The following is a 56,761-nucleotide window of genomic DNA, read 5'->3' on the forward strand; positions in this document are numbered from 1 at the left end:
GATCCACTCCAGATAGCCCCAGTCGGCGCGCTGCTCGAACGACAGCGACCCGAGCACGAACCCGGCGACCCGGTCGCCGTCCAGCGTCACCAGGCAGGCGGAGTTCGGGGCGTCCAGATGCCCGGCCACAGCCGTCAGCGACCAGCCGGTGTAGGGCATGGCGTCGGTGTCGTAGACCCGGTGGCCGAGATCGAGGACGGCGGCGAGATGCTCGAAACCGAGCGGCCGCAGGGCCAGTTCGGAGGTCGGCGGATCAGCGGCCACGGGCACTCCCTTCGGTACGGCTTTTCGCAGCATATGTCCGAAGGGTGTGTCCGGCGCGCCCTGCGGTCAGGACTTGCGCGCCACTCCCGCGAACACCGGCTGCTGCTCGCGCACCCGCAGCCCGGCTCGGGATGCCAGTGCGTGGCCGGCACGACACCCGGTGCGCACAGCTCCAGACCGTCGAAGAACCGCACCACCTCGGCGTGCGAGCGCGCCCGGACCGAGGTGCCGCCGGAGCGGTGGACGGCCTCGATCCGCACCCAGACCTCCGGGTCGAAGCCGGTGCCGACCTGGGACAGCACCAGATGGCTGCCGGACGCCAGCGGCTCCAGCAGGGTCCGGACGATGCCGTACGGGTCCTGCTCGTCGGGCCCGATTCGGCTCGGTGGGCATCCCCGTGCCCACGTCCAGGAACAGGCCGACGCCGTGGCCGGCGACGAAACGGGCGGCCCGGTGCATGAACTCGCGGTTGGCCCAGGCCGTGTCCTTGACGCCGGGGAAGAGGGCCGGGACCTCGCCCGCGGCCTCGGCGTCGACGGGACAGTGGTCCTTGCCGTCGAGGAACCAGTCGTACATCCGCGCGGAGTGCGGCTTGCCGGTGTCGATCCGCTCCGGGCCGAATCCGATGTCTGTCACGTCGGCTCTCCGTGCTGAGTGGGGGGCCTCGCGGTGCCGGTGAATCTACCCGGATCCGTGAACTTCCGTTCCGGTGGCGGATGTTCGGCGATGGCATGACTCGCGTGCGGCCCGCGCTCCGAGTGACCGGCCGGGGCCGGACCGGTAGCGTGGGCGCGTGTACGCCACCCGAGTCTCCCGGCGCGTGCAGGCGCCCCCGCACGTCGTCTACCGGGCCCTGACCGATCCGGCCGCGATCGCGGCCTGGCGGGTCCCGGCCGGCATGACCGCCCGTGTCCACGGCTTCGACGCCCGCGAGGGCGGCACCTTCCGGGTCTCCCTCACCTATGAGGACGCGTCCGCCCGCGGCAAGTCGGGCGGGCACACCGACACCTACCGCGGTCACTTCGCCCGGCTCGTGCCCGACGCCCTGGTCGTCGAGGTGTTCGCGTTCGAGACCGACGACGACGCCGTGCGCGGCACCATGACCATGACGACGACGCTCGTCCCGGCCGGCGGCGGCACGGACGTGGAGATCCTGCACGAGGGCGTCCCCGACGACATCCCCCGCGAGGACAACGAACTGGGCACCCGGATGGCCCTCGACCAGCTCGCCCGGCTCGTCGAAGGACCGGACGCGGGGCGCTCGGCGGGGGCGGAATGACCGAAAGGGCGCGGAAGACGGTCCGGAATTCCGCACAACCTTCCGGCTGCCTCGGGTTCCTGCAATCGCGGGGAAAAAGGCCGCGGGAAACGGAACCGACGTGAGGGGAATGCGGTCTTAAGCTCCGCAGACGGCCGGGATCAGGCTGGTCGTACTTTAACCGGGGGAATGAGACGTATGTCCGTTCACAATCGTAAGGTCCTGCTCACCGCCGTGGCCCTGACCGGCGGACTCACCCTGGCCGCCGTGACGCCCGCACTCGCCGGAACCGGCACGGCCCACACCCCTCGCGCCGCCGCCGTGTCCTCCGCCCAGGGCGACCCGCGCAACGCCGCCCAGCACGTGGCCGACTTCTACGGTGCCTACATCGACGCGGTCTGGGCCACCGACGACAAGTCGGCCGGCCCCGCCGCCAAGGCCCTGCGCGGCTTCTACCTCACCGCCGCCGCCCAGAAGAAGGTCGCCGCCTTCGAGAAGAAGGAGCACGCCGACGGCATCCTCTTCGCGCAGAGCGTGCCGGTGAAGTGGCAGGTGGCCTACACCGGTTCCGGCGCGGGGCACGCCACCAGCCGCGTCACGCTCACCTGGAGCGACGGCAAGCACCCGGAGATCAGCCGGATCGACGTCCAGTCCGACCTGAAGACCCTGAAGATCACCGACCTCAAGCCGGCCCGCTGAGCCGGGGCCTGACGCTGGTCCGAGCCCGGCTGTGACGCCGGTCCGAGCCCGGCTGTGACGCCGGTCGCCGGTCCGCCGAGGCCGGGGCGTGCGACCCCGCCCCGCCCCACTCGGGGCGGGGCGCACGCCCCACACGGCCCTCGGCCGTGATCCGCCGCACCTGGTCGGGGTGGTCCGTGATGCCGCCGTCGCCCCCCGGCCGGTCAGCGCCTCCACGGTCGTCGGCCTTGCCGGTCTGCCGTACGGGCCGCCGTCACCGCTGCCGGAAGGCGTCGCTGCCGACGGTCCGGACGTGGTGCCGGCGCCGGTCGACCACCGTGCGGTGCAGTGCGATGAGTGCGGCGTCGTCGTTCAGCCGGCCGCCCGCATGGGTGAGCAGATCGCGCCGCAGATGGTGCATCAGCGCCTCGGGGCTGTCCTCGGTCCAGCGCACGACCCGCTCGCCGAGCGGGTAGAACCGGCCGCGGGCGTCCCTGGCCTCCATCACGCCGTCGGTGTACAGCAGCAGGGTGTCGCCGGGCTCGAAGGAGAACACGTCCAGCGTGTGCTCGACGCCGCTGTGCACCCCGAGCGGTGGTGACGGGTGCAGGCTCGGGACCGTGACCGCGTGTCCGGGACTCAGCAGCAGCGGCGGCGGATGACCGCAGCTGGTCATCCGGGTCACCGGATCCCGGTCCGGTATCTCCACCAGCAGCGCGGTGGCGAACCGCTCGGCCGCCTCCTCCGTCGGTTCCAGCTCCGCCGCGTAGCGGACGATGCTCTGCTCCAGCACGACGGCCAGCTCGTCGAGCGGGATGTGCCGGTGCGCGCTCTCCCGGAACGCGCCGAGCAGCAGCGCGGCCTCGCCGATGGCGGACAGGCCCTTGCCGCGCACGTCGCCGATCATGACGCGCACCCCGCCGTCGTACTGGGTCACCGCGTACAGGTCGCCGCCGATCTGCGCCTCGTCCTCGGCGGCCAGGTACAGCGAGGCGATCCGCAGGGGGCCGACCTGCTCGGGCAGCGGCCACATCAGCACATGCTGCGCGGCCTCGGCGATCGTGCGGACCTGGGCCAGCTGGGCCTGCCGGCGCTCGCGCAGGACGCTGTAGGTCACCACCAGCACGGTGAGCACCGCCAGGGTGATGATCTGCACGACGTGGTTCGAGGTGCTGATCCCGCCGTGGATGATGCCGATGACGACCTGCGCCGCCACAGCCAGCGCCCCGACGGCCGCCGTGGTCCGGGGCCCGGCGAAGGACGGCGTGAGCGCGGGCGCGATCACCAACGCCGGGCCGAGGTGCACGTTGGTGGGTGTCTTGATGTCCACCACCGTGATCACCACGATGAGCAGGACCGGGAGCAGCAGCAAGGCGTGTGAGGACAGCCACGGGTGCCGTGACCCCCCTGTCCTGAGCCGGGGTCCCATTCCTACAGCGTGCTCTCGTGCCGGACGCGACGCACGTCACACGGGAAGAACGGGAATCGGGCATTCCGGACCCGGCTTCGATTCCCGGACATCGACCGCCGATCGCTTTGCCTTCAATCATCTGATTGACTGGCGTTGCGCGCCGTTCAATCGGTGGTGAAATTGCTGGCCTCGCCTGCGAAATAAAGGCGGTCGATAGATGGCCTATGCACCGTTCAACCGATATCACAGCATTTAGCGTCCTGTGTCATGACAGAGACGGCAGTGCGGCCGCCGGCCGACGACACGGCATCCGGTGACGGAGTACGCGGCAAGGGCCTCGGCGGCAATTCCATCGGCCTGCTGGGCAGCGCGGTCATCGGCGTCTCCACCGTGGCCCCGGTCTACTGCCTCACGTCCACGCTCGGCTCCACCGCGGGCGAGGTCGGGCTGTACATGCCGGCGGTGTTCCTGGCCGGGTTCCTGCCGATGCTGCTGGTCGCCTTCGCCTACCGGGAGCTGAACAAGGCCGTCCCCGACTGCGGCACCTCCTTCACCTGGACCGTCAAGGCGTTCGGTCCGCACGTCGGCTGGATGTGCGGCTGGGGCCTGGTCATCGCGACCGTCATCGTGCTGTCCAACCTCGCCGGCGTCGCCACGTCCTTCTTCTGGCTGCTGGCCGGCGAACTCACCGGCAGCGGCGCGGTCGCGGACCTGGACGGCGACAGGGCCGTCCACATCGTCACCTGTCTGGCGCTGATCGCGGCCGCCACCGCGATCAGCTACCGCGGCATGACGACGACGAAGGGCGTGCAGTACGCGCTGGTGGGACTCCAGCTCGTGGTGCTCGCCCTCTTCGTCGTCCTTGCCCTGCACAAGGCGCACACCGGCGCCTTCGCGGGGCACGCCGACTTCTCCTGGTCCTGGCTGAACCCCTTCGTGGTGAAGTCCTTCGCCTCCTTCAGCGCCGGACTCTCCCTGTCGATCTTCATGTACTGGGGCTGGGACACCTGCCTGACCGCCAACGAGGAGACCATCGGCAGCGAGAAGACGCCCGGCCGGGCCGCGCTGATCGCCATGGTCGTCCTGGTCGGCTCCTACCTCACCACCGCGGTCGCCGCCCAGATGGCCGTCGGCTCCGGCACCCAGGGCCTGGGCCTGGCCGACCCCGCCACCTCCGACAACGTCTTCGCCGCCCTGGCCGGCCCGGTGATGGGACACGCCCTCGGCATCCTGCTCTTCGTCGCCGTCCTCGCCTCGGCCGCCGCCAGCCTCCAGACCACGTTCATCCCGGTCGCCCGCACGGTCCTCGCCATGTCGACCTACCAGGCCCTGCCCGCCTCCTACGCCCGTGTCCACGAGCGCTTCCGCACCCCCGGCCGGGCCACCGTCACCGCGGGCGTCGCCACCGGCGTCTTCTACACGGTCATGTCGCTGCTGAGCGAGCACGTCCTCGTCGACACCATCTACGCCCTCGGCCTGATGATCTGCTTCTACTACGCGCTGACCGCGTTCTCCTGCGCCTGGTACTTCCGCCGCGACCTCACCCGCTCCGCCCGCGACGCCGTCTTCAAGGGCCTCTTCCCCGTCCTCGGCGGCCTCCTGCTGACCGCCGTCTTCGGCAAGACGCTGTACGACATGTGGAACCCGGCCTACGGCAGCGGTTCCGCCGTCCTCGGCGTCGGCTCCGTCTTCGTCATCGGCGTCGGACTGCTCCTCCTCGGCGTCCTGTTCATGCTGGTGATGCGTCGCCGCAGCCCCGCCTTCTTCCGCGGGGAGATCCTCACCGCCGGCACTCCGGCGCTGATCGTGGAGGACTGACCGGCCGACGACGACGGCGACGGCGCTGTCGCGGGCGCGGACACCGCCGTCGGCACACCGGGGATCAGTACACCTCCAGTACCGAGGTTCAGTACACCCGGGTGAGGATCTCCAGCACCTCCCGCTCCGCGGGCACCCGGGGCGCGTTCTTCGTCACCGCGTCCGCGACCGCGCCCGCCGCGATGGCCGGCAGCAGGTCGCGACCGGCACCGAGGGCGCGCAGCGGGCGCTTGACGTCCAGCGATCCGGACAGCTCCCGTACCGCCGTCACGGCGGCCTTCGCCCAGTCGCCGTCGGCCGGCGGGGCCACCCGCAGCGCCCGGGCCGTCTGCTCGTACGCCTGCCGCGCCCGCGGTGCGCTGAACTCCATGACCTCCTCCAGGACGGCGGCGAGCGCGACCCCGTGCGGGGTGCCGGTGTGCGCGGTCAGCGCGTGGCCGATGCCGTGCACGAGGCCGAGCCCGGACAGGGTCAGGGCCTGGCCCGCGAGATGCGCGCCCAGCATCAGCTCGGCGCGCGCGTCGAGGTCCGACCCGTCGCGGTGGGCCGCCGGCAGGGCATGGCCGATCAGGGTCACGGCCTGGGTGGCGTACGCCGTGGAGAAGGCGTTCGCGCCGCGCGAGGCCAGCGACTCGATGCCGTGCACGAGCGCGTCGATGCCGGTCGCCGCCGTCGCCGCCGGGGGCAGACCGAGCGTCAGCTCGGGGTCGAGCAGGGCGACGCGGGGTTTGACGGAGGGGTGGCCGATGTACACCTTGCGGCAGGCCGTGGTGTCCTCGATGACACCGAAGCCGTTGGTCTCCGCGCCGGTCCCGGAGGTCGTCGGTACGGCGACGACCGGCAGCCCGTCGGCGGCCTCCCACAGCCGGTCGGCGTCGGCGGCGGCCGCGTCGGGGTTGCCCACCAGCAGGGAGATGCCCTTCGCGGCGTCCAGTACCGAGCCGCCGCCGAGCGCGACGACCGCGGCGGGGCCGAAGGCGCGGGCCCGGGCGGCGCCCGCGTCGACGTTCCCGGTGGACGGGTTGGGCGCCACCTCGTCGTACACGGTGTGTTCCACGCCTGCCGAAGCCAGGATCTTCAGGACGCGCTCGGCGACACCGGCCGCGCGCAGCCCCCGGTCGGTGACGACGAACGCGCGGTGGTGACCGGTGTCCGCGATCAGTTCGGGCAGCAGCTCGATCCGGCCGGGGCCGAACTCGACCCGGCAGACGCTGTCGAGGCTGAAGGGGGTGAAGCTGTCGGTCATGGGTGCGGCTCCTGGGAGGACTCGGTGGCGTCAGACCGTGAGGGCGGTGGCGTCGAGCGCGGCGGTCGGGGACGGCAGTCTGAACTCCCGTCCGGCCAGCGCCTCGTAGAGACGCACCGGGCTCATCTCGCCCGCCAGCTCGCCGTGCTGGGCCTTGGCGCGGCGGTAGATCTGCTCGACCAGCGCCGACAGCTCCGTGGAGACCCCCAGATCGCGGCCGAGGTCGACGGCGATCCCGAGGTCCTTGCAGGCCAGCGCCATCGCGAAGGAGTCGTCGTAGTCACCGTCGGCGAGCACGCACATGATGTCGTGCTCCAGGAAGTGGGACGCGGCGGGCGAGGCGAGCAGGGAATTGCGCAGCACGCCCAGGTCCACGCCCGCCTTGACGCCCATCGCCAGCACCTCGCTGGTGGCGACCAGGTGGCTGAACCACAGCAGGTTGATCATGAGCTTGACGGTATATCCGGCGCCCAGCGGGCCGACGTGCAGGACGCGGTCGGGGTCGCCCAGCGTCTCGAAGACCGGCAGCGCGATACGGAAGTCGTCGTCGGCGCCGCCCGCGAAGATCTGCAGCGCACCCGCCTCGGCGCCCCGTGCCATGCCGCTGACCGGCGCGTCCAGCCGGCGTATGCGGCGCGCGTCCAGGACCTCGGCCGCGACCCGTTCGGCGGCCGCCGGCGTCGACGTCGACATGTCGATCCACAGCGCGCCCTCGGGCAGCGCCTCGGCGGCCCCGCCGCGCAGCAGCACGTCCTCCACGACGCGCGGATTGGGCAGCATCGTGATCAGGAACTCGGCGTCCCGGGCGCAGTCGGCGGGGGAGTCCGCCCAGCGCGCGCCGAGCGCCAGATGCTCGACGGCGGCCTCGGGCCGGCTGTCGTGCACGGTGACCAGATGGCCCGCGTGGATCAGGTGGCGGGCCATGTGCCGTCCCATGTTGCCCAGGCCGATGAAACCGATCCTCATCAGTTGTCCTCGCTGATGTTGAGAAGGGGAGTGAAGGGCTCGCTGTTCAGGCGAGGTTGATCCACGTCGTCTTGAGGGCCGTGTACGCGTCGAGGGCGTGCAGGGACTTGTCGCGGCCCGCGCCGGTCGCCTTGAAACCGCCGAAGGGGGTGATGACGTCGCTGGCGTCGAAGGTGTTGATCCACACCGTGCCGGCCCGCAGCCGCCGCGCCGTGCGGTGGGCCACGGTCACGTCCCGGGTCCACACCGAGGCGACGAGCCCGAAGTCGCTCTGGTTCGCGAGCCGCACACCCTCGTGCACGTCACCCTCGTACGACACCACGGCGAGCACCGGCCCGAAGATCTCCTCCTGCCCGACCACGGAGGTGTTCACGACGCCGTCGAGCACGGTCGGCTCCACGTAGCTGCCGCCGCTCTCGGCGAGCACCCGGTCGCCGCCGAGGAGAACGGTCGCGCCGTCCCGCCGGCCGCGCTCGACGTAGCCAAGGACCTTGGCGAGCTGGGCCTCGTCCACGATCGGGCCCATCACCGTGGCCGGGTCGAGCGGGTCGCCGACGCGGAAGGTCTGCGCGGTGATCCGGCCTACGGCGGCCAGGAGTTCGTCCTTGACGCAGGCGTGCACGACGACCCGGGATCCCGCGTTGCACGTCTGGCCAGCGTTGTAGAAGATCCCCCAGGCCACGGCCGAGGCGGCGGCCTCGATGTCGGCGTCCGGCAGGACGAGCTGGGGCGACTTGCCGCCCGCCTCGACGGCGACCTGCTTGCCGTTGGACTCGCCCGCGTACACCTGGAAGAGCCGGGCCACCTCCGCCGAACCGGTGAAGGCGATCTTGTCGACGCCCCCGTGCCGGCCCAGCGCCTGCCCGGCGACCTCGCCCCGGCCCGGGACCACGTTGAACACCCCGTCGGGCAGGCCCGCCTCGGTGGCGAGCGCGGCCAGCCGCAGCGCGCCGAGCGAGGTCTGCTCGGCGGGCTTGAGCACCACGCTGTTGCCGGTGGCGAGCGCCGGGCCCAGCTTCCAACTGGCGATCAGCAGTGCGTAGTTCCAGGGCACCACCGCGCCGATGACGCCCAGCGGCTCACGGGTGATCAGCGCGAGCGCGTCACCGGGCGTGGGGGCGACCTCGTCGTAGGTCTTGTCGATCGTCTCCGCGTACCAGCGGATGGTCACGGCCGTCTTGGCCACGTCCACACGCAGCGACTCGGTGATCGGCTTGCCCATCTCCAGCGTGTCGAGCAGCGCCAGCTCCCCGGCGTTCGCCTCGATCAGCTCGGCCCAGCGCAGCAGGATCCGCTTGCGCTCCCTGGGCGCGAGGTCGCGCCAGCGGCCGTCCTCGAAGGCGGCCCGCGCCGAGCGCACGGCCCGGTCCACGTCCTCGGCGGACGCGCCCTGCACCCGGGCCAGCACCGTGCCGTCGCGCGGCGAGACGGTCGGGAACGAGTCGCCGGACGTCGCCTCGGTGAACGCGCCGTCGATGAACAGGCGGGTCTCGAAGGCGAGCTTGCCGGCCGCCGTCTGCCACTCGTCGTGCGAGCGCGTCAGCAACTCCTCGATGGTGTACGTCACTTCACCCTCCAGCGGTCGATCGCGTCCTCGTCCAGCCGCACGCCCAGGCCCGGCTCGTCCGGCACCTCGAGACAGCCGTCGGCGTCCACGTGCACCGGCTCGGCGAGCATGAAGTCGCGGCGTTCGGGGGTCCAGCCGGGCGGGTCGTAGGGGAACTCGAAGTAGGGGCCGCCGCCGACGCCCGCCGCCACGTGCAGGTTGGCGAGCACCCCGATGCCGTTCGTCCAGCTGTGCGGGGTGAACTGACGGTGCTTCAGCTGCGCCAGTTCGGCGAGTGTGCGGGCGCGGTGCATGCCGATCGCGAGGACGACGTCCATCTGGTAGACGTCGAGGGCGTCCTCCTCCAGATAGCGCAGCAGCTCGGGGACCGAGTGGTGCATCTCGCCGGCCGCGATGCGCACCCCGGGGTTCTCGGCGCGCAGCCGCTTGAACCCGTCCAGGTCGGCGTACGGCAGCGGCTCCTCGACCCAGAACACGTCCAGTTCGGCGAGCCGGGCGATGATCCTGCGGGTCTTGGCGAGGTCGGAGGCGTGCGCGGTGTCGCCCGCCATCCGCCAGGACTGGTTGAGGTCGACCATGATCTCGAAGTCGTCGCCGAGTTCCTCGCGCACGGCCCGCACCGCCGCGACACCCTCGTCGACCCGGCCCCGGTCGATGCGGATCTTCATCGCCCGGAACCCGGCCTCGCGCACCTTCAGCGCCGTCGCGACGCGCTCCTTCGGGGACTTGAGCTCACCGGAGGAGGCGTACGCGGGCAGCTTCTTCGCCGCGTTGCCGAACAGCTCGGACACCGGGCGGCCGTGCACCTTGCCGATGATGTCCCACAGCGCGGCCTCCAGCGGCCAGTAGGGGGCGCCGTGGAAGCTGGCCGTCTCGATGGCCTTCACATGCCGGGTGATGTCGAGCGGGTCCTCGCCGACGAACAGGTGCTTGTAGGTGTCGAAGCCGTCCATGAGATCGCCGGAACCGATGCCGGTGATCCCCTCGTCGGTGTGCACCCGCACGATCGTGGCGTCGAAGTGGCGGCGCGGTACCGGGTCCCAGGCCGCGTGGAACGGCGGGTCGAGTTCCAGACGCAGCCGGTCGAGCGAGATGTCGGTGATCTTCACCGGGCGAGCACCTCCGCGGACGGCGTGTAGAACGGGTTCGCCGGCCCCTTCTCGGCCGCGTCCAGCACGTCGGCCACCGAGGGTGCGCCCGTCACCGCGGCCCGGACGGCGCCGTACGCCGCCGCACGCTGGTTGCGGAAGGAGACGTCGAGGTCGTCGACGCCGGGGTTGACCCAGACAGCCGCGATGATCAGCAGGTCCTCGGCGGACTCGGCCGGGATCAGGCCCTCGGCGACCGCGTCCAGGACGCCCTGCGCCAGACCGGCCTGGGCGCTGCCCCAGGTGGCCCGCTCGTGCAGCTCGCCCGCGGCTGCCGCCTTGGTGACGAACAGGGTCGACGGCTTGACCGGCACCGACGGCCGCACGACCGTCATGAACGGCACGTGTCCCGCGCTCGGCGTGGCCAGCGCGGTCGCCCATGCGGTCTCGACCGGGCCGTTCTTGCGGCCGATCACGACGTTGGTGTGGGCGGCGTTCACGCCGTCGCCGACGAAGGACTCGCCGATCAGCGCCGTGGCGGCGAAGCCGGGCGGTCGGGCGGGAGAAACCGGGGCGGTCATCACGACTCCTGGACCTCGGGAAGGGGGTACGGCAGCGGAGCGGGACGAACCTCGCATTCGGTGTGGTTCCTCCGGCTCGATGCGGCGAATCTAGGTCCGCCACCAGTGGCCCGCAAGGCGGCCCCGGGAATCGAAATCGTGGTTGCTCTCCTGACAACCCGGGCCATGACCTGGGCGTTCCTCAGCACTCGGGCGTGCCTAGGATGGCGCCGTGACGGACACCCCCTCCTTGTCGCGCGGGCACGGCCTGCGCCGTGACATCGATCTGCTCGAGGCCCTCGCCTCCGACGAGGCCCAGCGGGCCGGAGGCCTCGGCGTGGTCCGCCTGGCGCAGCTCGTCGGCCGCGAGAAGACCCAGATCTCCCGCGCCCTGAAGGCGCTGGCCGCCGAGGGGATGGTGGAACGCGACCCGGACACCCTGGAGTACCGACTGGGCTGGCGGTTGTTCTCGCTGGTCGCCCGCACGTCCCAGAGCCGCCTGGTGCGCGTCGCGGAGCCGGTCATGCACGCCCTGTCGGCGGACCTGGAGGAGACCAGCCACCTGTGCGTCCTCAGCGAGCGCGAGGTCCTCACCCTGCTCTCGGTCTCCGGGCACTCCTTCCGGGTGCACGGCTGGGAGGGGCGCGGGGTGCCCGCCTGGCGGCTGTCCGCCGGCCGGGTGCTGCTGTCCGACGCCACACCGGACGAGCTGTACGTCCGCTTCGGCACGGGCGGCGAGATGCCGGTGCCCGAGCTGTGGTCGCTGATCCAGGAGGGCCGGCGGCGCGGGTTCGCGCGCGTCAGCGAGGAGTTCGAGGCGGGTCTGGTCGGTGTGTCCGCGCCGGTGCGGGACTTTCGCGGCCGGGTCGTGGCCGCGCTCAACATCTCCGCGCCCAAGTCCCGCCTCGGCGACCGGCTCGACGTGGCGGGGCGGACCACGGCGCGGGCGGCGGCCCGGGTGTCCGCCCTGCTCGGCTGGGAACCGCGCCCGGCGTTCCCGGCCCGGAACATGCTGGTGTGATCGGCGAGTTGCCCTCACAGCAACCCCGGTTGCGATCCGGCTGAGTGGCCTTGTCCGCCGTATGACGCGCTCGTAAATTCACCGCGCATCGGACGGAACCCCGTCCAGGACGGAGGAAAAGAGCAGCTCATGAACCTCGCCGGTATCGACACCCTCGCCAAGGCCCCGCTCGCCGACGGTGATGTGTTCCTCGGCGGCCGCTGGCTCCCGGCGGCCGACGGTCGGACGTACCCGGTCTACGACCCGGCCACCGGCGAACCGGTGCGCTGGGTGTCCGACGCCGGCGCCGAGGACGCCCGCGCCGCGCTCGCCGCAGCCGAGGAGGCCGCGGCCGGCTGGCGGGCCACCCCGCCCAGGCGCCGTTCGGAGATTCTGCACGACGCCTTCCGGCTGATGACCGAGCACCGCGACACGCTCGCCGACCTGATCGTCCGGGAGAACGGAAAGGTCCGCCGGGACGCGCTGGCCGAGGTCGGCTACGCGGCCGAGTTCTTCCGCTGGTTCGCCGAGGAGGCCGTGCGCATCGACTCCTCGTTCGCCGACGCGCCCGGCGGCGGCTTCCGGCACATCGTGCGCCGGCACCCGGTCGGCGTCAGCGCGTTCGTCACCCCGTGGAACTTCCCGGCCGCCATGGCCACCCGCAAGATCGCCCCGGCGCTCGCGGCCGGCTGCCCCGTCCTGCTGAAGCCGGCCCCCGAGACCCCGCTCACCGCACTCGCGGTCGCCGCCCTGCTGGCCGAGGCCGGCCTGCCCGACGGCCTGCTGAACGTGCTGCCGACCGACCGCGCCCCCGAGGTCGTCGCGGCCTGGCTCGGCGACGAACGGGTCCGCAAGTTCTCCTTCACCGGCTCCACCGCCACCGGCAGGATCCTGCTGGCGCAGGCCGCCGCCCACGTCGTCAACGTGACCATGGAACTCGGCGGCAACGCGCCGTTCGTCGTGTGCGCGGACGCCGATGTCGACGCGGCCGTCAGCGGGGCGATGGACGCCAAGATGCGCGGTGGCGGCGAGGTCTGCATCGCCGCCAACCGGTTCTACGTCCACGCATCCGTCGCGGCCGAGTTCACCGCGAAGCTCGGCGCCGCCATGGCCGCCGTACGCAGCGGACCGGGAGCGGGGGAGGGTGTCGGCCTCGGGCCGATGATCAACCGAGCCGCCGTCGACAAGATCCGCTCCCTCGTCGACGACGCGCTCGACCGCGGCGCACGGATCGCCGCCCAGGGCACCGCCCCGCGCGGCCCCGGCTTCCACTACCCGGCGACCGTCCTCACCGACGTCCCCGACGAGGCCCGCATCCTGCACGAGGAGGTCTTCGGGCCGGTCGCCCCGCTCACCACCTTCACCGACGAGGACGAGGTCGTGGCCCGGGCCAACGCCACCGTCCACGGCCTCGCCGCGTACGTCTACTCGCGCGACGTCGCCCGCGCCCTGCGCCTGGCCGAGCGCCTGGAGGCGGGCATGGTCGGCCTCAACCGGGGCCTGCTGTCCGACCCGGCCGCCCCCTTCGGCGGCGTCAAGCAGTCCGGCCTCGGCCGGGAGGGCGGCCGCGAGGGCATCGAGGCCTTCCTGGAGACGCAGTACATCGCGCTGGACTGGCCCACCCTCTGATCCCGCACGCCGTCCCCTCCCCAGAACTAGGACCGCTCATGGCAACGACGCCTGTGACTGAACATCAGTTCGACAAGCCGGAGGTTCCGGTGCCGCCGGACCTGCTGCGCGCACGCCGCCGCCTGCACACCAAGCTGAAGCTCGCCACCCAGATCGGCGAGGGCATCGACGGCTACATCATCGGCGGCATCGGCATGGCGATGGGCGCCCTCACCACCGATCTGCACCTGTCCACGGTGATGGAGGGCCTGGTCGGCGCCTCCCCGCTGATCGGCATCTTCGTCGGCGGACCCGTCTTCGGGCGGCTCGCCGACCGCTACGGCCGGCGCCCGGTGTTCCTCGTGGACATGCTGATCTTCCTGGTCGGCTCGGTGCTCCAGTTCTTCGTCACCGACGGCCTCCAGCTCTTCCTCATCCGGCTGGTGATGGGCATCGCCATCGGCGGCGAGTACGCCATCGGTGCCCCGCTGCTGTCCGAGTACGCCCCCCGCAAGGGCCGCGGCCGGCTGCTGGCCAGCCTGGAGATCAGCTGGTACGTCGGCTACGCGCTCGCCACCGTCGTCGGCGCGCTCTTCGAAGGCGTGCACGGCGGCTGGCGCTACACCCTGGCCAGCAGCGCGGTCATCGCCCTGGTCTGCGTGGCGCTGCGCGGCGGCGTCCCGGAGTCGGCGCGCTGGCTCCTGAGCAGGGGCCGCCGAGAGGAGGCCGAGCAGCTCATCGCGCGCTACGGCATCGAGATCGACGTCACCGCCGAACTCCAGGAGACGGCAGAACCCGGGCGGCAGGGCCTGCGCGCCCTGTTCAGCCGCCGCCACCTGCGCAGCACGGTCTTCGCGAGCGTGTTCTGGGCCGCGCTGGTGCTGCCGTACTTCGCGATCAGCACGTTCTGGACCCAGGTCTTCGACGCCCTGAACATGGGCGACAACGCGGTCGCCGCGCTGCTCGTCTACTCCTTCACCGCCGTCGCCGGCGTCACCGCGGGCTGCCTCGTCGTGGACCGCATCGGCCGGCGCAGGCTGCTGATCCCGCCGTTCTGGATCACGGCCGGCGCGCTGGCGGTGGTCGCGGCGTGGCCGAAGTCCACGCCGGTCATCGTCGGCGGCTTCCTGTTCTTCATCTTCCTCAACGCCGCCTCCAGCGCGCTCACCGCCGTCTACCCGCTGGAGGTGTTCCCGACCTCCCTGCGCGCCACCGGCGTCGGCTTCGCCACCGCGATGAGCCGGGTCGGGGCGGCCATCGGCACCTTCCTGCTGCCGATGGGCCTGGACCGCTACGGTGCCCGCTTCGTACTGCTGGTGGGCGCCGGGGTGCTGGCCGTCGGCGGCCTGGTCTCCCAGTTCCTGGCGCCGGAGACGACGGACCTGGACCTGGCGGCGGCGGCACGTGTCCCGAAGGGGCGCGGGGAACTGCGTGACCAGCCACGATGAACCCGCGGCCGGACGACGGCAGTTCCCTCCACGGCGCTCAGCGGTTGACGGCCCGCATCCCGGCCTCGTCGTACCGATCGCCCGCCACCGCCGGCAACTCCGCGTCGATACGGGCCAGGTCCTCCTTGCTCAGCGTGACATCGACGGCCCCGGCGTTCTGCTCCAGGTAGGTGCGCCGCTTGGTGCCCGGGATCGGCACCAGGTGCTCGCCCTGGGCCAGCACCCAGGCGATGGCCAGCTGGGCCGGGGTCACGTCCTTCTCGGCCGCGATCTCCTTGACCTTCGCCGCGAGGCGCTGGTTCGCGTCCAGGTTGGTGTCCTTGAAGCGCGGGTTGTTCCGCCGGAAGTCGTTCTCGTCCAGCTCGTCCGGCGAGGTGAAGCGGCCCGCGAGGAAGCCGCGGCCGAGCGGGGAGTACGGCACGAAGCCGATGCCCAGCTCCCGGCAGACGGGCAGCACCTCGGCCTCCACGTCCCGCGTCCACAGCGAGTACTCGCTCTGCACCGCGGCGATCGGGTGCACCTCGTTCGCACGCCGGATCGTGTCCGCGCTCGCCTCGCTCAGCCCGATGTGCCGCACCTTGCCCTGCGCGACCAGTTCGGCCAGCGCACCGACCGTCTCCTCGATCGGCACGTTCGGGTCGACCCGGTGCTGGTAGTACAGGTCGATGTGGTCGGTGCCCAGCCGCTGCAGCGAGCCGTGGACCGAGTCGCGGACATGGCCGGCGGAGCCGTCCTGCCGGCCGATCGTGTTCATGTCGCCGGGGACGGCGTCGTCCATCCGGTAGTTGAACTTCGTCGCGATCACGTACTCGTCGCGGTGCCCACGGATCGCCTCGCCGACCAGCGACTCATTGGTGAGCGGGCCGTAGACCTGCGCCGTGTCGAGGAAGTTGATCCCCAGCTCCAGGGCGCGCCGGATGGTGGCGACACCCTCGTCCTGGTCGGCGGAGCCGTAGAAGGCGGACATCCCCATGCATCCGAGGCCGATGGCCGACACCTGGAGGTCCCGCAGACTGCGCTTGTGCATGTGATGTTCCAGCCTTTCCCGCGCACCCGATCGTTGCCGTACGTCCGCGACGCTACGAGTTGGAGCGCTCTCGAAGTCAAGCAACGCTCCGCGCCGGATCAGGAATCCAGTCGTACCGGCAGTTCGAACAGGTCGTTCTGGGTGACCACCGGCTTGTTGCGCAGTTCGGCCGCCGGTACGGCCAGGTCCAGGCCCGGGAAGCGCGCGTACAGCGCCGGCAGCGCCACACCCGCCTCCAGCCGGGACAGGGCGGCACCCGGGCACACGTGCGGGCCGTACCCGAAGGAGATGTGCCGGTTCCGCGACGCGCGGGTGATGTCGAACTCCCCGGCGCTCGGGCCGTGCGCCCGCTCGTCCCGGCCGATCGCGCCGTACGACACGATCAGCGCGTCCCCGGCCGGGATCACCTTGTCCCCGACCGGCACGTCCTCGGTCGCGAAGCGGATCAGCACGTGCGAGGTCGGCGTGGACCAGCGCAGGGTCTCCTCGATCACCGCCGGCCAGTCGGCCGCGCCGGACAGCACCAGGGCGCGCTGCTCCGGATGGGTGGAGAGATTGACCACGGCGTTGACGATCAGGGAGATCGTCGTCTCATGGCCCGCCGCGACCATCAGCTGCAAGGTGGAGACGATCTCCTCGTCGGTGAGGTGCTCGCCGTCCTCGGAGGCGAGGATCAGCGCGCTGGTCAGATCGTCGCCGGGCTCGGCGCGCTTGGCCGCCACCGTCTCGGTCATGATCTGAGCCAGCTCGGTCAGCGTGGCGATGACCTCCTGGGGCGGGGTCTGCGTCGAGAAGAACTTCTCGAACAGCACCTTCAGCCGGGGCAGCCGCGCCGTCTCGATGCCCATGAGGTCGGCGACGACGTACATGGGCAGCGGGTAGGCGAAGGCCGCCTTGAGGTCGACGGTCTCCTCGCCCTCGGGCAGCGCGTCCAGCAGGTCCTGGGTGAGCTTCTCGATGCGCTCGCGCATCAGCTCCACCCGGCGCGGGGTGAGCGCCTGCGCCACCAGCGTGCGCATCCTGCGGTGGTCGGCGCCGTCCACGGTGAGCATGGAGCGGCCCGGGTTGGCGAGCCCGATCAGCGGCCAGTCGGCCGGTATCTCGCCGCGCTGCCAGGCGCCCCACGCGTTGATGTCCTTCACCAGACGCGGGTCGCCGAGCAGCGCCTTGGCCTCGGCGTGCCGGGTGACGGCCCACACCGGGACACCGCCCGGCAGTTCGACGGCGGCGAGCGGGCCGGCCGCACGCAACGCCGCGCTCTCTGCGTCCAGGTCGGTGACGAGGGGGTCCAGGGCGATCCGCGGTGCTTCGGTACCGGTCGTCATCGTGACGTGCCTCCCAGGGCAGGGGGTAGGGGTGCGGCTACGGGCGGGACACAGGGCGTTGCGGGTGCGGTCAGAGCGCCGGTACGGGGGTGAACCGGACCGGCAGCTCGGTCAGTCCGCGCAGCCAGGGCGAGGGCCGGCGGCGGAGCGAGCCGGCGGAAACCGCCAGGTCGATGTCCGGCAGCCGGTCCAGTACGACCTCGATACCGGTCCGCGCGATCACCTCGGCGATCTCCTGCGCGGGGAACGGGCAGCGGTGTTCACCGTGGCCGAAGGAGAAGTGCGCGTGGTTGCCACCGGTCAGCGCGGAGGCGTCGGTACGCACCTGAGGGTCGGAGTTGGCGCCCTGGAGCCCGAGCAGCAGCAGGTCGCCGGCCCGGATGCGGCGGCCGCCGAGGTGGGTGTCCCGGGCGGCCCAGCGGCCGGCCACGTTCTGCGTGGGCGTGTCCTCCCACAGCACCTCGTTCATCGCCTCGGCGACGCTGTGCCGCCCGCCGAACAGCGAGGCCGCGAACCGGTCGTCGGTGAGCATCAGCCGCACCGAGTTGCCGATCCAGTCGGCGGTCGGCTGATGCCCGGCCGCCATCATCACCATCAGGTCCTGGGTGATCTCCTCGGCGCTGAAGCCGCTCTCGTCGGCCAGCATCCGGGAGACCACGTCGTCCGCCGGCTCCTTCTCGCGGTCGGCGACCAACTGCGCCATGGACGTGGCCAGATGGGCCTGCCCGGCGAGCGCCCGCTCCCGGCCGTCGATCATGTCGTTCAGCGAGGTGACCAGACCCGGACCCTCCTCGTCCGGGAAGCCGTAGAGCCGGGCGAGGACGCGCACGGGCAGCAGCATCGCGTACTGGCCGACGAGATCGGCCTCGCCCGCCGTGCACAGCCCGTCGATCAGCTCGTCCGCGAACCGCTCGGCGTGGTGGCGCAGTTCGAAGGGGTCCACCGCCTCCAGGGCGTTGCTGACCATCGTGGCGCGCTGCCGGTGCCGCTCGCCGACGGTGTAGAGGATCGACGGCTGCCTGCGGCCGATCATCGGCAGCAGCGGCCAGTCGGCCGGGATGCGCTCCCACTGGTTCCACAGGTCGGAGTCCCGGCTGAACAGCGCCGGATCGCCGGTGACCTGATGCAGTTCACGGTAGCCCAGCACCAGCCAGGCCGGGACGTCGCCGTCGAGCGTCACGGGCACGACGGCGCCGTGGTCGCGCCGCATCTCCCGGTACAGGCGAGCGGGTTCGGTCCGGAACCGGGGTCCGCCGAGCGGGACGGCGTCGGAGGTGCTCACACGAACTCCTGTCGGGGCAGGCCCGCCCGGGCGGACGGGTCGGCGTACCGGTTCTGCACGTGCCGCACCAGCGTGATCAGCGTCTTCTTGCCGGAGGCGCGGGAGCGGGCGTCGCAGTCGATCAGCGGTATGTGCGGGTCGAGGTCGAGGGCCTCGCGGACGTCCTCGCCGGCGCGGACGGGCCCGCCGAAGTCGTTGCAGGCCACGATGAACGGCGTGCCGTGGTGCTCCAGCCGGTCGATGGCGTACCAGGAGTCGTCGATCCGCCGGGTGTCGACGAGCACCACGGCGCCGAGCGTGCCGGAGAACAGCCGGTCCCACAGGAACCAGAACCGCTCCTGGCCCGGCGCCCCGAACAGATAGAGCACGTTGCGCGCGTCCAGGGTGATCCGGCCGAAGTCGAAGGCGACGGTGGTGGCCGACTTGGCGTGTATGTGCCGGATGTCGTCCACGGACTCGCCGGCCTGGGTCATCGTCTCCTCGGTGTCGAGGGGACGGATCTCGCTGACCGAGCGGACCAGGGTGGTCTTGCCGACGCCGAAGCCGCCCACCACCACGATCTTGAAACCGTTGTCGGCGGAGGCACCCAACGGGGCGCGCGCGTCAGAGGTTGCGGAGTCCAACGAGCACCTGCTCCAGGATGTCGGGATCGGTTATGGCCGGTCTGTGCGGATGCCGGGCGCTGACGCGGCCCGCCGCGAGCAGGTCGCACAGCAGCACCTTGGTGATGCCCACGGGCAGCCGCAGCTCGGCGGCGATCTCCACCACCGAGGCTGGGAACTCGGTCATCCTCAGGATCGCCACATGCTCCGACTGCATGCCGGCCACCGGCCCCGACTCGGCGACGACGAGGGTGACCAGGTCGAAGGGGCTGTCCGGGGCGGTCCGGGTGCGCCCCTGAGTTAGGGTGTACAGCCGATCGGGAGCGTCGTCCCGCCCCGGACGGCTCGTGCCGGCACCGCTCATGACGTACGGGGCAGCGCGGTCAGGTGCTCGCCGAGCTGCTCCACGAGTTCGCTCATGTGGTGTCCGACGACCCCGGCGTCCGCGTCCTCCGTGGTGACGACGGCCAGATGGGCGCCGGCGCCCGCCTCCACGATGAACAGCACGCCGCCGTAGAACTCGGTCATCGCCGAGCGCACGCCTCCGCTGCCGTCGCCGAACTCGACGGACGCCCCGTGCGACAGCGACTGCATCCCGGCGGCGATCGCTGCGAGCTGATCGGCCTGGTCGACGCTCAACTCCGGGGAACGGCACAGCTTCAGCCCGTCCCGGGACAGCACGAGCGCGTGCCGCGTCCCCGGCGTCCTCTCCAGCAGGCTCTCCAGGAGCCAGGTGAGTGTGTCGTCGGCGGTGGTCGGGCCGGTCATGAAGTGGTGTCGCCTTCCGTGTGCGTGTGCGTGGGGGAGGGGGCGGAGGAACGGCGCCCGTCGGAACTGCCCTGCGAGGCACCGGCCGAGCGGCCGCCCTGGCGGTCGGCGGGGTGGACAGGGGCGCCGGCCTCCGGCACGGCACCGCGCGTTTCCGTCCCGGCTCGGCCGCTCACCCCCCTGTCCTGCGGGAGGCCGGCCGGGTTCCGCGGTATGCCGGCCGTGTCGTGTGGCGGGTGGTGCGGTGTGCCGGGAGTGCGGGTGGTGCGGCGGGACGTGTCGGCCTGATCGCTCGCTACCGAGTCCTGCGGGGGACGGCCGACGACCGGAGCGGCGGCCGCCGGGGCGCGCCGTCCGGTGGCCCGAGGAGCGGGGCCGGTGGCCGACGGCCGGTCGGCCGGTGCCGACACGGCTGGATCGGCAGTGGCCTGCCCGGTGTCGGGCCCCGCCGGGTCGGACGCGGTGTGCTCGGGTGCCGGTGCCGGTGCCGGTGCCGATGCTGGCGAGGCCGGGTCGGTGGTGGCCTCGTCGGTGTTCGGGGTGGCGTGGGCGGGGAGGGCGTCTGCGGTTCCCGAGGCCGGGGCGGCCGGATCGGACGTTGCCTGCTCCGCTGCCGTTGTCGGCAGGGCCGGACCGGAGGTGGCCTGACCGGTGTCCGGAACGGTGTCCGGGTGGCGCGGGCCCTGCTCGGCCGTCGGTGTCGAGCCGGCCGGGTCGGTGCCCGTCCGGTGGGTGGCGGTGGCCGGGGTGTCCGTGGCCGTCGGGCGGATTGCCCGGCGGAAGTTGCTGAAGCGGGCCGCGCGGGTCTCGTCCGTGTCCGTGCCGCTCGTGGGGCGGGCCGCGGGCGAGCGGGGCGTCGAGCGGGAGCGTTCGGCCGCGGCGAGGGTACGGCCCCGGCGTCGCTTGGGCAGCCCGGCCGGGCCCTCCTGCGGGGACGGCGCGGGGGACTCGTCGACGACCGCGACCGCGACCGCGGGTGAGGGTGAGGGTGCGGGTGCCGGGGGCTGTGGCAGCGGCGGCTGCTCCGGCGCGGGGCTGGTGAGGACGGACTGGGGGATGAGCATCAGCACGCCCGTGCCGCCGCGCGCGGACGGCCGGAACGACACCTTCAGGCCGTGCTTGCGGGCGAGCCGGCCGACCACGGCGAGCCCGAGCCGGGTGCCGGTCAGACCGCCCAGCTCGGAGACGTCACCGCAGACCGCCCGCTCGGCACGGCGCAGCTGCACATCGCCCATCACCAGGCCGCTGTCCTCCACGGACACGATGACCCCGGCCGGCACCTCCTCCACGTAGACATGCACCTCGGCGGTCGGCGGCGAGAAGTTCGCGGCGTTGTCCAGCAGCTCGGCGAGCGCGTGCATCACGCCTTCGGCGGCGTGTCCGGCCACGGCGGCCTCACTGGCCGAGTGCACCCGCACCCGCTGATAGCCGGCGATCCGGCCCATCGCGCCGCGCAGGATCGACTCCATCCCGATCGGTCGCGCCCACCGGCGGCCCGAACGCGCCCCGGTCAGGACGGCGATGGAATCGGCGAGCCGCCCCGCCTGGGCGGTGCGGTGGTCGAGGTGGAGCAGGTCGGCGAGGACGTCCTCGTCCGAGTGCCGGTCCTCCATCGCGCGCAGGTCGGCGAGGGTGGCCGTGGCGAGGGCCTGCATCCGGCCGGCGGTGTTGGAGGTCGCGGAGACGGCCGTCGCCCGCTCGCGCCGGGCCCGCTCCAGCTCGGCCGTCAGCCGTGCGTTCTCGCGCCGCAGCCGGTCCGTCTCCTGCCCGCTCTCCCGCTCCAGCCGGGACCGCTCGGCAGCGAACGACTCGGTGAACTCGGCCCGCTGCCGGGCGAGTTCGTCGATGAGCCGCTGCTGTTCCTGCCGGCTCTCGTCGGTCGTGCGGGCCTGCTGCCGGAGCAGCCGCCCGAGGTCCTGGGTCACGGCCTCCAGCCGGCGCCGGATGCCGCGCCGGCCGCACAGGGCGTGCACGGCCGTGGCCACCGCCACGCTGAGCACGACCGCCGCAGCGCCCGTACCCCAGGCCAGCGGGGCGCGCACCGTCCCCGGCGCCGCCGCGACGGCCGCGCACACCACGAGCGCCGACAGGGCGCCGGACACGGCGAGGGCGGAGAAGAAGGGACGGAGAGACGGTCGGTCGCCGGGAAGGGTGGGCGGGGTCATCGGTCCGGTCTGGTCCTCGCGACAGAAACGGTCGGGTGGTGAGACGTGACACACGGTGTTGAACTGGCGGTCACTATACGAGAGTTCGTGATCGAAACAGAAAGGTTCCGCATTCGTTCCATGAAGTGGGCGGTCATACCCGCGCGTTGGACGTGAACCGGATGACTCGGGCACTCCCGGCCCGCTCGAACCGGCGGAGCGCGCCGGGGCGGCCGTGCAGGAGCCTTGAAAGGGAGGACGGGATCGCGGAGGCCGAGGTTGCCTTCCGCGCCCCGATTTCCCCGCCTCGGACCTGTGGGTCTTTTCATACCCCCGTGCATCCGCAATGGATCTTGACGCCCGCCTCCCGGGTCGCTGAACTGTCACCGACCGGGCCTCACCACCACAGAGGCCCACACCGGGGGAGGGACCGGGCATGCAGGCCGCGACCCGTACGGAGGGGGTAGGTCGACCGGGTGAGATCCGTACATCTATACGATGGCGCCTGAAAAGGGCGGATGACGGAAAAGCGCCTCGCACGGTCGGTATGCCGGGAGCGTGGCGAGGGGGGCGATGTGCATGACCGGGGAGCCGAAGGCGATGGGCTGCCGTGCCTCATGACGACTGAAGGGCGCATCGAGGCATGCCGCTCGCTGCTCGCGCGCTTCGCCCGCTTCACCGCGCGCACGCTGCGCGGTGAGTGGCACGCGATCGTCGTCGAGCCGGTGCAGCGCCTCGCGCGCCGCGGACTGTCCGGACTGCTGCTGGCGTTCGTCGCCGCGTTCGGCGTCATCTACTTCCACGCCATCGCCCAGCACCCCCTGGGCGCGCTCTGGGTGAAACGGCTCGGCGGCGTCAAGGCCGACCTGCCACTGTGGCTGTCCCTGCTGCGTACCCCCGTGTCGCTGTACGTCCCGGCGCTCGACCTGCCGGTCTGGGCGGGCATCACCCAGCTGTTCCTCGCTTTCGCCTGGGCCGAACTGGCCCTGGGCCGCGCCCGGACGCTGGCCATCTCCTACGCCACCACGCTGGCCGGCACGCTCACCGCCCGGGTGATGATCGCGGCGGGCCCCGGCTGGGGAGGCTTCGGACTGCCCCCCGAGTGCGCGCACGTGCTCGACACCGGACCGTCCGCCGCCGTCGTCGGACTGTTCACCTATCTCGCGGTGATCAAGCGAGCGCCGGTGGTGTTCACCCTGACCGGCGGGTCGATGGTGTGGGAGTCCATCGCCGTCCCCAACCTGGCAGGCCGCGAGCATCTCATCGCGGTGGGCGCGGCCATCGTCCTCGGACTGCTGCACGGGCGCCGCGAGCGGCTGCGGGCGCTGCTGCGCTCCCTGCTGCCCGCCCGCGACCGGGCCCCCGCGCCCGCCCCGGCGGCGCCGGTCCCCGCACCCGCCCCCGCGCAGACCCAGGTGCTGCCGGCACCGGCGCGGGCCGACCGGCGCGGGGACACGGCGATGGCACCCGTGGAACGCTGACCGGCCGGCGCCCGTCTGTGGCGCCGGCCACCCCGGTGATGTGACGGTTTTCGCACGTCGACACCGGGGAGAACCCCTAAGGTTGCCGCGAGATACGGCAGGCGTGGCAGACACCGTGGTGTTCGTCGCCGACAGGCAGCTGAAGGGAATCCAGGATGTTCCGCAAGGTGCTGGTCGCCAACCGTGGAGAGATCGCGATCCGCGCGTTCCGGGCGGGCTACGAACTCGGGGCGCGAACCGTCGCCGTGTTCCCGCACGAGGACCGCAACTCGTTGCACCGGCTGAAGGCCGACGAGGCCTACGAGATCGGGGAACCGGGGCATCCGGTGCGGGCCTATCTCTCCGTCGAGGAGATCGTGGCCGCCGCCCGCCGGGCGGGCGCCGACGCCGTCTATCCCGGTTACGGCTTCCTGTCCGAGAACCCCGAACTGGCCCGGGCGTGCGAGGAGGCGGGCATCACCTTCGTCGGCCCCAGCGCCCACATCCTGGAGCTGACCGGCAACAAGGCCCGCGCGGTCGCCGCCGCACGCGCGGCCGGCGTACCCGTGCTCGGCTCCTCCGAGCCCTCCAACGACGTGGACGAACTGGTCCGCGCCGCCGAGGAGATCGGCTTCCCCGTCTTCGTCAAGGCGGTCGCCGGCGGCGGCGGGCGCGGCATGCGCCGGGTGGCGGAGCCGGCCCAGCTGCGCGAGTCCATCGAGGCGGCCTCCCGCGAGGCGGCCTCCGCGTTCGGCGACCCGACCGTCTTCCTGGAGAAGGCCGTCGTGGACCCGCGCCACATCGAGGTGCAGATCCTCGCCGACGGCGAGGGCAACGTCATCCACCTCTACGAACGCGACTGCTCACTGCAGCGCCGCCACCAGAAGGTCATCGAGCTGGCCCCCGCCCCCAACCTCGACCCGGAGCTGCGCGACCGCATCTGCGCCGACGCCGTCCGCTTCGCCCGCGAGATCGGCTACCGCAACGCGGGCACCGTGGAGTTCCTCCTCGACCCCGACGGCAACCACGTCTTCATCGAGATGAACCCCCGCATCCAGGTCGAGCACACGGTCACCGAGGAGGTCACCGACGTCGACCTGGTCCAGGCCCAGCTGCGCATCGCCGCCGGCGAGACCCTCGCCGGCCTCGGGCTCTCCCAGGAGACGATCACCCTGCGCGGCGCCGCCCTCCAGTGCCGTATCACCACCGAGGACCCCGCCAACGGCTTCCGCCCGGACACCGGCCGGATCAGCGCCTACCGCTCCCCGGGCGGCTCCGGCATCCGCCTCGACGGCGGCACCACCCACGCGGGTACGGAGATCAGCGCGCACTTCGACTCGATGCTGGTCAAACTCACCTGCCGGGGCCGGGACTTCAGCGCCGCCGTCGGACGCGCCCGGCGTGCCGTGGCCGAGTTCCGCATCCGTGGCGTGGCCACCAACATCCCGTTCCTCCAGGCCGTCCTGGACGACCCGGACTTCCAGGCGGGCCGCGTCACCACCTCCTTCATCGAGCAGCGTCCGCATCTGCTCACCGCCCGCTCCTCCGCCGACCGCGGCACCAAGCTGCTCACCTATCTCGCCGACATCACGGTCAACAAGCCGCACGGCGAACGCCCCGACCTGCTCGACCCGGTCACCAAGCTGCCCCCGCTCCCGGCCGGCGAGCCCCCGGCCGGCTCCCGTCAACTGCTCGTCGACCTCGGCCCCGAGGGCTTCGCCCGGCAGCTGCGCGAGTCGCCGACCCTCGGCGTCACCGACACCACCTTCCGCGACGCCCACCAGTCGCTGCTCGCCACCCGCGTGCGCAGCAAGGACCTCCTCGCGGTCGCCCCGGTCGTCGCCCGCACCCTGCCGCAGCTGTTGTCCCTGGAGTGCTGGGGCGGCGCCACCTACGACGTCGCCCTGCGCTTCCTCGCCGAGGACCCCTGGGAGCGGCTCGCCGCCCTGCGCGAGGCCGTCCCCAACATCTGCCTCCAGATGCTGCTGCGCGGCCGTAACACCGTCGGCTACACCCCGTACCCGACCGAGGTGACCGACACCTTCGTCCAGGAGGCCGCCGCCACCGGCATCGACATCTTCCGCATCTTCGACGCCCTCAACGACGTCGGCCAGATGCGGCCCGCCATCGAGGCCGTACGCGAGACCGGCACCGCGGTCGCCGAGGTCGCCCTGTGCTACACCGCCGACCTCAACGACCCGGCCGAGCGGCTCTACACCCTCGACTACTACCTGCGGCTCGCCGAGCAGATCGTCGACGCGGGCGCGCACGTCCTGGCCGTCAAGGACATGGCCGGACTGCTGCGCGCACCGGCCGCGGCCAAGCTCGTGTCCGCACTGCGCCGCGAGTTCGACCTGCCCGTGCATCTGCACACGCACGACACGGCGGGCGGCCAGCTCGCCACCTATCTCGCCGCGATCCAGGCGGGTGCCGACGCGGTGGACGGCGCGGTGGCCTCCATGGCGGGGACGACCTCGCAGCCGTCGCTGTCGGCGCTCGTCGCCGCCACCGACCACTCCGAACGCCCCACCGGACTCGACCTCCAGGCCGTCGGTGACCTGGAGCCGTACTGGGAGGGCGTCCGCAAGGTCTACGCCCCGTTCGAGGCGGGCCTCGCCTCGCCGACCGGCCGCGTCTACCACCACGAGATCCCCGGCGGGCAGCTGTCCAACCTGCGCACCCAGGCCGTCGCGCTCGGCCTCGGCGACCGCTTCGAGGACATCGAGGCGATGTACGCCGCCGCCGACCGCATCCTCGGCCACCTCGTGAAGGTCACGCCGTCGTCCAAGGTGGTCGGCGACCTCGCCCTGCACCTGGTCGGCGCCGGTGTCTCCCCGGCGGACTTCGAGGCGACGCCCGACCGGTTCGACATCCCCGACTCGGTCATCGGCTTCCTGCGCGGCGAACTGGGCACCCCGCCCGGCGGCTGGCCCGAGCCGTTCCGCACCAAGGCGCTCAAGGGCCGCGGGGAGCCCAAGCCCGCTCCCGAGCTGTCCGCCGAGGACCGCGAGGGGCTGGCCAAGGACACCCGGGCCACGCTCAACCGGCTGCTGTTCCCCGGCCCGACGCGCGAGTTCGACACGCACCGCCAGACCTTCGGCGACACCAGCGTGCTGGACAGCAAGGCGTTCTTCTACGGCCTGCGCCCCGCCAAGGAGTACGCCGTCGACCTGGAGCCCGGCGTCCGGCTGCTCATCGAACTCCAGGCGGTCGGCGAGGCGGACGAGCGCGGTATGCGCACCGTGATGTCCTCGCTCAACGGCCAGTTGCGCCCCATCCAGGTCCGTGACCGCGCCGCCGCCTCGGACGTGCCGGTGACGGAGAAGGCCGACCGCGCCAACCCCGGCCACGTCGCGGCGCCGTTCGCCGGTGTGGTGACGCTCGCGGTGGCCGAGGGGGCCGAGGTCGCGGCCGGTGCCACCATCGCCACCATCGAGGCGATGAAGATGGAGGCCACGATCACCGCGCCGAAGGCGGGCCGGATCTCCCGGCTGGCCATCAACCGGATCCAGCAGGTGGAGGGCGGCGACCTGCTGGCCGAGATCGCCTGACCCGACCGTGCGCGCCGCGACCGGAGCACGGTCGCGGCGCGCACGGTCGCGTACCGCTAGAGCCGGCCGGGGTGCTCCCGGAGCCGGGCCAGCAGCAGGTTCGGGTCCTTCCTGGTGAAGTACGCGGCGTCCGCCACGTAGACGGTCCGGCCGAGCACGGCGACGGCGGTCGGGTTGGAGAGCCCGTCCTGCTCGGTGAGGGCGACCGCGTGCGTGCCGTCGCGGCGCACCAGGAGGACCTGCTTGCCGGTGTTCAGCGCGGCCAGCACCGTGCGGCCGGCCCCGGTGAAGGCGAAGTCGTCGATGCCCTCCAGGCCGCTCGCCCGGGTCTCGGCCGGGCTCGCCGAGCCGTCCTGGCCGATCGGGATGCGCAGCAGCGTCCCACGGTCGGAGTTGGACACCCACACGGCACCGCGGTGCACCTTGACGCCGTTGGCGCCGTATCCGCGGGCCGGAGCCGGCAGCGGGCCCAGCGCGGTCTCCCGGGCCCAGGCCTTGGCCGGGCCGCCGTCCTGCGGGATGCGCCAGACGGTGCCGAGCACCGAGTCGGTGGCGTACAGCACCCGATGGCGCTCGTCGAGGGCCAGGCCGTTGGGGAAGCCGTTCGAGGGCAGTTGGGCGATCTGCTCGGGCGCGTCACCGGGGGCGAGGCGCCAGATGCCGGTCTTCGCGGTGCCGGTCGCGTAGTTGACGTACAGGGTGCCGTCGTGGGCGCGGGCGATGCCGGTGACGATGGCGTTGTGCACGAGGGGGGTGGCGGGCTTGCCGACGGACGGCAGGGTCGCGCGGATGTACGACCGCCCGTCGGGGGTGACATGGGCGATCTGCCGGGCGAAGGCGAGGGTCAGATCGGCGGAGCCGTCGTGTTCGAGCGCGATGTTCTCGGGCGTCTGTCCGGTGGCCAGGTCGAAATGGGTGACGATGTGCGCGTCGGTGACGACCGGCCCGGTGCCGGCGGCGGGCGCCGCCGCGATCACGCCGAGCGCGAGCGCGGCCGTGGCGGCACCGGCCAGGCGGGGAAGTCGGGGCATGTGACCTCATCTCAGGACGGCGCACGGGCGCCGGAATACCGGAGTGTTGGTCACATCAACATAGAGCGGGCCACACCGACATGAGGCCGCGCCGGTCGGCCGGGCCGGGTGCCGGGTCCGCGGGATCGCCCGCGCGGCCCAGCACCCGGCGCCGTACGCGGCGCGCCCGGACGATTTCGGGCAGCTGGTCAGTCCCAGAGAGAGTAGGTCATGACCTGCTTGAAGGCATCCGGCCGGGTGTCGGGGTAGGTCAGGCTGATCTGGGTGTAGCGCTGGAAGGAGGGATGCTTCTTCCACGGCTGCTCGCCGCTGAGCCGAATGACCACCGGGTAGGCGTGGAAGGTGCCGGCCGCGCAGTACGGCTTGCAGTCGTTCACCATGTTCACGCCCACGGCCTGCGCCCGGTACGGACCCCACGCGCTCCAGTGGAGTCCGGTGAGCCGGCTGTTGCCGTCGCCGCAGGCCAGGATGAAGTCGTTCGGGCGGACGTTGCGATGGAAGAAGCAGTCGACGAGGACGTGCTGCGCCGGGCCGGCTTTGACGGGCGTCGTGGCGGCGGTCGGCGGACTGGCCGACGCCGTCGTCATCGCCGCTGTCAGCAGGGTTCCCGCCGCCAGGGTCACCGCCGTTCCCATCACTGATCCGCGCATGGTCGCTCCCACCGTTGTGCTGTGTTCGACCGCGTTCACTCGACGCTACGACCGTGCGGCCATTTGCACCAGTCGCGCAGGTCGGACCGCGTGTCAGCCGTGTGCGACGGTCAGGCCGTAGAACGCGACACGGGCACCGTTGGTGGTGCTGTCGGAGGAGGACTGGTTGTAGGAACCGGCCTTGAAGTACTGCTTGTACTGCTTGAAGGACGACGCGATGGCGTAGTGGGTGGTGGTGCCGCCCACGGTCAGGTCGATGGTGTTGCCGCCGGAGACGGCGATGGTGTAGCTCCACGTCTTGCCGATGGCCACGTGGCCCACGGTGTGCGTGGTCTGGCCGCCGGAGGGCGAGTTCTCGGTGCCCAGCACGATGTCGCCGTTCGCGTGGTAGTACAGCTCCAGCAGCGGCTTGGTGGACGAACCGCCGCTGCCGAGGTGTATCTGGCCCACGCACACGTTCTGGGTCACCGACACCACGCGCAGGGTCGCGCTCATCTTGTGCGAACCGGACAACGACCAGTCGGCGGCGCTGCCGTCGCGGTTCATCTCGCGCAGCTCGGAGCGGGCGTAGTTCGAGTTCGGGGTGGTGACGCCCTTCTCCGGTGCCCAGAAGGTCATCGCCCCGTCGCGGGTGTCGGTGTAGAAGTACGCGTCCTGGTAGCCGTCCGCGCCCTGGAGCCGGGAGGAGGGGATGGTGGTGGGCTTGCCCGGGGAGCCGACCGGCTCCTGGAGCTGCCAGACGGACAGGTCGAAGTTGCCGCCGGGGGCCACGTGCGGGTCGGCGGCGAGCGCGCCGGGGCCGGCGAGCAGGAGGAGGGCGAGGGCGAGGCCCGTGGTGGTGGGCACGGCGAGGAGCCGGGATCGAGTCATGGGGGGTCCCTTCAGCGGACCGGGATGCGTTCAGCATTCTGAACGCTGAACGCATCCTTGGTCGTCGGTGACCCGAGAAGCTAGAGGTCTGAACCAACCGCGTCAAGAGGTTCAGCAGGCGCCCTCGTCATCCCAGGGCCCCCACTGCGCGGCGCCGGGCACCTCGTTCTGGGTCCACCACTTGGCCTTCCAGTTGTGGTTGCCGTACGAGACCTCGTCGCCCGCGGTGTACACCGCCGACGCACTCCACGCCGTCCTGCACGAGGTGGGAGTGGGTGTCGGCGTCGGCGTGGGGGTCGGTGTGGTGGTCGGCGGGGTCACTCCGGCGAACTTCACCGAGTACTTGGCGAAGTCCCAGTCGCTCTGCGCCACGCTGGAGCAGGTGCCCGATGTCCGGCCGCCGTTGTCCGGCGGACTGCACTGCCGGTCGCGGTTCAGGGACCAGAACGTGAAGCGGTCCATGTTGTGGCTCGTCGCGTAGTCCAGCACGGTCTGGAAGTCCGCCTGGCTGAAGTACTCGCCCGAGTCACTGCGGCCGTTCATGCCGGAGAAGCCCTCGTGGGCGTAAGCGGTCGCCTGGTCCCAGCCGAAGGTCGACTGCAGGATCGAGTTGAAGTTGGTCAGCGCGCTGGTCTGGCTCGCCGCCCCGCTGAAGCCGCCGTCGAACGGCATGATGGAGAAGTTGTTCGGCGTGAACCCCTGGGACTTGGCCTCCAGCAGCATCTGCTTGCCGAACCAGCCGGTGCCGTCCGCGGTGCCGGCCGTCGTCACGGAGACGTACAGCCCCGGGTTGTCCTGCTGGAGGATCTTGGCCGCGCCGATCTCGTTGTGGATCGCCGCCGTGTTCTCGTACTCCGGCTCCTCCAGGTCGAAGTCGATGGCGTGCAGGCCGTACTTGGTGATGACCTGCTGGTAGGCCGCCGCCGTGGCGGCGGGGTCGGCGCAGGTCTGGCCGAGCTTCGTGCCACCGTAGCCGCCGATGGAGACCGAGACGTCACCACCCTTGGCGCGGATGGTGTTGATCACCGACTGTACGGCGGTGTCCGAGGAGACGGGTGCGGTACCGCCCCAGGTCGGCGAGCAGCCGCCGCCGTTGGGGGCGAGGACGAACGCCAGCTGGAAGGCCTTGAGGCCGGTCGCGTCCATGATGGCGGACGGGTCCGGCGGGTCGTTGTCCAGCGGCATCAGATAAGGGGCGGCGGCGTACCAGCGGTTGCTCAGCGCGGTGGTCGCGCCCGAGGCGTTGCCCGCGACGAGCGCGGTCGTGCCGGCGGCGGCCAGCGTGACGGCCGCCGCCGCGCCCAGACATGCCCGAAGACGTCTCACTGCGTGCCTCCAGAGGGTGGGGGTGGGGAGCCCCGATTCGGGGAGCCCCCACCCTCCGGGAGCTGTTGCGGCCACGTCAATGAGTTGGACTAGACCAGCTTGCTGTTTGGACTAGACCATGCGATTCCTTTACCTGCCGTCGACCAGTCGCACGGTGAATCCGCGGTCGAGCGGCAGACTCGGCGTGGTGATCGTCGTGACCCGGGTGCTCGGGTCGAACGACCAGGTGGAGGAGGGAAGTTGGCGACCGTCGAGCAGCACGCGCGCGGGCGCCGCGGCGCCGTGCACGGTGAACCGGTACGAGCGGGCGTCCACCTTGCCGGCGTACTCACCCCGGCTCGCGCCCACGGAGACGGTCCTGCCGCCGCCGTCGGCCCGCATCGACACCTGCTGCGTGGCCGCCGCACCCTTGCTGAAGTCGCGGGTCGTCCCGTCGTCCTCGTACAGCGTGTAGTGACTCGTGCCGTGGACCGCCGGATACAGGTCCCAGTCCAGCTCGTGCCGGTCCCGGGTCTGCCAACTCGTCGTCCCCTTCGGCCACATGGGCACGACCGCACCCTCGCGTACGAACAGCGGAAGCGTGTCGAGCGGGGCGTGATAGCCGTTGACCGTGGTCGGCCCCTGATAGGTGCGGCCGGTCCAGTAGTCGGTCCAGGTGCCCTTCGGCAGATAGATGCCGTCGCGGGTGTCGGAATCCTGGTAGACCGGGGCGACGAGGAAGTCGGGCCCGGACAGGAACTCGTACTTCGCCTGGTCCGACAGGGTGCGGGGGTCGTCCGGGTACTCCAGCCACAGCGGACGCACCGCACCCACCCCGGTCTTCGCGGCCTCGGCGGACAGCGTGTACATGTACGGCAGCAACTGTTCCTTCAGTTGCAGGTACTTGCGGTTGATCGAGGTGTACGGCTCCCCGTCCAGCCAGGGCTGCTGATCGGCGGGCTTGCCGGTGGTGAGGTCGCTGGCCCAGCCGTCCATGGTCATGATGGCCGGCAGGAAGGCCTTCCACTGCAGGTCGCGGGCGTACATCTGGGGATCGTGGCGGTAGATGCTGCCCACGTCACCGGTGTTGTAGGCGATGCCGGACATGGTCGCCCCGGCGTACGTCGGGATCTGCCAGCGGATGTAGTCCCAGGACAGCTTCTGGTCGCCGCTCCACAGCACCCCGCAGCGCTGGGCGCCCGCCCAGGACACCGGCAGCCAGACGAAACCGCGCGCGTCGCTGTTGTCCTCGATCCCCTTCTTCGCCGCGTCGCACGCGTCCAGCGCGAACTTGTAGCCGTTGCCGACCCAGGCCACGTCCAGCTTGGCCACCCGCTGGCCCGCCTTGACCTGGTCGGCGAGCTTGTCGATGCCGTCCTGGGTCCACAGGCCGAGCTGGGCGTGATGGTCCTGGAGTCCCTTCGCGGTCTGCTCCAGGTTCTCGTACCCGCAGCCGTAGCCGTCGTTGACCAGCATCCACCCGAGCGGCATCTGGTGCTCGGTGTAGCCGTCGGCGATCTTCAGCGCGTCCAGGGTGTGCCTCTCGCCCCGGTTGGCGTTGTGCAGGTAGCAGTCGGAGTCGCCGGGTTCGAGGCCGTACAGCGGCGGCATGAACGGCTTGCCGACCAATGCCGTGTACTTGCCGATGACTTGCTTGGCATCACCGAGGAAGTAGTAGGCGTCCAGGCGTCGTTCCTGCTCACCGGTCGTGACCGGTTGGCCGAAGGAGTACACGCCCGGTGCGAAGGTGTTGCGGAAGACGCCGTAGCCCGCGCTGGAGAGGTAGAACGGCTGGGAGTTGTTGTAGCCGCCCTCGTCCCAGTCGAAGCTGTTGGCCACGTACATCGTCCGGTCGCGGTGCGAGAAGCTGCCGTTCTGCTCGCCGCCGCCGAAGAACTGCTCGTCCGCGCCCCGCACCAGGCTCTGCCGCATCCCGCCGGTCGACCAGCGCAGCGGCTTGTCCTCCTGCCAGATCCGGGTGCGGTTGTCGGGCTTGTACAACCCGAAGCGCAGCGGACTCTTGTACACGCGCAGCACGGCCTCCGGGGAACGGATGCCGTAGTAGGCGCCCGCGTCGAAGGACGAGGTGTGCCGCTGGAGAGCGGGCTCCTGGCGTATGATCGCGGTCCCCGCCGGATCGCTGAGCGATCCGGACGGGTCGGCCTGGAGCCTGAGTTGACCCCCCGTCAGGAAGTCGGCCCGCGCGGTCAGCCGCCCCGCCCCGATGGTGTAGCTGCCCCGGCCGCCAGAGAAGGACGTGAGGTCACCTGCGTCCGTGGTCGCCGGCAGATACGCGGCGGCGGTGAACGAGTTGTCGTGGACGTCGTACGGCACGACCAGCACGTGGTACGTCCCCGACGCCCGCGGGATCAGCGTGGCCTCGGGGTCGGCGGTGCCCGCGCTGGACGCCACCTGTTTGCCCTGGTCGTCGTAGACGTACAGGTCGAAGTCGTCGGAGGGCTTGTCCCACTTGACCGACAGCGGGACGCCGCCCTCGGGGTTGTCGTTCCAGTAGCCGTCCGGCACCGAGACGGTCAGGTCGAAGCGGTCGCAGACCGAGTTGTCGGGGTCGGCGGCGGCGTCCGGGCAGCTCTCGGTGCCGCCGCCGGTGCCTTTGGCGTAGACCGGGCTCTGCCAGCTGACGCTGCTGTGGGCGGAATCCAGTACGGCACCGGCGGTGGTGGCGGCCCGGGCGGGGGCCGGGGCGGCGAGCACGGTCGCCGCCAGGGCGGTCGCCAGCCCCAGCGGCACCCAGGCCGGCCAGGGCACACGGTGACGCGGTCGTCGCGGTCTTGGCACTCTTCGCACGGCGGAACAGCTCCCCTCGCAGCACTGCGGACTGACTGTTCTTGCGGGTCTCTTGCTCGTAGACGCTCGAAATGAGCTTCAATCGAGCAACTTCACGCACGAAGACTCGGGGTTGATGCAGGTTCATGTCAAGAGCACGGCGAAGGTCGGCCCCCTGGCGGCGGGGGCCGGCCTCGGTGCGCGTGCCGTTCAGCCGGCGTCGGCCTGCTTCCGGAGCACGATCTGGGTCTGCGTGGTCTGCCCGACCAATCGCTCCCGGTCGTCGCGCAGATCGGTCTGCACCACGAGGAGCGTGCCGCCGAGGTGCAGCGGCCGGGCGGTGGCGTGGACGTGCCCGGCGGTGACCGCCCGCAGGAAGTTGGTCTTGGACTCCACCGTCGAGGTGCCGGACGCGCCCGCGGGCAGATTCAGATAGGCGCACACCGCCCCGACACTGTCCGCCAGCGCCATCAGCGCGCCGCCGTGCAGGGCGCCCCCGGCGGTACACACCTCGGAGGACCAGGCCAGCGTGCCGACGGTGCGTTCGGCGGTGGCCTCCTTCAGTTCGATGCCCAGCCCGGCCGCGAAGGGCATGGCGGCCAGCAGGCCGGCGGGGGTCGGGACGGATAGCATGGGGTACCGCCTTTCACACGGGACGGATCACGCTGATCGGTCGTCAATCCTGCGACGGCCGACGGGGATTGGCCAGCACGAGGTCGCCCGGCTCGCCGGGCTGTCTGCCGACCGGCCACTGCGCGGAGCCGGAGCGCGGTCGTGGCGACCCCCGTGTGGAATCGGCTCGCCGTGGTTCACCGGCCCCGCCGCCCACGCCCTCCGTCCGGCCGAGGACCACGCGCACCTCGGTGACCGGCGCACAGGGCCTGCACTCCGCACCGATGTCCGCAGACCCATGGCGGACCCTCCGTCGCCTGGGGCACCCTTGAGGGTGTGCGTACTGTTTCGCGCCGTTTGAGCAGTCGCGCACGGTGGGGACGCAGACATCGGTACGAATGGCAGGACGCGCCCGGCGCGTCGTGGGGGGAGCGGTCGCGCATGCGATCCATGAGCCGTGATCCACGCACCATGAGCAGAGCTGACGTGAGCAGAGCTGACGTGAAGATCACCATCCACAGACCCGGCGAGCTGACGCCCGAGCTGCGTGCCGCCTGGCACCGGGCGATGGACGAGTCGCCCGAGTACGCCAATCCGTTTCTGGCGCCGGAGTTCGCGACCGGCGTCGGTCTCTTCCGGGGCGGGGCCCGGATCGCGGTCCTGCGCGAGGGCGGGACGCCGGCCGGCTTCCTCCCGTACGAACGCGGGCCGCTCGGCACCGGCCGGGCCATCGGGCTCGGGCTGTCCGACTGCCAGGCCCTCGTGCACCGCCCCGGGCTCACCTGGAACGCCGAGGAACTGCTGCGGGCCTGCGGGCTCAGCATCTTCGAGTTCGACCATCTCGTCCAGGAGCAGCGGCCGTTCGCCCCGCACGTCACCGGCACCTTCGCCTCCCCGGTGATCGATGTGAAACCCGGCGACGGCGGCTATCCGCAGTGGCTGCGGGCGACCTATCCGGGGCTGGCCAAGACGACCCTGAAGAAGGAACGACGGCTCGGCCGGGACATCGGCGAGGTGCGGTTCGTGTTCGACGAGCGCGACCCCGGAGCCCTGCGTACGCTCATGCGCTGGAAGTCCGCGCAGTACCGCAGGACCGGCCGTATGGACCGCTTCTCCCGGCCGTGGATCGTCGGTCTCGTCGACCATCTCTTCCACGTGCACGAGGAGCACTTCACCGGTGTGCTGTCCGTGCTGTACGCGGGCGACCGGCCGGTCGCGGCCCACTTCGGCCCCCGGTCGAGCACCGTGCTGGCGGCCTGGTTCACCGCGTACGACCCCGAACTGCACTACTACTCACCGGGGTTGATGATGCACCTGCGCACGGCCGAGGCGGCGGCCCGGGCCGGAGTGACCCTGGTCGATCTGGGCCGGGGCGACAAGGAGTACAAGGACTGGCTCAAGACCCGTGAACTGCGGGTCGGCGAGGGTTTTGCGGCCCGCGCCCACCCGGTGGCCCTGGCCCACCGGCTGTGGCGCCGGCCGGTCCGCGGCCTGCGCAACACGGTGCTGGCCCACCCCGTACTGCGCGATCCGGCCGACCAGTTGCTGAAGACGGTGGGCAGGTTCCGCACACAGGGCGCGACGACGTCCCCGGCCGCCCGGGACTCGGCACGAGACCTGCGCTGAGCGTCCGGTGAAGGGGGTGACCCCAGTGGTGCCCATGGCCCCCTTGGTGCCGGCGTGGTTGTGGCCCACGGGGTGCCTGTGGCCCACGGGGGCCCGGGGTGCCTGTGGTCCGGGGTCACCCCTTGCGGAGGTCACGCCGGCGGGCCGGCGATGCGCAGGGCCGCCGCCGGTGCCGGGCCCGCCGTGTCCGCGGCGCCGGTGACGTGCGTCCACCAGTCGGCGCCGTCCTCCAGGTAGCGGAGCAGAACCCCCTCGCGGATCGCCCACGGCAGGACGACGACCCGGCGCAGCCCCATGAGCTTCAGCGCCGTGTGCCCCACGACCGCCCCGGCCAGGCTCTGCTCGGCGCGCGGCGCGGAGATGCCGGGCAGCCGGGCGCGCTCGGCGGCGGGCAGCGAGGCGAGCGAACGCACCGCCTCACGCAGGTCCGCGCAGCGCATCTCCCGCCGCACGAACGGGCCGTAGCGCCCGGGCACCGTCCCGCACAGCCGGGCCAGCTGCTGGAACGTACGGGAGCTGACGGCGGCGGTGCGCGGCGCCTCCCAGCGGATCCTCGCGGCCACGTCCCGCAGGTCGTGACGGATCCGGCGGCGCAGCTCCTTCAGCTCGGCCGGCCCCGGCGGATCCTGGACGCCGAGATGTTCCCGGGTCAGCCGTCTCGCGCCGAGCGGGAGGGAGGCGGCGAAGTCGGGCAGACGGCCACGCCCGAAGGCCACCTCCAGCGAACCGCCGCCGATGTCGAGCAGCGCGAGGGGGCCCGCGTGCCAGCCGAGCCAGCGCCGCGCCGCCAGGAAGGTCAGCTCTGCCTCGGTCTCGCCCGGCAGGGTGCACATGCGGATGCCGGTCCCGGCGGCCACCCGGCGCAGCACCTCCTGCCGGTTCGGGGCACCACGGACCACCGCGGTCGCGAAGGCGAGCGGCCCCGACGCGTGCCAGCGCCGGGCCGTCGCCCCCGCCGCGGCCACCGCCTGCACCAGACCCTCCACCGCCTCGTCGGCGATGGTGCCGTCCGGACCGACGTGTTCGGACAGGCGCAGCTTCCACTTGACCGTGTGCACCGGCAGCGGAACGCCCCCCTCCACATCCGCGATCACCAACCGGACCGTGTTCGACCCCGCATCCACCACGCTCAGCCGCATGGCCGGGACGGTACCCACTTCCCCGTCGAAAACCCGTCATCGTGGGGGCGCACCTGGGTACCGCCCGTGCACAGCACCTCGCGTCACGGTCCCCGAACCGCCCCCGCACCGCTGTCCGGATCTCGGCCGTTGCCGCCGACACCGCCCCGGCTCTGCCCTTAGATGGTGGCCATCACTGTCGGAGCTGGGAGCGGCACTTGAGCGGGACGGACGCGACGAGGGTACTGGTGATCGGCGGCGGCATCGCGGGGACCGCGGCAGCGCTCGGGCTGGACAAGGCCGGGTGCGACGTCACCGTGTACGAGGCACATCCCGACACGGCGGCGGACATCGGCGCGTTCCTGACGCTGGCGAGCGACGGCATGCGCGCCCTGGCCCAGCTCGACGCCACGGACGCGGTCACGGCCATCGGTTTTCCGCTGACTTCGCTCCGGCTGCTCGACAGCCAGGGCACCGAGCAGGCGCACCGGCCGCTCGGCGAGGTGACCGACCCCGCCCTGCGCTTTCGCTGCCTGCGCCGCGGCGAGCTGAACGCGGCCCTCCAGGGCGAGGCGGCCCGGCGTGGCATCCGCCTGCGCCACGGCGCCCGCCTGGTCGACGTGAGCGACGGCCCGGACGCGGTGACCGCGCGCTTCGCCGACGGCACCACCGTCGACGCGGACCTGCTCGTCGGCGCCGACGGGCTCAACTCCACCGTGCGCGCGATCCTCGACCCCGAGGTGCGCCCCGTCTACTCGGGCCAACGGGTCTTCTACGGCTACACCGGCACCGCCGACGACGCGGGCCCGAGCGGTGCCATCACCTTCGTCCGGGGCAGCGAGACCACCTTCGGGTACGCGGTGTCACCGGCGGGGCAGACGTACTGGTTCGCCCGAGTGAACACCGAGGCCCTGCTCGCCGACGGAACCGCGCACCAGGCCGCCTGGCGCGAGGAGTTGCTGCCGCTACTGCGCAAGGACTCCTCGCCCGCCGCGGACATCGTCGCCGCCTCCGTCGGTCCGGTCCTGGTCACCAACGCCACCGAGCTGCCGCTCGGCACCCCGTGGCACACGGGTCGTGTGCTGCTCATCGGCGACGCGGCCCACGCGGCCTCCCCGGCGACCGGTCAGGGCGCGTCGATGGCGCTGGAGGACGCCGTCGTCCTCGCCAAGGCGCTACGCGATCTGCCCGGCACACAGGCCGCGTCGGTGGCATACGAGGGACACCGTCGCCCGCGGGTGGAGCGCAACATCACCGTCAGTGGCAGTCTCTCCCGCGGCGGCAGCAAACCGGCCCGACAGGGCAGCCCCGTCGTGGCCCGCCCCACCGCCCCGGACGAGGGGCTCATCCGGCAACTGGACTGGAACACCCCGCTGTCCGCCGTCCCGCCCGAGGAACACTGACCGGGGCGCACACCGGACCCAGGAGGGTGCGCCCGCGCGCGAAAGTGCAAGAGGCGGAGCACTGGAGTCCATTGCCGGGGAAACCGCCGGGGCCGGATCGTTCCGTGCAACCGGCCCTTCGGCAACAAGGAGCACAGTTGCGACTCTTGAGCAGAGCAGGCGGTGCCGTGGCGGCGACCTCGACGGCTGTCGCCCTGGTCCTGGGCGGCGCCGCCGCGTCCCCGGCATCGGCCACGGCACCCGCCGACGCCACGTACAGCGTGATCGTGGGGACCCCGGTACCGTTCACCCACCCCACGGACACCCCCGCCACCCCGTACCTCGACACGGACGGCACCTTCCACTACCAGCAGTCCGCCGCGCTGTACGGCGCCAAGGACCCGCGCACCTGGGACTTCTACACCGGAAAGGACTTCGACACCGCCACCTTCGACAAGACGCTCAGCAAGGCGGTCAACCCGGCCAACTCCGCCGACCGCAACGACGACACCACCTGGCGGTGCAACAACAGCCCCACCGGCAAGGAGGCGACGTACGCGCCGAGCGGCTCGGGTTACGCCCAGAAGAACTACTGCGACCTGTCCGGGACGTGGGTCGACCCCGACACCGGTGACTGGTACGGCCTCGTGCACAACGAGTTCACCCCGCAGCCCTTCGGCGACGGACTGCACTACGACGCCATCGACTACGCCGTCTCCACCGACCACGGCCGCACCTGGACCATCAAGAACCATGTGATCACCTCGCCGTACAGCACCCGGCGCGGGGACACGGCCGCCTTCCCGAACCAGACGTACTCCTACGGCGACGGCGACCAGCGGCTCTTCGTCGACACCGCCTCCGGCTACTTCTACGTCTATTACGGCTCCCGGATCATCGACAAGAGCGGCAGCTGGAAGGCGTTCTACGAGCACGTCGCCCGCGCCCCGATCTCCGCCAAGATGGCCCCCGGCTCCTGGCAGAAGTGGTACGACGGCGCCTGGTCCCAGCCCGGCACCGGCGGCAAGGAGAGCAACGTCGTCCCGGTCGACGCCGACCACCCCACCGGCTACACGCCCGCCCCGGCCGAGTACGACCCGGCCAACACGGGTACCGCCGACCAGCAGATCACGGCCGGCAAGATGCCGCCGACCTCGCCGCTGTTCGTCATGAACATCACCTACGACGCCTATCTCGGCCTCTACATCGGCGAACCCCAGGCCGTCGACCAAAGCGGCAATGCGCCCCAATACCTGTATGCCACCAGTGACTTGACGACCCAGAAGTGGCGTCTCATCGGGGACACCGGCAGCTACACCGACGCCTCGTGGTACCGCTGGTTCCTCGACAGCGCCAATCGCACCAGCTCCGCGATCGTCGGCAAGACCTTCCGTTCGTACTGCTCCTTCGGCTGCTCGCACGACGCCTCCGGGGAGTACGTCGACATCACCCTCGACTCCACCGCCCCGGCGGCCGCGCCCCTGGACACCCGCCGTGGCTACCGCATCGCCAGCGGCGCGGGCCGGTTCCTCGCCCAGGCGGCCGGCGGTTCCGCCACCACCTCGCTGGCCAGGCGCACCGGGTCGGGCCGGGACACCTGGTTCTTCACACCGACCGGCGACGGTGCCTTCACCCTCGCCAACGCCGCGAGCGGCCGGCTGCTAGGCGTCGACTCCGCCTCCACCGCGGGCCGCGCCTGGGGCGCCAAGCCCACCGTCACCAGGACACCGGCCGGCGGGCCGACCGTCGGACAGCAGTGGTTCGTGATCCCGAGCGCCGACGGCCGCACCTACCGCCTGGTCAACCGCTACAGCGGCCTCGTCCTCGGCCTCTCCGGCGCCTCCGGCCGGCTGGCCGAGACCACCCCGGCGCGCACCTGGACGGACGGCGGCGGACGTTCCGTCGGCGCGGGCCGCACCGCCGCCGAGCAGACCCTGTCCCTGACCGCGAACTAGCGCCCCGCGAAAGCCGCTTCGGACCGCCCTGATCAGCGGACGTCCGGCTATCCTGCTCGGATGTCGATCACCAACGGGGATTCCGACGCCCGCCTGGCCGTGACCGCGGTCCAGGCGGGCGCAGCCGTGGTCCGAGACCTCTACGGCAGCCGACTGGCACGCCACGACAAGTCCGGCGGTGACTTCGCCACCGAGGCGGACCTGGCCGCCGAGCGGGTCATCCTGGACGTGCTGCGCGCCGCCCGCCCCGACGACGCGGTGACCGGTGAGGAGAGCGGCCGCTCCGGCGCCGCCGACGCCCGCCGCCGCTGGCTCGTCGACCCCCTGTGCGGCACCCTCAACTACGCCGTGCGGAACATGCTCGTCGGCGTCAACGTCGCCCTGCGGGACGGTGCGCGCACCACGGCCGCGGCCACCGCCGACCCCTTCAGCGGCGAGGTGTTCTGGACCGACGGCGAGGCGGCCCGGGTCCGCTCGGGCGACGGAGCCGACGAACGGCTCACGCCGTCGGCCGGGTCCGCGCTGGTGGACGTCAACCTCGACCCGCCGTTCCCCAACGCGCCCCGCTTCCGGGCCGCCCGCCTCCTGGCCGACCCGGGCTTCGCCGAGCGGTTCCGGCCCCGGGTGATCTCCAGCACCCTGGCGGTGGCCTGGGTGGCCGCCGGACGCCGGGCCGCCTACGTCACCGACGGCGACCTGCGCGACAGTGTGCACTTCGCGGCCGGTATCGCCCTGTGCCAGGCTGCGGGCTGCACGGTGACCGGCCTCGACGGCGAGCCCGTGCTGAGCGGCGCGGGCGGGCTGATCGCGGCCGCCGACGCCCGGACGCACGCCGCACTGATGGACCTGGTCAAGCACCGGACGGCCGGGGTGGATTAGCTGGGAGAGGCGTTCTCGACGCGGGCGCCGCCGTCTGATGTGATGCCCGCATGCATCCGGCCGACGACGACCTCACAGCGCACTTCGGCCCGGCCCTGGACACCGGCCCGGCGGCCCTCCGCACTGCCGCGGAGGACTTCGGGCATATCGTCCGGGCCGTGCCGCGCGCCGTGCTGCGCCCACGGTCCGCCGCCGAGATCCAGCGCCTGCTGGAGTTCGCCGGCCCCCGGGGCATCCCCGTAGGTGTGCGCGGCGGCGGCCACTCGATGTACGGCCAGGGACAGGCGGGCGGCGGGATCGTCGTGGACCTGCGCGGCCTGCACCGGATCGGTCCCGTGGCCGACCGTCAAGTGACCGTACAGGCAGGTGCGTTGTGGCGGGACGTCCTCGCCGCCACCCTGCCGCACGGGCTCACACCCCCCGTCCTCACCGACTATCTCGGCGCGAGCGTGGGCGGCGTGCTGTCCGCGGGCGGGCTCGGCGGCGCCACCCACCGGTACGGCCTGGTCGCGGACCAGGTGTCGGCGCTGGAGGTGGTGACCGGTGCCGGGGAGCACCGCGTGTGCTCGCCCGACCGGGACCCCGAACTGTTCCACGCCGTACTCGCCGGTCTCGGCCAGTGCGCCGTGATCGTCACCGCCACCCTGCGCCTGGTCCCCGCGCCCGCCCTGGTCCGCCGCTACTGCCTGTACTACAGCGACCTCACCCGCTGCCTCGCCGACCAGCGGATGCTCGCCGAGGAAGGGCGCTTCGCCCATCTGGAGGGCCAGGCCCGCCCGGCCGACGACAGCCGGCCGTACATGATCGAGGCCGTCGCCCCGCACCCGGCCCGGCTCCCGCCCGACGACACCGCGCTGCTCGGCGGGCTCTCCCACGACCCCGCGCGTGTGGAGAGGGCCGACCTCACCTACGCCGACTTCGCCCACCGCGTGGACACGGACGAGGAGGTCCTCACCGGGACGGGGGAGTGGCTGCACCCGCACCCGTGGCTCAACCTGCTGCTCCCGCACGACCGTGCCGAGTCCGTCGTCCGCGCCGTACTCGCCGACCCGGCCTTCCACGACCTGCGCGACACCGGCCTCGTGCTGCTCTACCCGCTGCTCTCCCGCCCGCTGCGCGCGCCCCTCTTCCGCCGTCCGCCCGGTGAAGTCCTGTACCTGTTCGCCCTGTTGCGCACGGCACCGCCCGACGGCCCGGAGACGGTCGCGGCCATGGTGGCGGCCAATCGCACCGCCTACGACCTCGCCCGGTCCGAGGGCGCCGTCGCCTATCCCGTCAACGCCCTGCCGATGTCCACCGCCGACTGGCGCGACCATTACGGGAGTTGGTGGCCGAGCCTCGCCGAGGCCAAGAAGCGCCACGACCCGCATCACGTCCTGGCCCGGGGGCACGGTCTGCGGTTCTGAAGGTCGTGGCTCGTGCGAAACGGCCGACACCGCCCGGGGCAGGCCCGCCACGGCCTCCTGCGACGGGCAGAGCGGGACCACGCTGAAGACCGTCACCGGCGTGAGCGGTGGCCCGACGTCCTACGACGTCAGCGACGCCGGAACCGATCCCGGCAACCGGCGGGGGCGCCCGAACGGCGTAGCCGAAGAGGCGGCCGGCGCACGGCGCGGGTGTGATGGAAACGCCCCAACGTCAAGCAGTGAGGCAGATCATGCGTCTTCGCAGTTTCGCCACAACGGCCGTGCTCGCAGGTGTCCTTGCCCTGGGAGGCTCGGCGACAGCCTTTGCGGCCGACCCGGGCCCGACGGTCGGTTCCGCCAACAACAGCCCGGGTCTCCTGTCGGGCGACGTCATCCAGGTCCCGGTGAACATTCCGATCAACCTCTGCGGCAACAGCATCGACATCATCGCCCTGCTGAACCCGGCCACCGGGAACTCCTGCACCACCAAGTGACGCCCTCGCGCGCCGGCTCCCGCACCGCGAGAGCCGGCACACGGCTGTTCAGGTACGCGCGGCGCGGCGGAAGACGCCCGTCCAGAGGAAGTCCTCCCCGAACAGTACGGAGTCCGCCGACTGCCGCCGCACGGCCCGCAGTCCGCTCTCCTCCAGGTCCGAGAAGGCCCGGCGCAGCGACTCGGGCGTGCAGGCGAGGCCGCCGTGCAGGCCGGGCTCGTGGTGAAAGGCGGCGTCGGGGAGCCCGGAGCCCATCCGGCCGGCCGCGAAGCAGGTGAGCGCGAAGTGCCCGTCTGGTGCCGGCACGCGCTTCGGCAGGGCGAGGCAGCTGATGCGGCGGTGCGGCGGCAGGTGGTGGAAGCAGCCGGGGTCGTAGACGAGGTCGTACGGGCCCGCAGGCGCGCCCGTGGCGAAGGCGTCACCGCGGCGGAACCGGACTTCGGCCCCGCCTCGAGGGCGCGCTCGTCGGCCACGGCGATCACCGTGGGGGAGAGATCGGCCGCGTCCACCGCGAATCCGCGCGGTGGGGTACAGGGCGTTGCGGCCCGGTCCGCACTGCAGGCCGAGGGCCCGCCCCGGAGTGATCAGACCGCGGTCCAGACAGGACACCAGGTTCTCGTCCGGTTTCGACACGAAGAACGGACCCGGTCTGTCCCGGTCCGCGCGGAAACCGTCCCGCCGCGCGGCCGCGCGGCGGTCGGACTCCGGGGGCGAACAGCCCGTCCAGGAGCCGCTTCACGTCTTCCGACGTACGGATGTCCCGGTCCGTCCTGCCTCCTCACCCGATGACGGGAATCCAGAGGACGGACGGCCGGGACACCAGATCGTGAGCCGCGGCCCGCTCACTCAGTCGCGCGCCACCGGCTGGGCCTCGCGATGGGCCGGCACCGGGGCCGGGCCGCGGCGCCGGCGCAGCAGCAGGCGCCGCGCCGGGACCTCCACCGCCTCGTACAGCAGCCAGGACAGGCCGAGCGAGAGGGCGAACACGATCACCGTGACCGTCGCCCCCATCAGGGCACCGAAATGCGGTTTGACGCCCAGCAGGTGCGTTCCCGCGCGCAGCACGAGCAGGTGGACCATGTAGAAGGCGAAGGACAGCTCTCCGAGCCGTACCACTCGCCGGCCGCGCCACATCGAGGGCAGCCCCTTCAGATCCGCGTTCGCCGCCGCCGGGATCAGCAGGGTGAAGCCGATGATCGTGCACATGGTGGCGGAGTAGCCGAGCGGGGCCTGCGGGACCAGGAAGTAGCCGATGATCGCCAGGGCCATCGAGGCCTCGAGGCCGGGTCCGCGCCAGCGGCCGAGCAGGACCAGCCGCGCGGTGACCGCGCCGAGAACGAACTCGGGCAGCCGGGCGGCCGGGAACGAGTACAGCGCGTAGGTCCACCAGTGGTGGGAGTCCGCCCGGGAGATCACCACGATCGCCACCAGCGACAGCCCGCCCAGCGCGACCGAGCCGCGCACGCCGAGCCGGCGCAGCAGCAGGATCAGCAGCGGGAAGGAGGCGTAGAAGAAGGCCTCACAGGCCAGGGACCAGCTGACCGGGTTGAGGGTCTGCCACCAGGGCCGCCACCAGGAGTGCAACAGGAGCACGTTGGCCACCGCCTGCTTCGGCGTCGGCTGTGCGTTGCGCTCCAGCGTGAGCGCGAGGAGGAACGCGAGTCCGACGGTGACGAGGTGCACCGGATAGATCCGCGCGACGCGTCGCCGCCAGAAGCCGAGCGCCCGGTCATGAGGTCTTGCGGACCAGGTCAGTACAAAGCCGGACAACACAAAGAAGAACGACACTCCGGTGGCGCCGGAACTGAAACCCCAGTACACCAGGCTGCCGCCGGTGCCACCGAAGTATCCGAAGTTGTTCACGTGCAGTCCGAACACGAGCAGCGCTGCCATCCACCGCAGTCCCGTGAGGGACGGCAGTGAGGGACTGGTGGCGCGCGGGGAGTCCCTGGCGGTGGTCTCACCGTCAGGAGAGGGCGGCGTCGTCCGGAGCGCCCGGGTCGTCGCCGTGGTCATCGAATCACCTGCCGCAGAGGATTGGCGTGGGGCATGAAGGGGAACGTTGCCCGTTCACCTCCGATCATGTGCGTCACATGGCAAACATCACACTGCTGCCGAACGACGCGCCCTTCTGTATGCCACGGACAGCCGGGCCGGTGCACCCTTACGGGTGACGACACGCCGCACTGTATTGATCCTCACAATTTGGGCGCACGGGCCGATGTTCAATGCCCGGAATCTCCCCACAATCCATGCAAAGTTCGGGAACCGCGAGGCCGCCTGCGCCGTCGCACAGTCTGTCTCGTGGAGGGTAATTACTCGGAATGAATTCGGAAGGAATGACGCGGGAGAAATTGCCAGGGCAGTTCCCTCCTGGTCCGTTCCAGCATGAAGGCCGAGGACTACCGGGCCCGCTCCTCCCGGGCGGTGCATGCGGGCCGGGGTGCCGGGTGGGTTGAGGACCCCGCCACGTGCGCCGACGGATCGGAAGGAGTGCGGGGCGCAGTAGAGGTGGTTCACCCACGGCTTGTTGATCACGCGGACCAGGTCGGCCGCGGGGCGTTCTCCTCGCGGAAGTCGTCCGGGTGCGCCTCCAGGTTCAGGGCGATGCCCTTCCGCTCGAACAGCGGCAGCACCGAGGACAGCCGTACGCCGTACGCGCGCAGGAAGTTCTTCGGCTCGGCGACGCGCTCTTCGCCCGCGCGCGGGTGCACGAAAAGGGCATGAAGTCGTCGCGGGCGACAACTCGACGTATTCGTAGCCGAGTTCGGCCACCGTGCGGACCATGGCTTCGATCGGCAGGGCGCGGGACATGTACGGGTCGAGGGTGATCTTCACGCGGCGTTTCCACGGAAGGCGGGGCGGGGTTCGAGGTCCGTGGCGACGACGCGCCCGGACTCCAGGGCCTCGACCGTCGCGGCGGTGAGGACGGCGGCGGCGTAGCCGTCCCTGGCCGAGGGGCCGGTGGGCGCGTCGCCGGCGGCCCGGCCGGCGATCCACTCGCGGGACTCGGTGTCGAAGGCGTCCGTGCAGCGGCCCACCCAGTCCGTCAGCACCTCGGTGCTGTGCCGCCCCGCGGCCGGGTCGGCGAGTACGGCGTGCGGGGTCTCCTCGATCTCGCGCCGCACCCCCTCGCTCACCGGATGCCCGGCCTGCGCGGCCGGCTGGCGGGTCTGCCGACGGTGGGAGCCGGTCACCTCGTTCTGCCGGCGGGCGATCCGGCGCACCCGCGTCCCGTCCGGTTCGCGGTGTGCGCGGCGCGGTTCCTCGCCGGATGCGAGCAGCGCCCGTACCTCCGCCGGCTGACGGTGGACGTGGAGACTCCGGCCCAGGCCGCCGCAACGCGCCGATCCGCTGGGCGAGCGTCCGGTCGCCAGCGGTGCGAGCCTCCAGGGCACGCCGGGCGCGGGCGGCGACGAACTGGTCGGGCCGCAGCGTGTACGGCTCGTCGGCGACGGCGTCCAGATCCACCGGCGTCCCTCTCGACGGCCGGCTCGGTGACGGAGTTCGGGTCTCCCGCCGGAGGGTCCGACGCGCTGTGTGCGGTGGGGCGGGCAGGCTGCGTGGAGTGCGACTTTCGGCGGCGGATCGTCATCCTTGGACCCCGTGCAGCAGACCGTCGAAGGACGGTGCCGAGGGGGGCCGGCCCGGCAGGGTGGCCGTATGCAGAGGACCAAGGGGATCAAGCGCGCACAGTTCCTGGCCGGCATGGCGTCCGCGGGGCTGGCCGCGGCCGTGCTGCCGTCGGCCCCGGCCCGGGCCGCGGAGGCCGGGCCGGACCGGACCACGCGGAGCGGGCTCCGCCACCGGGGCGTCGTGTACACCGTGGGGGAGGGGGAGACACCGGGTACGGCGTTCAGTACGGCCCGGATGCGCGCGGATATCCGGGCGATCCGGGACGAGCTGCACGCCGACACCGTGGACGTCACCGGGGACGGTGTGGAGCGCCTGACGGCCACCGCGGCGGAGGCGGCGGAACAGGGCCTGCGCGTCTGGCTCCAGCCGACCCTCGGCGACGTCCCGGAGCGGGACATCCTCGAACACCTCGCGGAGACCGGCCGGTTCGCGGAGCGGCTGCGCCGGCAGGGCGCCGCCGTGGACCTCAGTGTGGGCTGCGAGTTCTGGCTCTTCGTGCCCGGCATCATCCCGGGCGACGACGTCTTCGAGCGCATCCGCAACCTGCTCGACGGCAAGGCGGACCCCGTCGCGACGCAGCGCCGTCTGGACCGCTTCACCGCGAAGGCCGCCGCGCTCGGCCGGTCCGTCTTCCACGGCCGGCTCAGCTACGCCGCCGCGCAGGACGCCCGGGTCGACTGGCGCCTCTTCGACATCGTGGGCATCGACTACTACTCCTGCTTCCCCCACCGGGACGACTACGTACGGGAGTTGAGGCGCTTCCAGCGTTGGGGCAGGCCGGTGGCCATCACCGAGTTCGGCACCTGCGCGTACGTGGGGGCGCCCAGGACCGGCGGCATGGGCTGGGACGTCGTCGACCGCGACAAGGACCCCGAGGAGATCAAGGGCGACCTGGTCCGCAGCGAACGCACCCAGGCCACCTATCTCATGCAACTCCTCTACGCCTTCGGCCCGTTGGACCTCTACGCGGCGATGGCCTTCGAGTTCGTGACCCCCGACGCCCCGCACCGCCCGGGCGACCCGCGCCGCGATCTCGACATGGCGAGCTACGCCATCACCAAGACCGTCAAGGACCGCCCGGACGACCCGGCCTCCGGCTGGCACTGGGAGCCGAAGGAGGCCTTCCACGCCCTGGCCCGCCGCTACCGGTACGCCGGAGCGGGCCACCGGCACGGCGCCTGAACCGTCTGCGGCCGGCCGGCAGCGGATCCTGATCCGCCCGGTGCAGGCACCCGCATCGCGGCCCGCCCGCGGCCGGAGCCGCCCCGCCCGGGGGCCGGCTCCGGCCGCCGTAGTGGGTCCGGGGGCCGGCCCGGGCCCACGGCCGACGGGCGTCCCCCTCTCTCACCCGTCTCACCCGTTCGGGCGATGTCCCGGCTTGCCGCGCGGCCGTGGGCGATCTGGGGCCGGATGATGCGGGCATGCCCCCGACCGGCCCCCGGACCGCCTCAGCCCGCCACGCCGGACAGCGCCACGCGGCCGTCGGCCCGCAGAGCGACGCGAAGGCAAAGGCGAAGGCAAACATCCGGGCCGGTGTGCGGGTGGACACGGCGGGCGGCGTCCGGGTGGCCGGCGGCCCATGACGCGCCACCAAAATTGCATCGCTCGTTTTCTTGAACCTCTCGTGTTTATGAGGGTAGGTTCGGCCTTATGACCGCCTCCCCGACCCCGACCACCGCCGAGGAGCTCCGCGGTGCCGGCCTGCGCGTGACGGCAGCCCGTGTCGCGCTGCTGGAGACCGTCCGGGACGGCGACCACCTCGGCGTCGAGGCGATCGCCTCCGGGGTCCGTGCCCGCGTGGGCCACATCTCTTTGCAAGCCGTCTACGAGGCCCTTCACGCCCTGACCTCGGCGGGTCTGGTCCGCCGTATCGAGCCGGCCGGGCACCCGGCCCGGTTCGAGGGGCGCGTGGGCGACAACCACCACCACATCGTGTGCCGGTCGTGCGGTGCCGTCGTCGACGTCGACTGCGCCGTCGGCGACGCACCCTGTCTGACCGCCTCCGACGACCGTGGCTTCGCCATCGACGAGGCCGAGGTCGTCTACTGGGGCACGTGCCCCGACTGTTCCACCGGCCGCAGTTCCTGAGCACCGAGTTCCGCACAGTTCGGAAGGAATGCCATGACTGAGAACAACGACGCGATCGTCGCAGACGCGAAGGCGGAGGGAGCGGGCGGCTGCCCCGTCGCCCATGGCCGCGCCGCGCACCCGACCCAGGGCGGTGGCAACCGCCAGTGGTGGCCGGAGCGGCTCAACCTGAAGATCCTTGCCAAGAACCCGGCCGTGGCCAACCCGCTCGGCGAGGACTTCGACTACCGCGAGGCCTTCAACTCCCTGGACCTCGCGGCGGTGAAGCGTGACATCGCCGAGGTGCTCACCACCTCGCAGGACTGGTGGCCCGCCGACTTCGGCAACTACGGCCCGCTCATGATCCGTATGGCCTGGCACAGCGCCGGTACGTACCGCATCAGCGACGGCCGCGGTGGCGCCGGCGGCGGTCAGCAGCGTTTCGCCCCGCTCAACAGCTGGCCGGACAACGCGAGCCTGGACAAGGCCCGCCGGCTGCTGTGGCCGGTCAAGAAGAAGTACGGCAAGTCCATCTCCTGGGCCGACCTGTACGTCCTTACCGGCAACGTGGCGCTGGAGACGATGGGCTTCAAGACCTTCGGCTTCGCCGGCGGCCGCGTCGACGAGTGGGAGCCCGACGAGGACGTCTACTGGGGCCCCGAGACCGAGTGGCTCGGCGACGCCCGCTACACCGGCGACCGTGAGCTGGAGAACCCGCTCGCCGCGGTCCAGATGGGCCTCATCTACGTCAACCCCGAGGGCCCCAACGGCAACCCGGACCCGATCGCCGCGGCCCGTGACATCCGTGAGACGTTCCGCCGCATGGCGATGAACGACGAGGAGACCGTCGCCCTCATCGCCGGTGGTCACACCTTCGGCAAGACCCACGGCGCCGGCCCGGCGGACAGCGTCGGCGCCGACCCCGAGGACGCCCCGCTGGAGCAGATGGGCCTCGGCTGGAAGAGCACCCACGGCACGGGCGTCGGCAAGGACGCCATCACCAGCGGCCTGGAGGTCATCTGGACCTCCACGCCGACGCAGTGGGGCAACGGGTTCTTCAAGAACCTCTTCGAGTACGAGTACGAGCTGACCCAGAGCCCGGCCGGCGCGAACCAGTGGATCGCCAAGGACGGCCCGGAGATCATCCCGGACGCGTTCGACCCGGAGAAGAAGCACCGCCCGCGGATGCTCACCACGGACCTCTCGCTGCGCTACGACCCGATCTACGAGCCGATCTCGCGTCGCTTCTACGAGAACCCGGAGCAGTTCGCGGACGCCTTCGCCCGCGCCTGGTACAAGCTGACGCACCGCGACATGGGCCCGGTCGTCCGCTACCTCGGCCCGGAGGTCCCGGCCGAGGAGCTGCTGTGGCAGGACCCGCTGCCGCAGCGCACCGGTGAGCTGATCGACGCCGCGGACATCGCCTCCCTCAAGGAGCAGATCCTCGGCTCGGGCCTCACGGTCGCGCAGCTCGTCTCCGCCGCGTGGGCCGCGGCCTCCTCCTTCCGGGGCAGTGACAAGCGAGGCGGCGCCAACGGCGGCCGTATCCGCCTGGAGCCGCAGCGGAACTGGGAGGTCAACAACCCGGACGAGCTGGCCCAGGTACTGCGCACCCTCGAGGGCGTCCAGGAGTCCTTCAACGCCCAGGGCGGCAAGCAGGTCTCGCTGGCCGACCTGATCGTGCTCGCGGGCTCCGCGGCCGTCGAGAAGGCGGCCAAGGACGGCGGCTTCACGGTCGAGGTGCCGTTCACGGCGGGCCGCGTCGACGCCTCGCAGGAGCAGACGGACGTCGAGTCGTTCGCCGCGCTCGAGCCGGCCGCGGACGGCTTCCGCAACTACGTCGGCAAGGCCAACCGTCTGCCGGCCGAGTTCCTGCTGCTCGACAAGGCGAACCTGCTCAACCTGAGCGCGCCCGAGATGACGGCCCTCGTCGGTGGTCTGCGCGTCCTCGGCGCCAACCACAACGGCTCCAAGCACGGCGTCTTCACCGACAAGCCGGGCACGCTGTCGAACGACTTCTTCGTCAACCTGCTCGACCTGGGCACGGAGTGGAAGTCGACGTCCTCCGCGCAGGACGAGTTCGAGGCTCGCGACGCCTCCGGCGCGGTGAAGTGGACCGGCACCCGTGCCGACCTGGTCTTCGGCTCGAACTCCGAGCTGCGTGCCGTCGCCGAGGTGTACGCGGGCGACGACGCGAAGGAGAAGTTCGTGAAGGACTTCGTCGCCGCATGGGCCAAGGTCATGGACGCAGACCGGTTCGACCTGCGCTGATCCCGCTCGCCCGAACCGCTGAACAGGACGTCCGGACCCGCCCGGCAGGGCGGGCCCGGACGTCCTCGTGTCCGGGGACCGGGGCGGGCGGTCCGTCAGCGGCCGAGGACCGCCGCACCCGCCTGCGCGTACCGCTCGTCCAGATCGCCGGACGGAGCCCCCGCGACACCGATGGCCGCGACCGGGGCGCCCTTGGCGGTCACCGGGGTGCCGCCCGCCAGGAACAGGGTGCCCGGGATGTCCTTCAGGGCCGGCGCCTGCGCCAGCCGCCCGGCCAGCTCCGAGGTGGGCGCGTTCCAGGACACGGCGGTGTACGCCTTGCGCTCGGCGGACTCGTACGACTGCGGGCCCGCCCCGTCCCCGCGCAGGGTCACCAGGACGTTGCCATCGCGGTCCACGACGGCCACGGAGACCTGCCGGCCGTCCTTCGCGGCGGCGTCCAGCGCGGCCCGCGCCGCCTTCTCGGCCGCGGCCAGGGTGAGGTGCGTGCTCTGGGTGAGGTCACCGCCGCGGGCGGCCACGGGGGCGGCGGACGCGGGACCGGCGGAGTCGGCGGCGTTGGCGGCGACCGTGCCGACGGCACCCGCGCCGACGACGGCCAGGGCGGCACCGCCGACGAGGACACGGGTTCGGCGGGACGGCTTCTTACGGCTGGACATCACGAGGGACCTTCCTGTGGGTGAGGCGGGGCGGAATCGCTTCCGCCATCGATCCTGGGCCCGGAGCCCCCCGCACCCCGTCGGCGGACCGGTCGCCCCGGAGGTCATCCGATCGGATGACCCCGCATGCCCCGGCCCGGGGAACAATGGAAGGTGTTTGCCCAGTTCAGAGCGGTGTCCAGGGAGGTGTCAGCGGTGCCCGTGCCCGAACGCGACGACACCCGCGCCCTCACCGTCGTCATGCACACGGCGTTCTTCGTGCTGCTGGCCGCTTCCCTCGCCCGGTACCTCGCCCGGCACGCCGACGGCCCCCACACCCCGTGGATCATCGCCCTCTGCGCGCTGCTGGCCGTGCTCTACGCCCTCGGCCCCGCGCTCGGCACCCGGCCCACCCCACGCCGCCTGACCTGGCTCGGTCTCGTCGTCGCGGCCTGGGCCCTGCTCGTCGTCCTCGCCCCGAGCTTCGCCTGGTGCGCGGTCCCGCTGTTCTACACCGGCCTGCGCACACTCCCGCCGCGTGCCGCGCTCCCGCTGGTGGCGCTGCTGACGGCGCTCGCCGTGGCCGCCCAGCTCAGCCTGGCCGGCTGGCCGGACCCCAACGTGCTGCTCGCGCCGCCGGCCGTCGCCGCCATCGCCGCCACGGTGTTCGTCGTCATGCAGCGCCAGGCCGTCCGCCAGGACGCCCTGATCGACGACCTGGTCCGCACCCGGCGCGACCTCGCCGCCACCGAGCGGCGCGAGGGCACCCTCGCCGAACGCGAACGGCTCGCCCGGGAGATCCACGACACCCTCGCCCAGGGCCTGTCCAGCCAGCGGATGCTGCTCCAGGCGGCCGACCGGCTCTGGGACTGCGCGCCCGGCACGGCCCGGGACCACGTCCGCACGGCGGCGGCGATCGCCGAGCGCAGCCTCGCCGAGGCCCGCCGCTTCGTCCACGACCTCACCCCGGCCGACCTGGCAGCGGGGGGCGGACTGCTCCAGGCGCTGCGCACCGTCGCCGAGCGCGAGACGACATCCGCGCTCGCCGTCCGCGTCCACAGCGAGGGCACCCCGCCCGACCCGTTGCCCGCCCCCGTGGAGTCGGCCCTGCTGCGCATCGCCCAGGGCGCCCTGGCCAACGTCCGCGAACACGCCCACGCCACGACCGCCACCCTCACCCTGACCTGCCTGGACGACCAGATCGTCCTGGACGTCACGGACGACGGCGAGGGCTTCGACCCCCATACGCCCACCACCCCCGAAGCCGCCGCGGAGGAGACACGCGGCCATGGCCTGCCCGCCATCCGCGCCCGGCTGCGCCAGCTGGGCGGCACCCTCACCATCGAGTCGGCACCGGGCGAGGGCACCGCCCTGTCGGCGGCCATCCCCCTGGAGCCCCGATGACCCCGGCCCCGGTCCGCATCCTCGTCTGCGACGACCACGCCGTCGTACGCGCCGGACTGCTGGCCCTGTTGCACAGCGCCCCCGGCATCGAGGTCGTCGCCGAGGCCGGCAGCGGCGAGGAGGCGCTCGCGCTGGCCCGGAAGACCACCCCCGACGTCGTCCTGATGGACCTGCAACTGGGCGAGGGCATCGACGGAGTGGAGACCACCCGCCGCCTGCGCGCTCTCACCCCCTCCCCCCACGTCCTGGTGCTGACCACCTACGACACCGACGCCGACGTCACCCGGGCAGTGGAGGCAGGCGCCACCGGCTACCTCCTCAAGGCCGAACGCGCCGAGGACCTCTTCACGGCCGTCCACGCAGCAGCCCAGGGCCGCCCGGCCCTCTCCTCACCCGTCGCCGACCGCGTCATGTCCCGTCTGCGCAACCCCCGCCCCGCCCTCACCCCGCGCGAACGCGACATCCTCGCCCACCTCTCCCAGGGCCTGCCCAACCACGCCATCGCCCGCTCCCTCTATATCAGCGAGGCCACGGTCAAGACCCACCTGCGCCGCATCTACGACAAGCTGGGCGTCGACACGAGAGCGGGAGCGGTGGCGGTGGCGAAGGAACAACGACTGCTGCCCTGAACGCCTGAACGCGACGCAGGGTATGCGTCCCACAGGGGCGCGCACGGCACCGCGGTTGCCGGACGGCCGCACATCCGACGGCGCTGACGCAACCCGCCCCCTACCCCCGCAACACCTCGAACGCCTCCCGCCCCGCGACCCCGATCGCCAGATCAACATCCGCAGCAACGCCCGCCCGTCGCCCCGCACGGGTCATCGCGGCGATCGCCACCCGATCCCCCGACTCCGCCTCGACCACCCCGATCTCGTGCCGCAGATGCAGGAACGACCCGGTCTTGCCGCTCCACCGCAACGTGTCCGCCCGCAGCTCGCTCGCCAGCCGCTGTGTGAAGAGCTGCAGCCCCATCAGCCGGCGCAGCTCCGCCGTCGCCCAGGGAGCGGAGATCTCGTCGCACCACACACGGCGCAACAGCTCGACGAGCGCCGCCGCCGAACCGGCGTTGGCACGGGCCGGGTCCAGGGTCTCGATGGTGTGCCGGTCGGTGCCCTCGTCGCGTACGGCCAGCTCCAGCGCGAGGGAGAAGTCGTTGCCGGCGGCCCCGGCGGCGCACTCGTACATGTGGTTCAACCGGTGCCGTATCCGCAGCTCCCCGCATCCCCAGGCGCGCAGCCTCGCGTCCACGTCCGCCACCGGGACCAGGCCGAACAGGGCGTCCGCGGCGGCGTTGTCGCTCACCGACAGCATCATCAGGAGCAGATCGCCGACGGCCACGGTGGCCGGGTGGCGGAACGCGGCGAGTCCGGTGGGTCCGACGCTGGAGCGCGCGGGGTCGAGTGTCACCGGGTGCGCGGAGTCGAGTTCTCCGCCGGCGATCCGGTCCAGTACGACGAGCGCGAGCGGAACCTTCACCACCGAGGCGAGGGGCGTCAACTCGTCGACGTCGAAGCCGAGTTGTTCGCCGGTATCGAGATTCCGGGCGAGGAAGGAGCCGCGTACACCGAGGGCGGCCCAGTCGGCGGCGATCGCCTCGGCCACGTCCAGGAGGGCGCCGTCGTCGCCGGCGTACACCGGTGCCGGACTCATCCGCGGGCCGCCAGTCGCGCCGGGACGTCGTCGGCCCGGGTTCCGGAGCCCGGTGTGCCGCTCCCGCCGCCGGTGGCGCCCACGGCCGAGGCGAGCAGCGGGACCAGCCAGTCCGGCACGCCCGGCGGACCGGTCCGGCCCGGGGCGGCGCTCACGTCGTAGCCCCGGTGCAGGGACCGGTCGCCGAGGGGGGCCCAGCAGGCCCCGTGCTGCCGCGCGAACGGCTCGGCGCACAGCAGCAGCGACCGCCCCGCCAGGGTCTCGGCGAGCGCGGTGGCCGCGGGCCCGGCCGGCCGGAACCTGCCCGGAGGCAGCCCCGCCCGGGCGACGGCGCGCTCCAGCCGGTCCTCGTGGTACGGCACATGATCCTCCGGCAGCGTCAGCACCGGCAGCGGGGTGGCGGACGGCGAGCTACGGCCACGGCGCGGCCGTAGCTCCTCCAGGTGGACGGCACGCCGGGAGCCGCCGCCGGCAGCGGGCGGACCTGACGCGTCGGGCTCCGGCGCCGACGCCAGCCCCAGCGGTACCCGGAGCGCACCCTGCTCCGGCGCCACCCGCACCAGCGCGTAGCCGAGCGAACCGTCCGCCAGCCCCAAGGCCCTTTCCTGCGGCGGCAGTTCGCGCACACCAAGGGTGATCCCGTGCTCGGTGCCGGCCCGGATGGCGCGGGCCAGCGCCGCCGGGGCGCAGTGCACGGGCACTCCCACGACACAGGTCCGGGCCCGCCCGGCCGTGTCGGCGACCTGCCGCAGCCGCTGGGCCCGGTCCAGCACGTCCCGCGCGTACGGCAGCAGCAGCGAACCCAGCTCCGTGATCGTGATCTGCCGCCGGGAACGGTCGAACAACGGGCCGCCGAAGTGCTCCTCCAGCGTCTTGATGCGGCGGCTCAGCAGCGGCTGCGCGATACCGAGCCGGTCGGCCGCCCGGGAGAAGCCCGCTTCGTCGGCCGTCGCGACGTACGCGTCGAGGTGCGCCAAGAGATCCATCCCGCACTCATATCAATATTCTCGCTGCCGCCGGCTCCCGGATTGTGGCGGCCACCCACGGGAGGCAGAGTGGTCCCGGGACGATCTGAGCGAGGCTGAAGGCGCACGGTGTGTGAGCCCGGACCCGGCGAACTCGGTCACCGCCGAACGCGTGGACCGGTTCGCTGGTCCAGTGAGCGGTGGCCGACGCAAGATCGTCCATTTCCGGCAGAGTGACGGAGGTGTGGTGCATGTCAGAGAAGAACCCGGTGCACGGGACCGCCGACGAGGGGCACGACATCTCGCTGCCGCCCGAAGTGCAGTTGCTGCAGGACGTCACTCCGCCCTTCTTTCCCGAAGGTGGTTCGGGAATGACCATCCTTGTCGACTGGCCTCCCGGTCACCCCGGGCTCCCTCCGCACCGCCACTCGGGGCCGTCGTTCGGCTACGTGATGGAGGGTGCGGTCCGGTTCGAACTCGAGGGTGAGCCGGAGCGTGTGGTCGAGGCCGGTGGGACGTTCTGGGAGCCGGGTGGTGACGTGATCCACTACCAGGACGGCAACGCCCTGTCGGACGCGCCGACCAAGTTCGTCGTGACCATGGTGTGCGCGCCGGGTCGGCCGATGCTCACGTTGGTCGACGAGGAGGAGCTGAAGGAGCGGGCCCACCTGCGGGCCCCGCGTCCCTCCACAGGCTGACCCGCGGTCATCGGCCGCCAGATGGCGGGGAGTTCGGTGTACGCGTCGGCCGCGCGCGGCACCAGGAAGCCGGTGGGAGCCGGGGTCGAAGGACCAAGGAGACTGCGGGCACGTACGCCCGTCCCTACTGCGGCATGATCGGCGTCTTCGCAGGTCGGAGAGGCGACTTCACATATCAATAAGGCATGACATGTTCAAAGTTCACTCTTGGACATGGGTGGTGGCCGGCTGTTTCGATGTCCC

The 56,761-nt window shown here is 72.1% G+C and carries 48 protein-coding genes and 3 pseudogenes (1 of these 51 only partly in view); 21 read left to right on the top strand and 30 right to left on the bottom strand.

The window, feature by feature from the left end; genetic code table 11:
- The 3 genes and pseudogenes from ADK64_RS41235 to ADK64_RS48845 form a co-directional block, all read right to left on the bottom strand.
- Positions 1-237, bottom strand: the start of a protein-coding gene (locus tag ADK64_RS41235; RefSeq protein ID WP_324614511.1) for a GNAT family N-acetyltransferase. 282 nt of this gene lie to the left of the window's left edge; 237 of the gene's 519 nt are visible here — the first part of the coding sequence; the start codon lies at positions 235-237; its stop codon lies beyond the left edge, outside the window.
- Positions 135-641, bottom strand: a complete 507-nt coding sequence (locus ADK64_RS48840) for an SAM-dependent methyltransferase (protein WP_324614512.1) — start codon at positions 639-641, stop codon at positions 135-137. The genes ADK64_RS41235 and ADK64_RS48840 overlap by 103 nt, the downstream gene beginning before the upstream one ends.
- Positions 642-696: 55 nt before the next feature.
- A pseudogene (locus ADK64_RS48845) lies at positions 697-840 on the bottom strand (SAM-dependent methyltransferase); the annotation flags it as partial.
- Between the two features lie 217 nt (positions 841-1,057).
- Here ADK64_RS48845 and ADK64_RS41245 point away from each other — a divergent pair.
- Positions 1,058-1,543, top strand: a complete 486-nt coding sequence (locus ADK64_RS41245; RefSeq protein ID WP_053667391.1) for an SRPBCC family protein — start codon at positions 1,058-1,060, stop codon at positions 1,541-1,543.
- A 177-nt stretch (positions 1,544-1,720) separates the two neighbouring features.
- Entirely contained in the window at positions 1,721-2,221 is a 501-nt protein-coding gene (locus tag ADK64_RS41250; RefSeq protein ID WP_053667392.1) for a hypothetical protein, read from the top strand.
- Between the two features lie 253 nt (positions 2,222-2,474).
- Here the strand turns inward: ADK64_RS41250 and ADK64_RS41255 are convergent, their stop codons facing one another.
- The gene (locus tag ADK64_RS41255) at positions 2,475-3,629 is read right to left on the bottom strand and encodes a PP2C family protein-serine/threonine phosphatase (protein ID WP_053667393.1); all 1,155 of its coding nucleotides are present in this window, start codon (positions 3,627-3,629) and stop codon (positions 2,475-2,477) included.
- A 249-nt stretch (positions 3,630-3,878) separates the two neighbouring features.
- On the opposite strand from ADK64_RS41255, the gene ADK64_RS41260 reads away from it, so the two are divergent.
- Entirely contained in the window at positions 3,879-5,429 is a 1,551-nt protein-coding gene (locus ADK64_RS41260) for an APC family permease (protein ID WP_053667394.1), read from the top strand.
- An 88-nt stretch (positions 5,430-5,517) separates the two neighbouring features.
- Here the strand turns inward: ADK64_RS41260 and ADK64_RS41265 are convergent, their stop codons facing one another.
- Genes ADK64_RS41265 through fae form a run of 5 tightly spaced genes read right to left on the bottom strand, consistent with a single transcriptional unit; the run spans position 5,518 to position 10,877 of the window.
- A complete protein-coding gene (locus ADK64_RS41265) occupies positions 5,518-6,675 on the bottom strand; it encodes an iron-containing alcohol dehydrogenase family protein (RefSeq protein ID WP_053667395.1) in 1,158 nt (385 codons plus the stop codon).
- A gap of 30 nt (positions 6,676-6,705) precedes the next feature.
- Complete coding sequence (locus ADK64_RS41270) at positions 6,706-7,641, bottom strand: NAD(P)-dependent oxidoreductase (RefSeq protein ID WP_053667396.1); 936 nt, start codon at positions 7,639-7,641, stop codon at positions 6,706-6,708.
- Positions 7,642-7,687: 46 nt separating this feature from the next.
- Positions 7,688-9,208, bottom strand: coding sequence for an aldehyde dehydrogenase (locus tag ADK64_RS41275; RefSeq protein WP_199829857.1), 1,521 nt, complete (start codon positions 9,206-9,208; stop codon positions 7,688-7,690).
- Complete coding sequence (locus ADK64_RS41280; protein ID WP_053667397.1) at positions 9,205-10,317, bottom strand: mandelate racemase/muconate lactonizing enzyme family protein; 1,113 nt, start codon at positions 10,315-10,317, stop codon at positions 9,205-9,207. The genes ADK64_RS41275 and ADK64_RS41280 overlap by 4 nt, the downstream gene beginning before the upstream one ends.
- Complete coding sequence (fae, locus tag ADK64_RS41285; RefSeq protein WP_053667398.1) at positions 10,314-10,877, bottom strand: formaldehyde-activating enzyme; 564 nt, start codon at positions 10,875-10,877, stop codon at positions 10,314-10,316. Before fae ends, ADK64_RS41280 begins: the two co-directional genes overlap by 4 nt.
- Before the next feature lie 211 nt (positions 10,878-11,088).
- On the opposite strand from fae, the gene ADK64_RS41290 reads away from it, so the two are divergent.
- The 3 genes from ADK64_RS41290 (at position 11,089) to ADK64_RS41300 (ending at position 14,912) form a co-directional block, all read left to right on the top strand.
- Entirely contained in the window at positions 11,089-11,877 is a 789-nt protein-coding gene (locus tag ADK64_RS41290; protein ID WP_053667399.1) for an IclR family transcriptional regulator, read from the top strand.
- Positions 11,878-12,006: 129 nt separating this feature from the next.
- Positions 12,007-13,485, top strand: coding sequence for an NAD-dependent succinate-semialdehyde dehydrogenase (locus tag ADK64_RS41295; protein WP_053667400.1), 1,479 nt, complete (start codon positions 12,007-12,009; stop codon positions 13,483-13,485).
- A 53-nt stretch (positions 13,486-13,538) separates the two neighbouring features.
- Positions 13,539-14,912 carry an MFS transporter gene (locus ADK64_RS41300; protein WP_234384934.1) on the top strand — a complete coding sequence of 458 codons (1,374 nt, stop codon included), beginning with the start codon at positions 13,539-13,541 and terminating at the stop codon, positions 14,910-14,912.
- 37 nt (positions 14,913-14,949) lie between these two features.
- Here the strand turns inward: ADK64_RS41300 and ADK64_RS41305 are convergent, their stop codons facing one another.
- From ADK64_RS41305 to ADK64_RS44600, 7 genes are all read right to left on the bottom strand, one after another.
- Positions 14,950-15,939: an aldo/keto reductase gene (locus ADK64_RS41305; RefSeq protein WP_053667402.1), complete on the bottom strand. Its 990-nt coding sequence runs from the start codon at positions 15,937-15,939 to the stop codon at positions 14,950-14,952.
- 98 nt (positions 15,940-16,037) lie between these two features.
- Positions 16,038-17,264 (bottom strand): cytochrome P450 family protein, encoded by a 1,227-nt coding sequence (locus tag ADK64_RS41310; protein WP_053667403.1) that lies wholly within the window; start codon positions 17,262-17,264, stop codon positions 16,038-16,040.
- 70 nt (positions 17,265-17,334) lie between these two features.
- Positions 17,335-18,546, bottom strand: coding sequence for a cytochrome P450 (locus ADK64_RS41315; RefSeq protein WP_053667404.1), 1,212 nt, complete (start codon positions 18,544-18,546; stop codon positions 17,335-17,337).
- The gene (locus ADK64_RS41320) at positions 18,543-19,169 is read right to left on the bottom strand and encodes a GTP-binding protein (protein ID WP_420713118.1); all 627 of its coding nucleotides are present in this window, start codon (positions 19,167-19,169) and stop codon (positions 18,543-18,545) included. Before ADK64_RS41320 ends, ADK64_RS41315 begins: the two co-directional genes overlap by 4 nt.
- Positions 19,150-19,512, bottom strand: a complete 363-nt coding sequence (locus ADK64_RS41325; RefSeq protein ID WP_053667406.1) for a DUF742 domain-containing protein — start codon at positions 19,510-19,512, stop codon at positions 19,150-19,152. The genes ADK64_RS41320 and ADK64_RS41325 overlap by 20 nt, the downstream gene beginning before the upstream one ends.
- Positions 19,509-19,916, bottom strand: coding sequence for a roadblock/LC7 domain-containing protein (locus ADK64_RS41330; protein ID WP_053667407.1), 408 nt, complete (start codon positions 19,914-19,916; stop codon positions 19,509-19,511). Before ADK64_RS41330 ends, ADK64_RS41325 begins: the two co-directional genes overlap by 4 nt.
- On the bottom strand, positions 19,913-22,081 hold the full coding sequence (locus tag ADK64_RS44600) for an ATP-binding protein (protein ID WP_078993159.1): 2,169 nt from the start codon (positions 22,079-22,081) through the stop codon (positions 19,913-19,915). The genes ADK64_RS41330 and ADK64_RS44600 overlap by 4 nt, the downstream gene beginning before the upstream one ends.
- A 596-nt stretch (positions 22,082-22,677) precedes the next feature.
- On the opposite strand from ADK64_RS44600, the gene ADK64_RS41340 reads away from it, so the two are divergent.
- Positions 22,678-23,541, top strand: coding sequence for a hypothetical protein (locus ADK64_RS41340; RefSeq protein WP_053667408.1), 864 nt, complete (start codon positions 22,678-22,680; stop codon positions 23,539-23,541).
- Between the two features lie 155 nt (positions 23,542-23,696).
- Positions 23,697-27,071 carry a pyruvate carboxylase gene (locus tag ADK64_RS41345; RefSeq protein WP_053667409.1) on the top strand — a complete coding sequence of 1,125 codons (3,375 nt, stop codon included), beginning with the start codon at positions 23,697-23,699 and terminating at the stop codon, positions 27,069-27,071.
- A 56-nt stretch (positions 27,072-27,127) separates the two neighbouring features.
- Here ADK64_RS41345 and ADK64_RS41350 read toward each other — a convergent pair whose 3' ends face one another.
- The 6 genes from ADK64_RS41350 to ADK64_RS41375 all read right to left on the bottom strand — a co-directional run bounded on the left by ADK64_RS41350 (position 27,128) and on the right by ADK64_RS41375 (position 34,347).
- Positions 27,128-28,102 (bottom strand): hypothetical protein, encoded by a 975-nt coding sequence (locus ADK64_RS41350; protein WP_053667410.1) that lies wholly within the window; start codon positions 28,100-28,102, stop codon positions 27,128-27,130.
- Positions 28,103-28,290: 188 nt separating this feature from the next.
- A complete protein-coding gene (locus tag ADK64_RS41355) occupies positions 28,291-28,752 on the bottom strand; it encodes a hypothetical protein (protein WP_053667411.1) in 462 nt (153 codons plus the stop codon).
- Positions 28,753-28,845: 93 nt separating this feature from the next.
- The gene (locus ADK64_RS41360) at positions 28,846-29,622 is read right to left on the bottom strand and encodes a polysaccharide lyase family 7 protein (RefSeq protein WP_053667412.1); all 777 of its coding nucleotides are present in this window, start codon (positions 29,620-29,622) and stop codon (positions 28,846-28,848) included.
- Positions 29,623-29,733: 111 nt separating this feature from the next.
- Positions 29,734-30,948, bottom strand: a complete 1,215-nt coding sequence (locus tag ADK64_RS41365; RefSeq protein WP_053667413.1) for a carbohydrate-binding protein — start codon at positions 30,946-30,948, stop codon at positions 29,734-29,736.
- Between the two features lie 129 nt (positions 30,949-31,077).
- Positions 31,078-33,696, bottom strand: a complete 2,619-nt coding sequence (locus ADK64_RS41370; RefSeq protein WP_053667414.1) for a TIM-barrel domain-containing protein — start codon at positions 33,694-33,696, stop codon at positions 31,078-31,080.
- 228 nt (positions 33,697-33,924) lie between these two features.
- A complete protein-coding gene (locus tag ADK64_RS41375) occupies positions 33,925-34,347 on the bottom strand; it encodes a PaaI family thioesterase (RefSeq protein WP_053667415.1) in 423 nt (140 codons plus the stop codon).
- Between the two features lie 465 nt (positions 34,348-34,812).
- Between ADK64_RS41375 and ADK64_RS41380 the strand changes: the two genes are divergently transcribed.
- Entirely contained in the window at positions 34,813-35,952 is a 1,140-nt protein-coding gene (locus ADK64_RS41380; protein ID WP_420713119.1) for a GNAT family N-acetyltransferase, read from the top strand.
- Between the two features lie 131 nt (positions 35,953-36,083).
- Here the strand turns inward: ADK64_RS41380 and ADK64_RS41385 are convergent, their stop codons facing one another.
- A complete protein-coding gene (locus tag ADK64_RS41385; RefSeq protein ID WP_199829858.1) occupies positions 36,084-37,091 on the bottom strand; it encodes a Ppx/GppA family phosphatase in 1,008 nt (335 codons plus the stop codon).
- 197 nt (positions 37,092-37,288) lie between these two features.
- Here ADK64_RS41385 and ADK64_RS41390 point away from each other — a divergent pair, with 197 nt between their 5' ends.
- From ADK64_RS41390 to ADK64_RS41410, 5 genes are all read left to right on the top strand, one after another.
- Positions 37,289-38,473 (top strand): FAD-dependent oxidoreductase, encoded by a 1,185-nt coding sequence (locus ADK64_RS41390; RefSeq protein WP_234384935.1) that lies wholly within the window; start codon positions 37,289-37,291, stop codon positions 38,471-38,473.
- A 146-nt stretch (positions 38,474-38,619) separates the two neighbouring features.
- A complete protein-coding gene (locus tag ADK64_RS41395; protein ID WP_234384936.1) occupies positions 38,620-40,407 on the top strand; it encodes an RICIN domain-containing protein in 1,788 nt (595 codons plus the stop codon).
- Positions 40,408-40,467: 60 nt separating this feature from the next.
- Positions 40,468-41,286, top strand: a complete 819-nt coding sequence (locus tag ADK64_RS41400; RefSeq protein ID WP_053667418.1) for an inositol monophosphatase family protein — start codon at positions 40,468-40,470, stop codon at positions 41,284-41,286.
- Between the two features lie 50 nt (positions 41,287-41,336).
- The gene (locus tag ADK64_RS41405) at positions 41,337-42,692 is read left to right on the top strand and encodes an FAD-binding protein (RefSeq protein ID WP_053667419.1); all 1,356 of its coding nucleotides are present in this window, start codon (positions 41,337-41,339) and stop codon (positions 42,690-42,692) included.
- Between the two features lie 251 nt (positions 42,693-42,943).
- Entirely contained in the window at positions 42,944-43,186 is a 243-nt protein-coding gene (locus ADK64_RS41410; protein WP_053667484.1) for a chaplin, read from the top strand.
- Between the two features lie 48 nt (positions 43,187-43,234).
- Here the strand turns inward: ADK64_RS41410 and ADK64_RS41415 are convergent.
- The 4 genes and pseudogenes from ADK64_RS41415 to ADK64_RS49425 all read right to left on the bottom strand — a co-directional run bounded on the left by ADK64_RS41415 (position 43,235) and on the right by ADK64_RS49425 (position 46,584).
- Positions 43,235-43,943: pseudogene (locus tag ADK64_RS41415) on the bottom strand (class I SAM-dependent methyltransferase).
- Between the two features lie 89 nt (positions 43,944-44,032).
- The gene (locus ADK64_RS41420) at positions 44,033-45,202 is read right to left on the bottom strand and encodes an acyltransferase family protein (protein ID WP_053667420.1); all 1,170 of its coding nucleotides are present in this window, start codon (positions 45,200-45,202) and stop codon (positions 44,033-44,035) included.
- A 408-nt stretch (positions 45,203-45,610) separates the two neighbouring features.
- Positions 45,611-46,024, bottom strand: a pseudogene (locus ADK64_RS49420) (sugar phosphate isomerase/epimerase); the annotation flags it as partial.
- Positions 46,021-46,584 carry a hypothetical protein gene (locus ADK64_RS49425; RefSeq protein WP_420713120.1) on the bottom strand — a complete coding sequence of 188 codons (564 nt, stop codon included), beginning with the start codon at positions 46,582-46,584 and terminating at the stop codon, positions 46,021-46,023. The pseudogene ADK64_RS49420 and the gene ADK64_RS49425, both read right to left, overlap by 4 nt.
- 265 nt (positions 46,585-46,849) lie before the next feature.
- Here ADK64_RS49425 and ADK64_RS41435 point away from each other — a divergent pair, with 265 nt between their 5' ends.
- The 4 genes from ADK64_RS41435 (at position 46,850) to katG (ending at position 51,160) form a co-directional block, all read left to right on the top strand.
- Positions 46,850-48,004: a hypothetical protein gene (locus ADK64_RS41435; RefSeq protein ID WP_053667422.1), complete on the top strand. Its 1,155-nt coding sequence runs from the start codon at positions 46,850-46,852 to the stop codon at positions 48,002-48,004.
- Positions 48,005-48,243: 239 nt separating this feature from the next.
- Positions 48,244-48,405, top strand: a complete 162-nt coding sequence (locus ADK64_RS46470) for a hypothetical protein (protein WP_159046472.1) — start codon at positions 48,244-48,246, stop codon at positions 48,403-48,405.
- 67 nt (positions 48,406-48,472) lie between these two features.
- Positions 48,473-48,910 carry a Fur family transcriptional regulator gene (locus tag ADK64_RS41440; RefSeq protein ID WP_053667423.1) on the top strand — a complete coding sequence of 146 codons (438 nt, stop codon included), beginning with the start codon at positions 48,473-48,475 and terminating at the stop codon, positions 48,908-48,910.
- A 33-nt stretch (positions 48,911-48,943) separates the two neighbouring features.
- Positions 48,944-51,160, top strand: coding sequence for a catalase/peroxidase HPI (katG, locus tag ADK64_RS41445; protein WP_053667424.1), 2,217 nt, complete (start codon positions 48,944-48,946; stop codon positions 51,158-51,160).
- Positions 51,161-51,255: 95 nt separating this feature from the next.
- Here katG and ADK64_RS41450 read toward each other — a convergent pair whose 3' ends face one another.
- The gene (locus tag ADK64_RS41450) at positions 51,256-51,819 is read right to left on the bottom strand and encodes a GlcG/HbpS family heme-binding protein (protein WP_053667425.1); all 564 of its coding nucleotides are present in this window, start codon (positions 51,817-51,819) and stop codon (positions 51,256-51,258) included.
- A gap of 186 nt (positions 51,820-52,005) precedes the next feature.
- Between ADK64_RS41450 and ADK64_RS41455 the strand changes: the two genes are divergently transcribed.
- Positions 52,006-53,202, top strand: coding sequence for a sensor histidine kinase (locus ADK64_RS41455; RefSeq protein ID WP_053667426.1), 1,197 nt, complete (start codon positions 52,006-52,008; stop codon positions 53,200-53,202).
- The gene (locus tag ADK64_RS41460) at positions 53,199-53,831 is read left to right on the top strand and encodes a response regulator (protein ID WP_053667427.1); all 633 of its coding nucleotides are present in this window, start codon (positions 53,199-53,201) and stop codon (positions 53,829-53,831) included. Before ADK64_RS41455 ends, ADK64_RS41460 begins: the two co-directional genes overlap by 4 nt.
- 100 nt (positions 53,832-53,931) lie before the next feature.
- Here ADK64_RS41460 and ADK64_RS41465 read toward each other — a convergent pair whose 3' ends face one another.
- A complete protein-coding gene (locus ADK64_RS41465) occupies positions 53,932-54,855 on the bottom strand; it encodes a serine hydrolase (protein ID WP_053667428.1) in 924 nt (307 codons plus the stop codon).
- The gene (locus ADK64_RS41470; RefSeq protein ID WP_053667429.1) at positions 54,852-55,841 is read right to left on the bottom strand and encodes a LysR family transcriptional regulator; all 990 of its coding nucleotides are present in this window, start codon (positions 55,839-55,841) and stop codon (positions 54,852-54,854) included. Before ADK64_RS41470 ends, ADK64_RS41465 begins: the two co-directional genes overlap by 4 nt.
- Before the next feature lie 230 nt (positions 55,842-56,071).
- On the opposite strand from ADK64_RS41470, the gene ADK64_RS41475 reads away from it, so the two are divergent.
- Positions 56,072-56,518: a cupin domain-containing protein gene (locus ADK64_RS41475; RefSeq protein ID WP_053667430.1), complete on the top strand. Its 447-nt coding sequence runs from the start codon at positions 56,072-56,074 to the stop codon at positions 56,516-56,518.
- The last annotated feature ends 243 nt before the right edge of the window (positions 56,519-56,761 follow it).

This window comes from Streptomyces sp. MMG1121 (assembly GCF_001280015.1).
GTDB lineage: Bacteria > Actinomycetota > Actinomycetes > Streptomycetales > Streptomycetaceae > Streptomyces.

What these genes read in the sequence shown, in the direction of transcription:
- fae (WP_053667398.1), bottom strand. Translation starts at nt 10,877, where the DNA reads ATGACCGCCCCGGTTTCTCCCGCCCGACCGCCCGGCTTCGCCGCCACG.
- ADK64_RS46470 (WP_159046472.1), top strand. Translation starts at nt 48,244, where the DNA reads ATGCCCCCGACCGGCCCCCGGACCGCCTCAGCCCGCCACGCCGGACAG.
- ADK64_RS41460 (WP_053667427.1), top strand. Translation starts at nt 53,199, where the DNA reads ATGACCCCGGCCCCGGTCCGCATCCTCGTCTGCGACGACCACGCCGTC.
- ADK64_RS41410 (WP_053667484.1), top strand. Translation starts at nt 42,944, where the DNA reads ATGCGTCTTCGCAGTTTCGCCACAACGGCCGTGCTCGCAGGTGTCCTT.
- ADK64_RS41475 (WP_053667430.1), top strand. Translation starts at nt 56,072, where the DNA reads ATGTCAGAGAAGAACCCGGTGCACGGGACCGCCGACGAGGGGCACGAC.
- ADK64_RS41350 (WP_053667410.1), bottom strand. Translation starts at nt 28,102, where the DNA reads ATGCCCCGACTTCCCCGCCTGGCCGGTGCCGCCACGGCCGCGCTCGCG.
- ADK64_RS44600 (WP_078993159.1), bottom strand. Translation starts at nt 22,081, where the DNA reads ATGACCCCGCCCACCCTTCCCGGCGACCGACCGTCTCTCCGTCCCTTC.
- ADK64_RS41440 (WP_053667423.1), top strand. Translation starts at nt 48,473, where the DNA reads ATGACCGCCTCCCCGACCCCGACCACCGCCGAGGAGCTCCGCGGTGCC.
- ADK64_RS41255 (WP_053667393.1), bottom strand. Translation starts at nt 3,629, where the DNA reads ATGGGACCCCGGCTCAGGACAGGGGGGTCACGGCACCCGTGGCTGTCC.
- ADK64_RS41385 (WP_199829858.1), bottom strand. Translation starts at nt 37,091, where the DNA reads ATGCGGCTGAGCGTGGTGGATGCGGGGTCGAACACGGTCCGGTTGGTG.
- ADK64_RS41295 (WP_053667400.1), top strand. Translation starts at nt 12,007, where the DNA reads ATGAACCTCGCCGGTATCGACACCCTCGCCAAGGCCCCGCTCGCCGAC.
- ADK64_RS41305 (WP_053667402.1), bottom strand. Translation starts at nt 15,939, where the DNA reads ATGCACAAGCGCAGTCTGCGGGACCTCCAGGTGTCGGCCATCGGCCTC.
- ADK64_RS41465 (WP_053667428.1), bottom strand. Translation starts at nt 54,855, where the DNA reads ATGAGTCCGGCACCGGTGTACGCCGGCGACGACGGCGCCCTCCTGGAC.
- katG (WP_053667424.1), top strand. Translation starts at nt 48,944, where the DNA reads ATGACTGAGAACAACGACGCGATCGTCGCAGACGCGAAGGCGGAGGGA.
- ADK64_RS41405 (WP_053667419.1), top strand. Translation starts at nt 41,337, where the DNA reads ATGCATCCGGCCGACGACGACCTCACAGCGCACTTCGGCCCGGCCCTG.
- ADK64_RS41435 (WP_053667422.1), top strand. Translation starts at nt 46,850, where the DNA reads ATGCAGAGGACCAAGGGGATCAAGCGCGCACAGTTCCTGGCCGGCATG.
- ADK64_RS41360 (WP_053667412.1), bottom strand. Translation starts at nt 29,622, where the DNA reads ATGACTCGATCCCGGCTCCTCGCCGTGCCCACCACCACGGGCCTCGCC.
- ADK64_RS41420 (WP_053667420.1), bottom strand. Translation starts at nt 45,202, where the DNA reads ATGACCACGGCGACGACCCGGGCGCTCCGGACGACGCCGCCCTCTCCT.
- ADK64_RS41345 (WP_053667409.1), top strand. Translation starts at nt 23,697, where the DNA reads ATGTTCCGCAAGGTGCTGGTCGCCAACCGTGGAGAGATCGCGATCCGC.
- ADK64_RS41330 (WP_053667407.1), bottom strand. Translation starts at nt 19,916, where the DNA reads ATGACCGGCCCGACCACCGCCGACGACACACTCACCTGGCTCCTGGAG.
- ADK64_RS41400 (WP_053667418.1), top strand. Translation starts at nt 40,468, where the DNA reads ATGTCGATCACCAACGGGGATTCCGACGCCCGCCTGGCCGTGACCGCG.
- ADK64_RS41270 (WP_053667396.1), bottom strand. Translation starts at nt 7,641, where the DNA reads ATGAGGATCGGTTTCATCGGCCTGGGCAACATGGGACGGCACATGGCC.
- ADK64_RS41310 (WP_053667403.1), bottom strand. Translation starts at nt 17,264, where the DNA reads ATGACGACCGGTACCGAAGCACCGCGGATCGCCCTGGACCCCCTCGTC.
- ADK64_RS41260 (WP_053667394.1), top strand. Translation starts at nt 3,879, where the DNA reads ATGACAGAGACGGCAGTGCGGCCGCCGGCCGACGACACGGCATCCGGT.
- ADK64_RS41265 (WP_053667395.1), bottom strand. Translation starts at nt 6,675, where the DNA reads ATGACCGACAGCTTCACCCCCTTCAGCCTCGACAGCGTCTGCCGGGTC.
- ADK64_RS41450 (WP_053667425.1), bottom strand. Translation starts at nt 51,819, where the DNA reads ATGTCCAGCCGTAAGAAGCCGTCCCGCCGAACCCGTGTCCTCGTCGGC.
- ADK64_RS41355 (WP_053667411.1), bottom strand. Translation starts at nt 28,752, where the DNA reads ATGCGCGGATCAGTGATGGGAACGGCGGTGACCCTGGCGGCGGGAACC.
- ADK64_RS41470 (WP_053667429.1), bottom strand. Translation starts at nt 55,841, where the DNA reads ATGGATCTCTTGGCGCACCTCGACGCGTACGTCGCGACGGCCGACGAA.
- ADK64_RS41250 (WP_053667392.1), top strand. Translation starts at nt 1,721, where the DNA reads ATGTCCGTTCACAATCGTAAGGTCCTGCTCACCGCCGTGGCCCTGACC.
- ADK64_RS41325 (WP_053667406.1), bottom strand. Translation starts at nt 19,512, where the DNA reads ATGAGCGGTGCCGGCACGAGCCGTCCGGGGCGGGACGACGCTCCCGAT.
- ADK64_RS41340 (WP_053667408.1), top strand. Translation starts at nt 22,678, where the DNA reads ATGACGACTGAAGGGCGCATCGAGGCATGCCGCTCGCTGCTCGCGCGC.
- ADK64_RS41375 (WP_053667415.1), bottom strand. Translation starts at nt 34,347, where the DNA reads ATGCTATCCGTCCCGACCCCCGCCGGCCTGCTGGCCGCCATGCCCTTC.